At 60.2% G+C, this 57671-nt stretch carries 29 protein-coding genes (1 of these 29 running past the window's edge); 13 read left to right on the plus strand and 16 right to left on the minus strand.

What is annotated here, in order from left to right:
• On the plus strand, positions 1 to 2275 hold a 2275-nt coding region (locus tag G6034_RS14890; RefSeq protein WP_218063951.1), incomplete at its 5' end, for a hypothetical protein.
• Positions 2276 to 3447: 1172 nt separating this feature from the next.
• On the opposite strand, the gene G6034_RS14895 is transcribed toward G6034_RS14890, so the two are convergent.
• From G6034_RS14895 to G6034_RS14935, 9 genes are all read right to left on the minus strand, one after another.
• On the minus strand, positions 3448 to 3792 hold the full coding sequence (locus G6034_RS14895; RefSeq protein ID WP_176635897.1) for a hypothetical protein: 345 nt from the start codon (positions 3790 to 3792) through the stop codon (positions 3448 to 3450).
• Entirely contained in the window at positions 3789 to 4904 is a 1116-nt protein-coding gene (locus tag G6034_RS14900) for an ATP/GTP-binding protein (protein WP_343038080.1), read from the minus strand. The genes G6034_RS14895 and G6034_RS14900 overlap by 4 nt, the downstream gene beginning before the upstream one ends.
• 296 nt (positions 4905 to 5200) lie before the next feature.
• On the minus strand, positions 5201 to 6052 hold the full coding sequence (locus G6034_RS14905) for a GIY-YIG nuclease family protein (protein ID WP_176635899.1): 852 nt from the start codon (positions 6050 to 6052) through the stop codon (positions 5201 to 5203).
• Between the two features lie 328 nt (positions 6053 to 6380).
• Positions 6381 to 7046, minus strand: coding sequence for a DUF6308 family protein (locus tag G6034_RS14910; RefSeq protein ID WP_176635900.1), 666 nt, complete (start codon positions 7044 to 7046; stop codon positions 6381 to 6383).
• 107 nt (positions 7047 to 7153) lie between these two features.
• Positions 7154 to 10291, minus strand: a complete 3138-nt coding sequence (locus tag G6034_RS14915) for a C-terminal helicase domain-containing protein (protein WP_176635901.1) — start codon at positions 10289 to 10291, stop codon at positions 7154 to 7156.
• On the minus strand, positions 10288 to 12162 hold the full coding sequence (locus tag G6034_RS14920) for a phospholipase D family protein (RefSeq protein WP_176635902.1): 1875 nt from the start codon (positions 12160 to 12162) through the stop codon (positions 10288 to 10290). Before G6034_RS14920 ends, G6034_RS14915 begins: the two co-directional genes overlap by 4 nt.
• Complete coding sequence (locus tag G6034_RS14925; protein WP_176635903.1) at positions 12155 to 13336, minus strand: DUF6361 family protein; 1182 nt, start codon at positions 13334 to 13336, stop codon at positions 12155 to 12157. Before G6034_RS14925 ends, G6034_RS14920 begins: the two co-directional genes overlap by 8 nt.
• Before the next feature lie 16 nt (positions 13337 to 13352).
• On the minus strand, positions 13353 to 14264 hold the full coding sequence (locus tag G6034_RS14930) for a GIY-YIG nuclease family protein (RefSeq protein ID WP_176635904.1): 912 nt from the start codon (positions 14262 to 14264) through the stop codon (positions 13353 to 13355).
• A gap of 914 nt (positions 14265 to 15178) precedes the next feature.
• Positions 15179 to 21622, minus strand: coding sequence for a DUF4011 domain-containing protein (locus tag G6034_RS14935; RefSeq protein ID WP_176635905.1), 6444 nt, complete (start codon positions 21620 to 21622; stop codon positions 15179 to 15181).
• Positions 21623 to 22139: 517 nt separating this feature from the next.
• Between G6034_RS14935 and G6034_RS14940 the strand changes: the two genes are divergently transcribed.
• The 3 genes from G6034_RS14940 to G6034_RS14955 all read left to right on the plus strand — a co-directional run bounded on the left by G6034_RS14940 (position 22140) and on the right by G6034_RS14955 (position 26438).
• The gene (locus G6034_RS14940; protein WP_176635906.1) at positions 22140 to 22733 is read left to right on the plus strand and encodes a hypothetical protein; all 594 of its coding nucleotides are present in this window, start codon (positions 22140 to 22142) and stop codon (positions 22731 to 22733) included.
• Between the two features lie 684 nt (positions 22734 to 23417).
• Positions 23418 to 24419: a sigma factor-like helix-turn-helix DNA-binding protein gene (locus tag G6034_RS14950; RefSeq protein ID WP_246296042.1), complete on the plus strand. Its 1002-nt coding sequence runs from the start codon at positions 23418 to 23420 to the stop codon at positions 24417 to 24419.
• Positions 24420 to 25466: 1047 nt separating this feature from the next.
• Positions 25467 to 26438: a hypothetical protein gene (locus tag G6034_RS14955; protein WP_176635909.1), complete on the plus strand. Its 972-nt coding sequence runs from the start codon at positions 25467 to 25469 to the stop codon at positions 26436 to 26438.
• A gap of 90 nt (positions 26439 to 26528) precedes the next feature.
• On the opposite strand, the gene drmC is transcribed toward G6034_RS14955, so the two are convergent.
• The 5 genes from drmC to drmD are packed head-to-tail and all read right to left on the minus strand — an operon-like array spanning position 26529 to position 40319.
• Positions 26529 to 27287, minus strand: coding sequence for a DISARM system phospholipase D-like protein DrmC (drmC, locus tag G6034_RS14960; protein ID WP_176635910.1), 759 nt, complete (start codon positions 27285 to 27287; stop codon positions 26529 to 26531).
• On the minus strand, positions 27271 to 29289 hold the full coding sequence (gene drmB, locus G6034_RS14965; protein WP_176635911.1) for a DUF1998 domain-containing protein: 2019 nt from the start codon (positions 29287 to 29289) through the stop codon (positions 27271 to 27273). The genes drmC and drmB overlap by 17 nt, the downstream gene beginning before the upstream one ends.
• Positions 29282 to 33055 (minus strand): DISARM system helicase DrmA, encoded by a 3774-nt coding sequence (gene drmA / locus G6034_RS14970; RefSeq protein WP_176635912.1) that lies wholly within the window; start codon positions 33053 to 33055, stop codon positions 29282 to 29284. The genes drmB and drmA overlap by 8 nt, the downstream gene beginning before the upstream one ends.
• On the minus strand, positions 33052 to 37098 hold the full coding sequence (locus tag G6034_RS14975) for an Eco57I restriction-modification methylase domain-containing protein (RefSeq protein WP_343038082.1): 4047 nt from the start codon (positions 37096 to 37098) through the stop codon (positions 33052 to 33054). The genes drmA and G6034_RS14975 overlap by 4 nt, the downstream gene beginning before the upstream one ends.
• Positions 37099 to 37151: 53 nt before the next feature.
• Positions 37152 to 40319, minus strand: a complete 3168-nt coding sequence (gene drmD / locus G6034_RS14980) for a DISARM system SNF2-like helicase DrmD (protein ID WP_176635914.1) — start codon at positions 40317 to 40319, stop codon at positions 37152 to 37154.
• Positions 40320 to 41081: 762 nt separating this feature from the next.
• Between drmD and G6034_RS14985 the strand changes: the two genes are divergently transcribed.
• Together G6034_RS14985 and nrdH are read left to right on the plus strand one after the other, a co-directional pair.
• Complete coding sequence (locus tag G6034_RS14985) at positions 41082 to 42104, plus strand: DUF4192 domain-containing protein (RefSeq protein ID WP_176635915.1); 1023 nt, start codon at positions 41082 to 41084, stop codon at positions 42102 to 42104.
• A gap of 49 nt (positions 42105 to 42153) precedes the next feature.
• A complete protein-coding gene (nrdH, locus tag G6034_RS14990) occupies positions 42154 to 42390 on the plus strand; it encodes a glutaredoxin-like protein NrdH (protein ID WP_176635916.1) in 237 nt (78 codons plus the stop codon).
• 107 nt (positions 42391 to 42497) lie between these two features.
• On the opposite strand, the gene G6034_RS14995 is transcribed toward nrdH, so the two are convergent.
• Positions 42498 to 45728: a DNA polymerase III subunit alpha gene (locus tag G6034_RS14995; RefSeq protein WP_176635917.1), complete on the minus strand. Its 3231-nt coding sequence runs from the start codon at positions 45726 to 45728 to the stop codon at positions 42498 to 42500.
• A 6-nt stretch (positions 45729 to 45734) separates the two neighbouring features.
• Positions 45735 to 45920 (minus strand): hypothetical protein, encoded by a 186-nt coding sequence (locus G6034_RS15000; protein ID WP_218063952.1) that lies wholly within the window; start codon positions 45918 to 45920, stop codon positions 45735 to 45737.
• 552 nt (positions 45921 to 46472) lie between these two features.
• On the opposite strand from G6034_RS15000, the gene G6034_RS15005 reads away from it, so the two are divergent.
• The 7 genes from G6034_RS15005 to G6034_RS15035 form a co-directional block, all read left to right on the plus strand.
• Positions 46473 to 46889 carry a hypothetical protein gene (locus G6034_RS15005; RefSeq protein ID WP_176635919.1) on the plus strand — a complete coding sequence of 139 codons (417 nt, stop codon included), beginning with the start codon at positions 46473 to 46475 and terminating at the stop codon, positions 46887 to 46889.
• Between the two features lie 8 nt (positions 46890 to 46897).
• On the plus strand, positions 46898 to 50434 hold the full coding sequence (gene mobF / locus G6034_RS15010; protein ID WP_176635920.1) for a MobF family relaxase: 3537 nt from the start codon (positions 46898 to 46900) through the stop codon (positions 50432 to 50434).
• Between the two features lie 29 nt (positions 50435 to 50463).
• Complete coding sequence (locus tag G6034_RS15015) at positions 50464 to 50979, plus strand: hypothetical protein (RefSeq protein ID WP_176635921.1); 516 nt, start codon at positions 50464 to 50466, stop codon at positions 50977 to 50979.
• 416 nt (positions 50980 to 51395) lie between these two features.
• Positions 51396 to 53447 carry a hydantoinase/oxoprolinase family protein gene (locus G6034_RS15020; RefSeq protein WP_176635922.1) on the plus strand — a complete coding sequence of 684 codons (2052 nt, stop codon included), beginning with the start codon at positions 51396 to 51398 and terminating at the stop codon, positions 53445 to 53447.
• A gap of 8 nt (positions 53448 to 53455) precedes the next feature.
• Positions 53456 to 55129: a hydantoinase B/oxoprolinase family protein gene (locus tag G6034_RS15025; RefSeq protein WP_176635923.1), complete on the plus strand. Its 1674-nt coding sequence runs from the start codon at positions 53456 to 53458 to the stop codon at positions 55127 to 55129.
• Positions 55130 to 55153: 24 nt separating this feature from the next.
• The gene (locus G6034_RS15030; RefSeq protein ID WP_343038084.1) at positions 55154 to 56179 is read left to right on the plus strand and encodes a sugar ABC transporter substrate-binding protein; all 1026 of its coding nucleotides are present in this window, start codon (positions 55154 to 55156) and stop codon (positions 56177 to 56179) included.
• 185 nt (positions 56180 to 56364) lie between these two features.
• Positions 56365 to 57671, plus strand: partial view of a sugar ABC transporter ATP-binding protein gene (locus G6034_RS15035; RefSeq protein ID WP_343038085.1) — the 5' portion only. Its footprint extends 157 nt past the window's final position; only the first 1307 of its 1464 coding nucleotides appear in the window; its start codon is at positions 56365 to 56367; its stop codon lies beyond the right edge, outside the window.

Below are 57671 nucleotides of genomic sequence, written 5' to 3' on the forward strand. Positions count from 1 at the left end.
TCCACTCCGCTCACTGATCGTCGCGTCCACCTTCTTCGGGGTGAGAAGGCGAAGGAGTTGGGCCTCGTTCGCTGCTAAGTTCCCCGATGACGAACGATTGGACCGCACGGTTCTCAATATCGCTAACGATGTACCAGATACAGGCGTTCGGGCGCTGGCGAATTTGTGGTTCGACAAGATATCGACAATGGAGATCGACGAGATCCCACTTGCCTTGGTCGAGGGGTACAGTGGCATTGACGAGACTTCGGCTGACCGCGCTGCCGTCCTCGCCCGCGCCGTCCTTGACTCGCCTCGTGAGCCTCAGGCCTTATTCGGCGATGTCACCTATGACCCCTACGGTACCGCCGCAGAGAAAATCCTCCGCACCGCTTTCCTTCGTTCATGTTCTCGCGAGGCCACGCACGGGCTGCTCGACCTCGCAGTCAGCGACGAGCGGCCTCGTCACCAGCACCCCGACCACCCGATGCGGGTTATCCAGGACATGGCACATTACTTAGACCCTGATCTAGGGCCCGTTGATACCTTGCGCGACCGAATCTTGAAATATGCTCTCGAGTGGTTCGATGAAGATCCCAACGCAGCCCGGTGGGAAATGCTGGCAGAGGTCACGCATTATGTCTTCGACCCCCGTGTTGAGGGTAACTGGAGTGATCCAGGTAGCCACCTCACCGTCACCATGTCTCAGGGCGTGATGACGCCGGAGGCCATGGGATCATTGCTCGCACACTGGAACAAGATCGATTCCAGAGTCCGGGGACATGCAGCTTCAAGCATCACCCATCGCGCAGTGGCAGAATTCTGCGAGATCTTTGATTCGTGGTCCGCGATTGCCGTAGGCAACACCAACCATGAGGGCGAGGCCTCGACCGAGCACAGAGTTGTCGGCGCGAGAGGAGCTGAGCTGGTGCTGAGCACCCTGGCTGTGCTGGCAAAACGCTTCACAGGGGTGCCTATTCGGGTCAACAAACGACTAGCCCTCGTTTCGATGTGGAATAGCGGGCCTACAACGCTGGCCGAGCTCCCGGTCGAAGACGATCATCTGGCCCTCTTCGTGGGAGCGCAAGAACCCGACGACGACATCGACGTTTGGATGGCCGACCGTCGAGAGCAGTTGACGTCCCTGGCCCGAGCACTGGATGCGTTAATGGCTGCGGAAGGGGTCGCTGAATACGGAAGGCTTGTGGCCGAGGCATCAGTTCTCGATGTCAACCATGAAGGTGCTCTGTTCGCGGGTACGCTCGCCGAGCATGTGACCAACCCTGGCGTATGGCTGGAAGCATCCATTAGTGCAAACGCGCGCCACCTCGTTGCGCCCTTGATCGCCAAGGCCCGCGCAGATGGTGCTGATATCGATGATCTCGTTATGTCGGCAATCGAGGTCCCCGAGCTACGACCTGAAGCTCTTCGCGCAATCACGCACGAAGACTGCGAGCTGGATGACTTGGCGCACACTGTAATCGACAGTCTGACCGACGGTGATGTCCCGTTAATCGGCGACTTGTGGATCCAAGAGTCGGTGACCCCAATCCTGCGTGAACTACTCATACACAAACGCGCATCAGTACGTGCACTAGCTGCCGTCACCTTCGGAGAGGGGGTACGAGGTCGTGGACCGGCATTGCCTGAGGAACTCAGGCCCGCCTGGCGGACGGCACTGGTCGGGGCAGCTCCCGACGAGCTGCCACAGCACTCAAGATGGCGCCTCGGCGAGATACTTAAGCACGCCGTCACCACCGATCCCGAACTCTGCGCTGACTGGTTCATCGCAAACGCGGAAACGCCTAGCTTCTCCTCACGTGCGCGCCGACTGGTGAAGTCATTCCCTGATGTGTTGAGGAACCTCCCGCAGGATCAAAAACGGCGGATCGTCACGACCCTTGATGCCGAGACGCTGATCCACAGTGGCTACGCAGGAGACGTGCTTGGTACTGACACGAAGCTTGCCCGCGATTTGCTGGCGGAGGGCGTTGTGGACGGAGAGGTTCTTCTCAGAACGATGTCAGGCTATCGCGATCATACCGTCATAGCTCTCGCGCCGGCTCTCATGGCTGCACAAGTTTCTCCACAACGCATCGTCGCTGCCGCCTTGGGAAATAGCAGCGGGACCGGGGACGAGTCGGACGCGATTCTCGGTGATCTCGAGTTCTTCGCAAAGCTGCGCGAGCAACAGTCCGAGCTCGACGAAGTCTGTGCGTTGGCATCTGAAGTACTTGGCAGACAACTCGAGGCCGCACGTGCGAGGGAGAAGCAGGAGCGGCGTCTCGGCTGGTAGAAAACCTGCAGGCACGTGAGCGGTCGCAGCCTATTCTGTGCACCAACCCTTTTAACCGTTCGCAGTTTGGTTCACGAAATCGATCCAATTTCGGGCCCGTCAGAATAGCAAATCAGGGGCCGCACGGAAGCTGTTACGCATTCGGATCACTGGCATTAATGGGTGTTTTCGCCTTGGAAACGTCACGACGAAGCAGTTCTCAGGCCACACCGGGAAGATTGAATATCCGAGACGAATCGACCCCTTGAGCCGCAAAGTTTATTGGCATGCTACGTCCCGCTCTCGACAACCGGTGACATGCCGTCGATCATGCCGATGAACCTGCAAACGGCCATCAGAAAGCAGCCCTGGCGCTACGCAGCAACACCTCGTCACGTTTTACTCACGTTATTGAACGAAAACCCACGGCAATCCTTGGCATGTCAAAGGGGCCCTGTTGTTCCGCACTCCCCCGGAAACTGGCGGTTTTTGACCCTCAACAGAGGCTGTTGGCATGAGTCTCCTGAGTTTCTCTTGGTCGTGGGTTCAATTCCCGCCCGGGGCACCCAAAAGGGCCTCTGACCTGCGGTTATGTTCCGCAGGTCAGAGGTGTTTAAGGCCAAAAAGGGCCCAGGTCATCTTTTACTCATCTAATTCAACAGAATTTTCCTGAATTTCCGGTCATCTTTTTCAGTGCTTCCTGGTCATCTTTTTGCCTCAGCTGGTCCTAATACAGGCTCGGCGGGCGTTGAACCGTGGTGTTGGCAAGTGCCGGTGGCACGTAGCCTCTGATGGTAGCGCTTGTCTGGGTACGTGGTAGGTATGTGGTGTGTAACCTCGCGGGTTCTCGGTAGCGCTGGCCAGGTATTCGTGGATTTCTGTCAATTGGCAGGGGCGCGCCCAAGTAACACCCGATCGGATCGCCGCAGACTCACTGGGCACCCGGCTCGCGGGCAACGTCTGGATCATCAAGCCCTGCGAGGTTGACCCGCGCCGCTACCGCGACCAAGAAACGCGAAGTACCGCCGGATTTTGGAAACAGCGCCGGGGCAGCCACTGCTGGGACTGTCAGTGGCGCCTGAACCGTGCCACTTTGGTGTCGCGTGTGGGGCCTGGAGTGGTCAGGGAATTGCCGTTTGATTGACGCAACTGGCGGACCTTACGTTCTGTCGAGGTAAATTTTGCCGCTGATGTCATTTGTTGGCCGAGGGCAACGTGGGCAGCTTCCAGATCTGGGCGAATTCGTCGGCAACCTGAGGCCAGACTCGTCGAAGCCCATCTTCAACTGAGTCAATTTCATCGGCTAGTGGCCCGAAGACCACGAAATCATGTGGGATCATTCTGCCGGCCCTGTCTCGGCGCCCCAAAGGATCCGGGAAACGCAGCGCCCCCTTGTCGCCGACGCGGCGCCAGATTTCCGATTCGTCTCCGACACCCGAGAAGACGTCATCGTAGACCGGAAGCGGATCCGTGAAACCACCAGTACGAAGAAACCGCAAACCCCAGAAACGCCCACGAGTTGCCCACATGAGGCTCATCGACGGCTCCTGAGAAGAATGTGCTCCTTTTCGCCCTCGTCCAAATCCATTCGGAAGCCCGTCAAGATAGCCGTCAGGTAGTCGCGCTTAGCCAGCGCATCGGCGTTCACCTGCCTGACTTTGTCCCCGGCCAGTTTGGCCGCAATGTCCACAAGATCGGGACCGACAAATTTTTGCAGAACACCAAGCTTGCCAGGAAGCTTAACCTTGGCTGCGACAAGACCCGCAGCCAGAGCTCCGGCACCGACCAGCAGCTTGTCCGCAACTTTCCTGGGAATTAGCTTCGCCTGCTCCCACCGAATGTGTCGCTCGAACGGGAGCATAGCGGCCAGCGGCGGGACCAGATCAAGTCCAACGCGCTTCATCACCTCAATCTTGTTCGCATCGAACTTCGCTGACGAAAGCAGCACGAAGTCTTCACCCACCGACAGCGCATCGTTTCCTTCCACGAGCCCAGCGAGCACCTTGCGCAGTTCCTCTATTTCATCGCCGGCCTTATCTATAAGTAGATCCCTGAACATGAATACGTCCAGATTGGGCAAGAGATCGGACTTCGACAGGGCCATCATCCAGATAAGGGGGAACTCGACGAGAGGCTTGCCATCCAACAACAAGTCATCCTTGAGTGTCAGCAGACCATTTCGGAAATTGCTGAACAACGACTTCAGGTACCGTTCCTCTTCTCCGGAGTTGTCGAGCAGCCTTTGACTGTCCACCAGCAAGAGAGCGACATCAGAGCCCAGCAAAGTCTTGAACGTGTCTACCCTGCGCTGGGCTTCCTCTGGACCGCTCACATCCTGCTCGAACCAATCCCCCGGGTAGTCATGCCAGACGAGGCGCAGGGCGTCAAAGGGCCGGGCCTTAACCGCCTTCGCATCGAGACCGTTCTTAAGCTTCATTGTGAAGGAGTAGGACGTGGCGGCAAAATTGGTGGGCCCGGGCAGACGCGCGGAATCTCGCATGCCAAGGTAGTTTCGATGCAGTCGATTGCCCTGGCCAATATTGTCGGCCACGACATTGAACAGATTCTTATTCAGATACTGAGGCTCCTGCGTGGCTCCGTAAAACGATGAAACCATGACGGTCTTGCCGCTGCCACTCTCGCCAAACACTGCAATGTGCTGATCCAGGGCTCTACTTAGTCGCATAAGAGAAGCGTACACAACATGACGCTTCTAAAAAGCCAAATCAAGACCGGCACACTGACAAAGGATTATACCCGTTCCAGCGCGCTCAAATTTATCCGATCTGGGTTCAGATGCGTCTCTGGCCTCTGCCCTTGGCTCCCCGTCACAACGTGGTTGTTGCGCCTCCACAAGTTCATATTCCGACTTGAAGCACAAGGCGCGCAGGCGAAGCCAATCTATTAGGCCGTCCGTGAAAAGCCGCAGGGTGCCTTCGAGTAAAGCTAACCGCTACAGGAAATCGTAGGCAATTCTTCCCTGACTACGCTCAACTCAGGCAATTTTCTAGGATTTCCACTGAGATTTAGCAAGGGGCCAAATTCATGGATGAGCCGGACTTCTGTTTCGTGGACCTCTCGGTCGAACGCCAACCACGAAACTTCCAGGTTTAGGTTGATCCAACGAATGATTGCGACTTCGACGGCCGGAGCAAACGTGTAGTTGTGCTTGTTGGCCATTCCCGCCAGAGAACCACGCATTGGACGGTGACCGATGACCGCACCGATACTCCGGAAGAACGTACCATGTCCCGTTGCCCATAATTCCTGGCCTAGACGCTTACGGAGGCTAATCTTCGCTTCGCCGATGTAGATGAGTCGGTCGTTTCGACGTTCTGCATGTACACGGAATGGCTCCGGGAGAACGGCGACGTCGACAACTCGAATGGCATACACGCCGGGTTGTTCTGGCACTAAATTAACGACGTCCCCGGCCAAGCGATAGTTCAAGTCGTTTAAAAGCGCCGCTGAATCAATTGACATGTTCCCAGACACTGGATCCGGAATGGTTCCATTGTTGGGCCGCCGAGTTTGAGGAGGCTGTTGAGTTCTTGGGCTCGTCGCAGGACGCAGACCAGCGTTGACCACGAGAGACATCTGGTTGCCCACTTTGTTGAACAAGGCAGGATACTTTCGGAGGCGCGCGCTAACCTGTGAGGTCGGAACGGGCTGGCCATCTGCACGAGCATAGAGTCCATGAGCATTGACAGCATCCGCGATTTCTCGAGTCGTCAGCGACCTTCCAGCGTCAGCGAGGATGCGTTCAATTGCGACATGTAGGGTCAATGTTTCGCTCATGATGCCTTCCAGATGTAAGTACCGACCTATTCATTTCGGGCCGTTTTGGTCGCTGTCGATTAATACGCCCATTGGCCAAGATCAATGGAATACGCGCCCGATTGCAAGTAAAGATCGCGTCGGTCAATTCCTCGTTGTTATGGAGCCAGTGAAGCATTGGCCTTGAATCTTCAAGTCGGCCGCGGTCATGGCGGTTCCTCTCTCTGGGTTACACCATGTCCTTGACTTTCAGCTTGTATGTCAATTGAGGTGTCCGGGGCTGGCACGGCTGGACGCTTATAGACACAGGGCCAGTTCCCAAGCGCGACGCAGTGTATCAATGGGACTTCTATGCCCCGTCGCCGACCGTTTCGCGAGTCTTCTCGGCGCCGTGCCCTTCCATCCACAAAACGATGTCCAGAACGCGAAGCAGCGACAAGTGGGTTTGGCCTGAGCCAGTTCGGATGGTGTCCAGTCGTTGGCTGAGCTTTCGGCCTTCGTCGCCCTGAAAAGCATGCCACCAACGGCGCCATTGCCGGCCACTGTCGCGCATGCCGACCTGATTCGCGATGACGGAATCGTAGATGGGAACGAGATGCGGCCGCTTGCGTGCGAGGATCTTGCTGGTCGTGGTCGGGCCGATGCCCCAGACGTCCCTGCGCTGGCGTAGCAACTGCCAGATGCAATCGGTTGGAGACCCGTCATCAAGGAACTTCTTGAACTCTTCCTCGTTAAGGTCTTCAAGCCGCACGTCATTGGGCACCTGGACCAGAAGGCGTTCGATCTCTCCGTCGAGCTCCTCGATGATTCCTAGGGCTGCTTGACCCGGCACATGGACCGAGAGCGTCGAGACGGCTATCAAGTCCGCTGCCGTGATCCGGTTCGGTTCCACGACGTCCCCTCCGCCGGCGAAAGTCTCGAACCGGGATCCCGTGTACGTCGGCCGCCCGTTGGCACTGGCCTCGAAATACTTCTTGATGTGACTGACGGCAATCTCGTTGGTGACGTTTTCCATTGCGTGAACCGGCACGTTTCCCCCTTATTTTCAAAAGCGTTATTCGGTTTGCCTGAGCAACCCGATGCGTTCAGCCAAGCTAATTAGCATAACCATATCGGAGCCCGCTATGGGCTCAGATCCAGCGGCTTCATTGCCGTGTTCCGCAGGGTTTCCAGCAAGTCGTCCTGGCGCGCCTGCCCCAAGGCCAGCCGGTATTCCGCCAGCCCGGACAGCATCCGCTGCGTCCGCGGCACGTCACGGCTAAGCGGGTGGTCCAGCAGCCTGCGCTCGATCCTGTGTTCACCGGGATGTATCCAGTAGGGGGCGAACTCTCGAACCGCCTGCGGCCTTGAAGCAGCCGCTGCCTCCGCGCGCTTGAAAAGTGCCTCCCAGGGATTTCGGACACCGGCTGACAGCACCTCTTGCCAGTGCGCTGCGGCTACGTTTTTGCGCACCGCGTGCCCCATATACCGGTGCACGCGTCCCTCGCGCTGTTCGAAGTCCACCGGGTTCGTCGGAACGTTCCAGTGGATCACGGAGTGGCTCCACCAGTGGAAGTCAATCCCTTCCTGTCCTACCGAGGTCGATGTCAGCACGAAAGGCCAGAATGGGCTGTTGAAGGCCGTTCGGACATCCGACATGCGCACTCCTCCCCCGTCTTCGCTGCGCCCACCGCCGTAGCGCACTGCAAACCGGGTGCCCATCGCCAAGCCTCTGTCAGCTTCGCCTGGGTCTTTGGCCCACAACGTGGCCGAGGTAAGGGAAAGCGAACGGCGCATGGTGTCTGCGATGTCCCACAATTGACCGGAGGTGATCCGCCCGCGTGGTTGCTGGCTGCGCAGCTGGAACACATACTCGTCCAAGACGGCCTGAAGGTTGCCGTCCGCACAGTAGCGAAGAATAGCCTGCCAATAGTCCAGCTCCGGATGCAGATGACTAATGAGCGCTGTCGCATCTTGGCGATTGAAAAGCGTCCTGAGGCCTTCAGTTGCAAGGAGCGCGGCCTGCCAGTGTTCTACAGGTTCAAACGATGCCGGCAAGACTCGCCCCAGCGCCCGGTACACGCAATTCGCGGGCGAATTCAAGGCAAGCTCGCCGACACCTTCGCGCCAGGCACCCCCTCCCTCAACCGCGGTCTCGAGCATCCGTGTCACGTGGGACATGAAGTTCGTTTCGTCGAGTTCGTCTGAGGAAACGGGCGCACCGGCCAACCCGCGTTCGGCGACCAAAGCAATGCCCTTGCGGGCGGCCACAGGGTCACTCTTCCAGGCACGGGGCAAGGGGTTTCCCATCCCGAAGTAGGCTGCCCAAATGCCTCGTTCGTCGATGGAACCGCCAGATTGCCAATGCGCTTTCCCCACCAACTCGGCAGCTTGGCGCATGCCTTCTGGGCCTACAGGGACGCCTTCGTTGACATCGGCCGCCAGCCGCAATGGGTCCACTGAACCGGCCAGCCCGGCGTGGGGTACGAAGAGCGCCATGGCAGACATGGCCGTCGGGTCTCCTTCACGCATGCGCCAGGCCAAACGCGGGGTGAACCGCGCCCGTGCTTCGGCAGAGTTTTCGACGTCTCCGTTGGTGAGAGTCATAATGAGTCGCTCAGCCTCGTAGGACAACAGCGTGCTCACCGCATTCGGTGTCGCGTTCCATGCAGAAAAAAGTACCTGTTTCGTGGCCGCTGTTCCGACCCCGGCAAACGGCCCGGCGGGTTGCGTATAGGGGCACGACGGCGGCATCCACAGTAGTTGCCACCAGCCGTCGCCCAGTACGTGGCTCTCTACGGCACGATATTTCGCGTTGTCGCCCTCCAGTCGTTCGAAGCGACGGTAGCCATCGCGGCCAATCGTCGTGAGAGTAGGGAGGTGCGTACGGATGTCGCCGTTCTCGGGCCTGCTGTCGATCGCCCGGCCCAGCTGGTAGTCCCCTAGGAAGTTCGCGAAGTAGGGCACTGACTTCCAGTATTCGATCGGGTTTCCGGCCCCGGCTGCCTTCGAAAGCCGCGTCAGGGCCGTAAGGCTGCGCAGGTCGGCCGACCGGACGTCATTGGAAGCCATCTTGTGCACGCGCAACATGTCGTCCTCGCCCAGCTGTGGCCGTTCGGTGCGGCACATGTACTGCTTTAAATGCCGTTCAACAGAGGCCGCATTGTCACCAGGTTCGATGCCGGCAAGCTGCTGCCTGCGGCGGTTCAAGAGCTTCTGGAGCTTGCCCATCCATCCGGGCTCGCCCTGCGAGAGGAATCCCATCAGTTCGGTGAACTCGCTCGCGTGGTCCTCGCCGCCGTCGTCCTTACCGGACGTGTGGGCCTTGTACGGCGTTGCCGAGAGCAACAACAGCTTGGCGCCTTCGTAATTGAGGAACTGCCGGGCCAACTCTGCTGCCCCACCTGCCTCAGACTCACCCTTCGGACCGTGCAACAGGTCTTGGAAGCGCTGGAATTCGTCGAGAATGATCAGATCGGGTTCCAGACATTCGAGTCCTGCTTCGGCCAAAACAGTGCGGAATTCTCGAATCAAATCAGGCATGTCCGTCCGCAATTTCTCCATCGGCTCGGTTGATCGGAGAGCCTTCTTGAAGCGCCGCATCAGGTTCCGTTCCGTGGCGTTTTTTTGGAAGTACTCGCGCACGTGCAGCGTGAAGCCTTCCGGGTGACGCTGGCGGAACTTGTTGACTTCGTACAAGAATCCGTTGGTACCGGCATTGCCCCGCAGCAACTCCACAATCTTTGCTTCTACCTCGAAGGGGAAGCGCTTGGGTTCCTTCCTGTCCTCCCGTTGCCCAAGCAGCGCCTCGAGCATGAGGAAGAGAACGGCCCGCTCTTCTGAGTTTCCGAGGCGTTGTCCGTCACTGAAGGACGTGCCGGGGGTGAGGGAAATAAAGTTGACCCGCTTGCCCGTGTTTTCCCCTGGTGCGGCGTTCAGACGGCGCAGTTCCAGAGGGAGCAGCGTCAATCGACCGGATTCAATGACGTCGGCCTGCCGGGTGACGTTGATGCGGTCGATGTTCTGTTTGGCCAGGTCCGCATTGGAGCACATGTAGACGACGTCGATCCGGTCCACACCGTCGACGGTCTCAAGGTGTTCGATCGCCCGTGCGACGACGCCGGCCGCCACTACCGACTTGCCGAGCCCAGTTTCGTCGGCCACCAGGAAACGGTCGGTGGTCTGGGCCGCGGTGTAGAAGCGCTTGAATACGTGGTTCACAGTGCGTTTCTGAAAGGGCTTGAGACCCGCCAATGTCCCTTTGGCACTGAACGCGGTCATTTTCCCTCCCCCACAGCGGCAACAGCTGCGTCCCACAGCAATCGCACTTCCTCGATCTCCGAATCGTCCGAGATCTGGTACAGCCTGTCCATGACGGGTTTCAGACCAGCGAACAGCTGTGGCGCGTCCGCGCTGGTCGCCGCTGCAGCGATGGCCTCGAACAACCCCGCAAAGGAGCCGCTGGCGCCCGCTGTCCCGAACCAACCAGTGAAGAGTCCCCCGCCCACCGGTGTCTGGTCCTCAGGGGTTAGGAACAAAAGCAGGAACTCACGCAGTTTCTCCACAGTGTCCAGTTGGCTGGCGATTATGTGCTCTATCCGCCCGTCCACGTCCGTTCGCAACATGCCCTGAGCGACGGTGGAGCGCACCATCCCGGTCGCAGTGTCCCTGAGTTCTACCAGCACATACGGTGTGACCATGGCCAGTGGCAGTCCTTCGAATGTATGCCGGTGAGTTCCAATGGACTGCGGTACGTCCGTGAGTTGTCCGGGCAGCGTCAGTAGCCCGATGCGGGCTGTCATGTTCGACGGCGGTGAATAGTCGTGCACCATGGCAACCGTGTACTTGTCGCCTTCGCGGGCTGGCACGGCATCCAGTGTGTAGGTCTTAGTGGCCGCGGCGATGAGTGCGTTCTGGAGACGCCATTCAGCCTCCTCGGTGGCTGCCGTCTCAGTTCCCCCGGCGCCTGTGAATTCGACGAAGGGCAAGTCTTTGAGCGACTCGACGATCTTTTCCGTACCAATCCGGTTCTTAGGACCGGTGAGTTCCACGGAGAATTCCACATTTTGGCCGAACGCGGCACGGGTGGCATTGGCCGAGCCGATCAACGCGTGGGTCGTGTGGTCGTAGTCGGTGAACAGGGCCTTGGCATGCAGGCCCCGCAGGTCCCCGAGCTCCTGTACGTTCCCGGTATCCGGTTCTTCGTCGAGAGCAAGACCGGTTTCGTCGATGGCGTTGAAGACCGCCTTCGGGTTTCCCAGCGTATCCGGGGAGAGCCGGTCCAACTCCTGGCCGCGCCCGTAAACTTGCAAGGTCCTTGCTCCTGAGCCTGCGAGAATGTCGAGGGTTTCGTCGTCGACAAACGGTGCCACCAACAGCCGGTTTCCGCCGAAGTTTCGACGGTCGCCTGCCAGTCCATTAAGTCCGACGGCGGAGTTCGGGTTCTGGAGCAGCCCCACCAGGGAGTTGGGCGAGTGGGCTTCCCCGGTGCCCAGTGCCCGGAACGCCAGGGTGCGGATGTCCTGCGGCAGTTCCCAGCGCACCGCCGCCACCCGGTGTGCGAGTCCACGGATCGCTTTCTCTCTCGCAGCGGTCAGAGGAATAGTGGAGAGCTCCGGCAGTGCTTGCACGAAGCGCGACAATGGCGCGTTGTCGACTGCGAATTCATACGTATCTGCCGCTGCCTCGGCGTTGTCTGTTTCCGGGATCCGCCCGTCGAGGCGGACAAGCAGGTCCCAGCTGGCGTCGGGGGTGAGGTTGCGGCTGCTGCACAGGACCCGGTACAGGTAGTCAGCCTCGGATTCATATTCCAGCAGCCAGATTTTTGGATGAAATAGTGCGCCTGACGCGGGTACGCGAACTTGATGAATGATTGGCTCGAGGACCGCCAGCAGGTCGTTGGCCTGACGTGGCATGCGGATCAGGCCGGCTTGGCAGAAGATGTCGACGCGATCGGACACCTTGCGGACGGCGTTGAGGAGCGCGACGGCGTTGCTTGGGTCTTCGCCGGAGCCTCGGACAAAGCTGAGCGGTACCGCGAGGGCACTGATCATGTCCAGAGTGAACGTAGTGCCGACGGCATGGCTGAGCTTATAGCCGGCAGGTGGACGGAGTTGTTCGGTGAGTGCCTCGCGGGCGCCTGGATCAAGCACGGGCCAGGCCCTCCTTCAGGTCAACCATCATGTTGCGGACCTGTATCCAACGGAAGGTCTGCGGACTAATCCGCACCGGAGGCACCCATGCGCGCAGGCGTCGCTCGTTAGTGAATCGCGAGTTGGCACCCTTGGCGCGTTTTTCGCGTTCCTGGACCATAGTGTGCAGCACGTTATTTGCGGCCAGGTCGGTATCGGAGAGCAATTCCTTAACCGCCCGGGTGAGGAAGGTGACGCTGTGCGGCTGGATCCGCGGGTTTACGCGTTTTGCACGGACTATGAATTCGTCCACGTCCCAATCATGGAGCAGACGCCTGTAGCGATCGTCCGCGCGCCACTGCTCAAGCAGATTGGTGGTATCTCCTTCCGGCTCGGCGCCGAATCGGCGGGTGGCTTCGGCGGTGACGAGGTATGAGTAGACTGCGTCCAGCCCGTGCTGGAAAGCAGAATATGCTTCCGCGTGTTGGAGCCATTCTGACGCCCCTCCCGTCGCCGATATTGCGGCCGGGTCGGCCCACGGAGTGGGGCTGGTCTTTAGAATCAGCTGCGGTTTCGCCACAAGGTGCGCGAGCAGCGTCCCAGATTCGGTGGCCAGAATTCGGTCCCGTATCCACTCGGCCTCGGCGCGGCCGAGATCGATTCCGTGTTCTTCAGTGCCCGGGAACCCTGCGGGAGCCGGCGGCAGCCCGGGATTCCACACGGGATCCTGCGGCATCCCGTCCCTTCGACCGGCGGCCTCATCGATCATTGCGTCGCCGATGGAATTGCGTTCGACGTCGCTGCGGACAATCCCCCAAGCGCGCAGCGCGGACCAATACGCGGCCGAAGGCAGTTGGGCGACTCGGTCCCCGGCAGAACTTCCAATAAACCGCAAAACGTCCAGTTCCTGAAAGCGACGGATGAGCCTACGCTCTGCCTGTTCAGCCCAGGCTCCAAGCTGCTCACCAGTCTTGGCTTGGCCGGCAGATTGGAAGCACCATGGGATCAAGAGCAGGTAACGCGCAGCCACATGCAGGACGGACGTACCAGGAAAAAGCGAGTTGCTGATCGTTTCCCGGAACTGTCCCAGGGCCAGATCATCGATGCTTTCAGGCATTTCGAACAGGCGGATCAATTCGCGCATCCGATTCGTCTCGGCGGAACTGGCATCGAGCCAGGAAATCAAGGAAGTCACGGTTCCCTCCCCACCGTCACGAGTACTCAGGCAGTGGCGGAGCCAGCTGCTCTTGCCACTGGGCAAAGGTCAGCCCTGAAGAAGGGACCTTCCACGCAGTTCGTCCGTTCGCATTGCGGCCCGACACTACGGCAGCGGCGGCACTCGGGCTGTTAAACGCGTAGCTGTCCACGAAGACACCCTCGCCATCGACAACGCTGAGAGTACCCGCCTTACGCAACCGCTCATAAAGCAGCCCGTAGTTGTGGCCAGATCCCGTCCACGTCGAACGGGCACTGGAACCGGCGACGACCACGAATTCGCCGTTGATGTCTTGTCCCCGAGCAATGCCCTGTTCGGCGGGCACCTTCATCTCGAAGACTGGCGAGAGGTGATCTCCCGTGCTATTCGTCGTCGCGGTTGTCGGAATTGGCCTTCCGCGGAACGCGTCCAGCCCAAGGACCGGCAGGACAATCTGAGCTTGGCTAATGAAATACTCCATGTCAGAAACGTCTGCTTCCGGAAGATTCACGGTCGGCGGACGGTTTCCGTTCTCAAGGGCATAGCGATCAGTGGCAGCAGCCAGCGCAATGAACCGACTTTCAAGGTATCTCACGTGCGCCTTGGTTAGGTTCGCATCCTTGCTCGTCAAAAAGACCACACGATTCCAAAATTCCTTGCCGGTGCTGGCACTGTTGTGTTGCCGCAGCCTGGCCGCCACGTCGTCCGCTTCACCAACATAGAGCAGCCCGCGATCCGCATCCTCCGGATTATCACCGAGCAAAAAATACACACCCGGCGAATTCGCCTCTCCCCGCCCCAGCAAGTCATTCAATTCGGACCTGGAACCAGAGACGACCCTGCCCGTCCAATTCATGATTTCCGCCGTCAAGATGCCAGTCGGCGACCCATCTACCAAAAACAGACGAACCTGCTTACCAGTAGCCAAGATATCCCCTATATACGATTCGAACCCTCTCCACTGGTTGTATCACCAAACACCGACAATTGACGTTGATCCCACGCTTCGCCGCTCGGCTGGCTTCGCCAATGGCAACGAATTTGACGGCCTCTACTCGGTCACTCGCTTCGCTTTGCGATCAATGTGGGAAACAACCAACTGCAGTATCAGGCTGAGCTTATTCACGAGCCTTGGCATCACCTACTGGCGGGAGGCAATGGGTCACGTGCACGTCAGTGCTGACACCGCCCACCCTTGAAGCTGACCAAAGATCAAGCTCACACAGCTCAGGAGCCAAATATTGGGCGCCGGCATCGTCGCTCCCTGGGCCGTGGACAAAAACGTCGCCTACCAGCTCCCATTGAGCCGCAGACCACGGACCGAAGGGACGGTGACGGCGTAGCAGGAATCCTGACAAGCGAAGAGTCCCCGTTGGAAGGCTAGAATCCATGAACTCTAAAACCACGCTTACCAGCCGGATGGCATTTGGGTTCATGTCCCCCAAGGGGCCTTGGTCAGTCACACGAGGTTAGACCGGGAGGGCCGTAGGTTGGCACATCCGAGACTGAAATGACCCACGAACGTGTAAGGACACCCATGTGGCCACCCGGTTCGAAGAACTCATCAAGGACGAAGCCACCCACGATTCGTCCACGGCAAAATCTTCCTCAGCGCCGTCGACCAGGCCTTGGATCTCCGCCGTTGAAACCGGATCAAATAGCTCGTTCGTCGTCGAGCAGCATTTCCCCTTCCCCAGCGCCCGGACACTGGGATCTCCCAAGTGAGGATAAAACTATTTGCCAGCCCTGACGTGCCGGCGGCCCCGCTAGACATGATTGAGGCAAGCGACTGAACCGCACTATGGGAGCAACTCGCCGCCAAGGCACGGCCGACTATCGCACTCATCCAGCCAGATATACAACGTCACCTCGGAGTTGAAGTCGCCCGTTGTCAACTCCATACTGGAGGCCTTCGTTCAGCCGGGCAGTTATGCCAGCAGTTCGCCGTTTCCCACCAAAGAGCCGAATGGTTTCCACCTGCAGCTCGGTGACCGAGATGCCGCCTGATCGACGGACTATATCGATCATGGCATTGCGGAGCTCCACTACACTGACGTGTTCAAGCTTTCGCTCGACGTCTAGTCCATTCACTCGAAATTCCGTCCATTGCTCCGGATCAATACTGCCCTCCCAAATGAATCCATCCCGATCGCACTGATGGGCTGATGAATCCAACGCATCCAAGACGGAATTGGCCCGGTCCGCGTTCACTTTGTTTAGCTCAAAAGCGGCGCAGGCTAGTTTTGCCAACCGCACTTGGTGGACAGGGCCCTCCGCTTCAACAATAGCCCTGAGAGCTTCACGGACGGCCAGCACGGAACGCCGGGATGGCAACGCATCCAGAATGTCCCTGCCGCCAAAGCGGCGAACTGTCCACGGCTTGTAACCCGGATGTTCCTGCTCGACGAAATCTGTCGTAGACCGGGGCCCGCTATCGACCGAAGCCAGCAGTGACGACGGCGCGTCAGATTGTCCAACTTCGGAAGCCAGCGGCAGCGGGCTGTACAAAGCAGACATGGTGTTGGAAACAGCAGGTTCATCCTTCAAACCTTCCGTACCAGCGGACCGAACCGGCTCGGCATCTGGCCCAGGCACGCCCGCAGTCGTTTCAGCGAATACCCTCTCTAGCTTGTCCAACACGGCTTCGCGGTCACTGATCCAAGCTGGCAGCCACACCCGCTGGACCGACGGCCAGCGCATCATTCTAGTCAGAACCTCCCCTGGCAGGCCGTCGCGATCCCCGGCAGTACGCCGTGCCGCCCAAGTCGGACCGTCCAAGAGGATGGCCATGGAAGGTCTGTCTGGGGCGTCCGCCAATGCCACGCTGATGTCGACCTTGAAGTCCGAGAGCCCGACGTCGGTGGCGACGGCATATCCGCGGTCCCGGAGTCCGTCTGCGATTTCCTCGCGGTGGAGGTCCACTAAGTGGGCGCGACGACCGTCATACGGCAGCGCGCCGGTCCCGCGCTCGGCGAGATCCAGGTAGGACCGCAGGTGCTTGATTCCGATTGAGCTCGTCTCCTCTGATCGCAGTTCGGAGGGGCTGAAGCTGGAGAAGACGATGACCTGCCGTCGGGCACGAGTCACAGCCACATTGAGCCGCCGTTCTCCGCCAGCCCGGTTTAGCGGACCGAAGTTCAGTGGGAGGTAGCCCTTGTCGTTCTTACTGAAGCCCGTCGAGAAGAGAATGACATCACGCTCGTCACCCTGAACGTTCTCCAGGTTCTTCACAAAAAGGCCCTCGGGGTCATCATCCAAGGCCTTGACGATTCGGGGGTCATCAGTGTCGCGGAGGAGGCTTTCAATCAACGCGCGTTGTTGCAGGTTGAAAGTCACCACTCCCACCGACGGGGACCCACTGCTGGCGTCAAACCGACGCCGAATCTCAGCCACGACGGCTGCCGCCTCGATGGGGTTGGTCCGCAAAACCTTCGAGGTTCCGGATCGGTAGAACTGACCGTTCAAGCGCACGAAGTTCACACCGTAACCGCGCAGCCCGGGGTTCGGGGCTCCGTGGGATGGCCCGGGGAAGGAAGAGAGCTTGCTCTCGTAGTATTGCTGGTTGCTGAATGCGATGAGTGATTCATCCTGGCTCCGATAATGCCAAGACAGCCATTGGCGCTGCACGCGTGCCTCAACGCATTCGGAAAGGATGGACTCCATATCCTCGACGGGAACGACGTCGTTGCTCACGTCATCCAGAGAATCGCCGGACGATTCGGCGAACGAAGTTGGGGGCATCTGTTTACTGTCGCCTACGACCACCACGGACGCGCCGCGGCCCATCGCGCCGACAGCGTCTGCCACGCGGATCTGTGAAGCCTCATCGAACACCACGATGTCGAAGAGACCCGCTCGTGCCGGGAAGAACCGCGCAACGGAGTCCGGGCTCACGAGCGTGCACGGCATGATCTGCGTTATGAGGTCGGCGTAATTTTCCATCAGCTTGCGGACGGTGAGGCCGCCGCGTTGGCGGGTAAGTTGACGCTGCAGCTCCCCGATCCGTCCAGTAGTAGATGACGACGATACCCGCCGCGAACTCACGACGTCGGCAGCAAGGTTCCCCTTCAAGAGCTCACGAACCAACGCGGTCCGCGTGGTGAACCGCTCGATGGTCCGCTCGTGGACCTGAGCGTCAAAATCCTGCAGTCCGGTCGCCAGTCGGCGTTCTTCCAAGGAGCTCTCGGCCAGACCGCGTTCGAAAGCCGTAGCGGCATCATCCGCATCGAGCTCACCATCCAAAATTGCGGTGCGAACGTCGTGCAAGCCCACCGATCGGAGAAGTTCCACATGAGAGAGCAGTTCCTGCCAACGTTGCAAAACCAGGGACCCCGAGGGGTCGATGCCTCTAGCGGCCCGCGTGGCGGACCAGACCTCCATGAATCCCTTGTTTCCGGTCCACCCAGCAATTTCCGAGTATTCCATGGCTGCGGTACCCACAAGTGATTCCCAGGCCGATGCGAGCTCGTAAACCCAGGCGATGATGTTCACGTGGACATGCTGACCATCGTTGAGGAAATCACGCAAGGCCGTTTGGAAGCGGGCCCTTCCGTCGCCGTCGATTGGCTGTACAGCCTGCGCTGCCCACCGTAGCCATCCGAGCCGACGCTCCAGCGCCTGTTGTCCATTCTCGGTCAACGGATTCCAACCCTGTGGGACAGCCATGCCAGGAACGGCTTGAGCTTGGTCCTGAAGTCCGCGGATTTCTTGCTGCGCGGCAACCAGACTCAGCATCAACGGCACCAGCTCCTTTGGCCGGACCCTCGCTCCCTGATGCACCACAGCGTTCAGCTCCGCCACTACTGTCAGCAACCGCTTCTTGCGACCAAAGAAGCCGCTGGCCGCAGCCTGCTGTGCCCGACCCAGGATCTCTTCAAGTGGGAGATCCATGGCCGCGGGACCCACCTTATCCAGGCCGGGGTGATTCACCGCTGCAAATGCCGACGCCAGCTGCTCTAGATGCTGAGCTCCTGCGGACCACGGGCTGGACCTTACGACGTCGAGAGTCTGCACCGGGACGCTGCGATCCTCAAGAAGAGCAGCAAGCGTGCGAACTTCGGCCGGGGACGTGGCGCTGCCGATAACGGCTGGCAGACCTTCAACGGACCTGATGGCGTCCAAAGCCTCGTCGATTCGACGTCCAACGCCGGTGAGTTGAGTCATTTCCTCGGTACCCGCGGAAAAAGTCACGAACCGCCAGGGATGGTTCGCGGCGGGGCGAGCCCGGTCGGTGTATTCGGGCAGCTCACGCAACAGGGTTCGAATGGACTCAAGGATCGTACCTTTTACTGAGGAGACAAAGTCCGAGCCAAGAGACAGCCCGGGAATATCGGAGTCAAAGGTCAAGGACTTAGTCCGGGAGCTGTAAAGGGAAAGCTGAGCGTCGTTCTCCTCATGCAGACGGCCGGCGTAACGAATGAGAGTGCGCCGAGCAGAGGCGAGGTCGGTTGCGGCGGTGTCCAATTGCTGGCTGTCGGAAGCCAAACGCAGCTCAAGCGCTTGTTTGATTTGCGCCCGAACCGCTGCCGGTTTGCTCCCCTTGTCGTGCAAATCCAGAGAGAAAGGACCCATGCCTACCTCTTCCAGCCGTTTCTGCACAACGTCCAGGGCGGCGCGCTTCTCGGCGACAAACAAGACACGCTTACCTTCTACGATCGCGCGTGTAAGCAAGTTGGTGATCGTCTGGGACTTACCCGTGCCGGGAGGGCCTTCCAACACGAAGGTCTCTCCAGCAACTGCCGATGCGACAGCTTGCAGCTGCGTCGAGTCGGCCGGGATGGGGCACAGGGCAGACAAGGCATCGAGGTCCGTCCCCTCTGCGCGCTTCACGGGGTCGTTGAAAAGTTCCGTCGGGCTGGTGATGAGGTGATCGACGAGGCGGTTCTGGGCAAACTGCTCCCAGCTCTCGTCCAGATCTTTCCAAAGACGGAACTTCGCAAACTGCAACATGGACAGGTCCACAGTGTTCTCCACGCGGAAAGCCAGCCCCTTGGCTGATACTGCTTCCCTAACTGCGTTGAAAGCAGCGTCCAGGTCTATGCCGGAGCCATCTTCGGCCGGCTCCGCCAAGCCGGGAATTCGAAGTCCATGGCTTTGAGCGAGCTTTTCCAACAGGCAGTAGTTGGGTGTTGACTGGCCAGCCTCGTCCAGCGTGACCCGGTAAAGTCCGTTCTTTCCCGCCGACGTCAGGGTAACGGGGATGAGCACCAGCGGCGAGCGGAGTGCTCGGCCGTCGAGTTCCCACAGCAAACTACCGAGGGCCAAATACAGGTTATTGGCGCCCGTTTCTTGTGTCTGGGTTTTCGCTTTGTAGGCCAGGCTTCGCATTTTGGCGTTGTAGGCCTCAACGGATACCTCGGCAAAAACGGACTTCTTCGTGCTGAGCATGCTAATCAGTTCGTCCAGTGGCAGGTCTCTGCCGAAGCGGATACCGCGCTCTTGGTGGATGGCACTGATCTGGTTGGATGGGATAAGGCTGATGGGAGTGCCGTTGTTGACGAGATCTTCGAACGCGCCAATCCACGTACTGGGGACCGCAAGGGGGAAGCGGGCTGTGTCTGTGAAGTTGATCAACCGGTTTCGCAGGCTGAGATCTAGCAGTGCATTCTTCCACTGTGTGACTCGCGGTGGCACATCGGCAGCGCTCCGCTCGTGCGGCGCTCCCTTACCTCTTTTCTCAGGTAGGACCGGAGCCACTTTGGCCTCCGGGACGTAATTTGTGACGACCAGCTCTCCTGAAACAGCGATAGTACGTGCCGGTAAAGGGTAAATGCCGTCAAGTCGGGCACGTCGAATGTCGGTGACTGCTTGAATTTTGTCGTGACCCGTTTCGATGTACGTCGCTTCCGGGCTGCCTCTGAGGATGAGCGGGCTGATGGGTTGGCTACCTGTCAGCAGCGTTGTTTCGACCAAGCCGATGAAACCTCGCTGAACAAGACTGACGAGCTCTGCGACATCGTCATAAGCGGCGGTTGGAAGCGTGCCTTCCTCCCGCCAGTAACCGAGGAAGGCGTGTCCGTCGACGATCCAGACGAGCGGAGCGATCCCGCAGAACTCAAGCGCAGCGGCCATGACGACCGTGGTGTCGAGGCAGGTACCAAGACGATCTTCCAGTACCTGAGCCGGCGTCCGCACCTGCTGGCCCTCCACCCCCCAGCTCGTAGGCGGCATGCTATATCGGATGTCGCGCTGGCTGGCGGCTTCGGACAGCGCGAAGACAATCTCGTCCACACGTTCCGGGCCGTCCATATAGCCATCCAGGCTGCTGCTGCCAGTCCTTTTCTTCAAAAGGTCCGCGGCCTCGGAGACAAGCGCGGAAATAGCGGGATGATGGGGTTGCACAAAGGCTGCTAGGAATTCGTAGGAGACAAGACCTCTGCCAGCGATCCACAGCTGTGCTGGTAGCAGGTCTAGACGCGCTTCTGCCTTGCCAATTTCCATCGACTCCGCACCTGCCGCGCCGGACTCGACAGATACAACCGCTCGACCGGACCGCTTGTCTGAAAGTTCATACATCGTAGTGGCAGACACGTGGACATTGATGTCGTCCAGGACTATGGACTGCCCGGCAGCGAGGTCCACGTACTGCTGGAATTCCTCTGAAATCCTGGCTGCACTGGAAAACACCTCCACGCGGACCACGGCACCGCGGATTTCCGCCCCCGGATTCGTGATTCGTATTTGCCTGACGAACTTGAAACCGTTGTGCACCATTGCATAACTGAGAGACTCCGCTGTGGTGACCTCCACGCTAACGAGGTGCTTCATAGCGGCGGGCTCAGCTGGCTGGGGCGAGACGGTTTGTACTTCTTTGCTGCCGCTGCCAGTCCCTGTGGATTCCGTGGTGGCCTTGGCTGCTCCCCGCATCGTGTACTCGTTGAGCAATGTGTTAAGTACCTGTACGGCCTCGGACAGCTCCAGATTTTTGGCCAGCCTCCGGGTCGTGTCCAGCGCGCGGAACGTATCTGCTCCATCGAAGGTCTCATTGTGGGCCCAAAGGTTGCGGGTCTGGCGCAGCTCTGAGGTGTAGCTGCGTGTTTCGTGGTTCAAGTTGAAGGGGTAGCCGAGGGATCCCAAGGCCTCTGTCATGACACGGAGCTGAGCGCTTAGGTCCGCGGACGAGTATTGTATCGGCGCCCTGCCGGCGCTGGCGTCCTTGTGCTCTAAGAGCTTGGGCCAAGAAATGCCTGGCGCAACACTCTCTAGGACCGACCCAATGTAGGAGTCTAGGCCGCTTGCCAAAGTGTCCAGAGCACGACCGACGTACTCGCGGTTGGAAATACCCATTCTGTTCCCCCATCTGCGGCGGATGCCACGCCCCACATCAACTCAGCTCAGACTAGTACTGTGCCGACTAACACCCAAATGGGGTAATTTTAAGTTGGATCGTAGGAGCGGCCTATAAACGGCTTTCTGACGGTCTTTTTCATCGTGGATTGCGTTGGTACCTAAATTTTCCGAAAAACATTTGCACGCATGCGGGCAGCCCCAAGACATGGGATGTCACAGAAGTCTTATGGCTGATGCGCTCAAATACCAAACAAGCAGGTCGCAGACAGGCAGAGCCAAGTGGTGGCCAGAAACCCAAGGACAGCTGGAACCTAGGGAGCCCGGCTAAATTCGAGACCGCCAAAACGACGATCAAAATATCTACATGTTAGTCTGCGGCGTCGCCACCCGGCCAACCATCAATCCCGTATCCTTCTATGACGAGCCGCCACGCTAGGACAGCCTCTTGAACTTGTACCAAGCAACCGGCAATCATCATCACGGAACGCGAACAATCTAAGGGGACTAAGAAATTATGAGAGCAGTCACAGATAGCGGCAAAGTCGTTGACCTGAATTCGAATGGCACGTGGAGCACATTTGAGACGCCTCCGAGCGTGGCAAACGAGGGGTTTCGCAAGGCAAGCTGGGGCAGCTCGATGGGGCAAGTTCAATCCATCGAGACCGGCGATCCAAGGCTTTCCGAGTCTGGATACCTTGATTTTGAAGTTAAATTGGGTGAACTTAATTGTCTCGCCGTATATATATTCATCGACGATCAGCTCGTGAGGGGGAAATATGTCGTAAATGACACTACTGCGAATAATAATACATATTTAACGAAGTTCGATGAATTATCTGCCAACCTTACAAAGAAATACGGTACACCAGTGGAACAAAATACTTACTGGTCAAACGATCTGTATCAAGATGACCCGCAGCAGTGGGGCATGGCAGTTAGTATTGATCATCTTTCAAAATTTACCAAATGGAATGCTCGAGAGTCATCTATTCTTTTGTCACTCTTTGGCGATAATTATGAGATAGATTTATCTATCGAGTATTCTAGCAATCTGCATCAAGGTTTAGAGAAAGCTTTCCGCGAATCAGCAATTATCGAAGATCTTTAGTCCCCATTTTTGCTGCCCTATCTGCGGCGGTTCTACGTTAGTGGGCCACAATCGGACTGCAACCGATTCTGCCGGTGTCAGCTCGGACCAGAGCTCATGGCTGTGAGGTAAATGTTGTGGGGACCAGGTGGGTGCCCGGGTCCTGTGTATTGGTGGCGATGAGGCGTTCGCTGGGCTCGTCGGAGCCGCTTTTGTCGCCTAGTCGTCAGCCTCGATTTTTCATGAGGCGGGGTTTCTGGTGGATCAGGGCTGACTGTCTGTCTGATGTTTTCCATTGCGGTTTTTAGGTGTGACATTTTGACCGCTGGCCTGGTGGCGGTGGTCGGTGACGGGTTCCACGCCGGTCGGGGCAATACTGGAGTTTTCTGGATCACTGGCGGACGAGCGGTAGCTTCGCCTATGGCAGGCTCCGTGCCGCAACAAGTTTCATTCGCTTTAGCAGCAGATGTACATCCGGTGCTGTGGAGGCCAAGTGCGGGATTGTTTGACGGGCGTGGCTAGCGATTTTCCCGCCGATTTCAAACAGCCTTGCCCTGAGAGATGTGCAGCGGGCATTGCCGGCCTCACATCCAAATCGGCTGTTCATGGATGTCCCTGCATCCGCTGAGGTCCGCCACCCCTTTTCTACGTTTGGGCCAGCGGGGCTAACTAATAATGTCCGAGGCTACTGATAGGAATATGACCATGACAACAACAACTGAGCTAAACCGGGAACAACGCGACGCTGCAATGGTGGAGCGCTACGCTGACGGCGAGACGCTCGATGCTATCGGCCAAAGCTACGGCATCACACGTGAACGCGTCCGCCAGATCATTGCAAAGGTGGGCGGCGCAAGTGCCGAAGAATCGCGGCAGAAGCGGATGGCAGCCAGGGAATCGACCGCGAGGGCCGCCAGTGAGGCATTTTTGGCGGAATACGGCGAGGTCTCGCGCCGGATGGCCCGAAAGGGCGTTGTTCGATCGGACGTAATCTTGAAGCTGCAAGCTCTCTATCCGGCGATCGACGTCGACTTGGCCGAGGATGCGCTGCGGGAGTCGAGCATCGTCTTTGACAAGATCCAGGTCGATGACATCTTCTCCAAGGAGGCTGTCGCCGCGGGTGTCTGGTACTTATTTGGCGCCGACATCGGGCTATCGCCTGATCCTGCATGGGCAGTGGTCAATCTGGATCTTTCATTGATGAGCGAGCTGCGGGCAGCACTTGGCTCGGCTGAAGCAACCGACAACGACATCGCCACGATACTGGGTGTTATCGGAGCTGCACAGAGGCATCTATCCAGCAATCCCGACGCCAGCATCACCGGTAAACGCTATGGGGAGCTCCGTGATGAGCTGGTCGTTGCGCTCGGTCTCGTATCGCGTCAGGGTGCTTTCCCGTGGCCACCGACCCGTCAAACCGTCATGAAGCGCTTTGGCGGCTGGAACGAAGCTCTGGACGAGATGGGCATCGGCACCACGACTCAAGGCCGCCCCAAGGGGCTATTGAAGTTCACCCGAGACGACTACACCGATGCGGTGCGAGACTACTATGCCTTCGCAACTGACGCACAAACCAATGCCACATACGCGGCCTACGAAGACTGGGTGAAACAAGATGTTGCCATGGGACGATCCCGGCCCTCCGGCGCTTCCGTGCGAAACGTATATGGCACCTGGGCAGACGCAGTCCGTTCGGTTCAAGATTAGCTTCGGTATTATTCGGATCGTCAGTTGCCCTTGTACCGCTGGCAGGCTCAACGTTCATCGGATGCCATGAAGTGTGTCAAGGTGGGACTCGCGCTTAGCAAGGGTCGCGAGCTGAATCCCGAGGTTATGCTTTGTTGTTTTCTCGGTAGTGGCTATCCATGTAACTGCCGTGATTGCAAGGTTGTAGCAGTACATTCTGACTGGGCCTGGAAGATTCCACTGGTCCCCGCCGCATTTTCGGTCCATTTTGCCAAATATTCCCGTATTTCAGGGGGCAATGGTCATTCGCTGGGCAGAAGAACAGGAGCAGCAGTTGAGAAGCGCGCACGACACACGCCACAAATTCACCTTTATTTGAGCCGATCCGGCCCCAACTTCCCCGGAATCACGGCAGCGACATGGATAGCCACTTTCTCGGTACCTTTTTCCCGCGCGCTCGGTACTTTTTTCCAGCGCGGCTCTAATTATCTCGATTCATAACTCCCGGGAGACTCGAGCGTATAAGGATCCGGCGTGTCCGCCTTCACTGCTGATTGAGGGCAACTTCAAGTCGTCTAATGTGACCACCCAATCTGTCGCCACAGCACCGGCACCACAACATCCCTAACGAATTCAGCTACCTGCTTCTAGGCCAAGACGAAACCGCAGCCGCAAGCGACATCAACATCAGCGAATCCAGCAACAGTCAACGAGATTTCCAGGCCGGGGCAGCATAGACTCGACCCATGTGGCCGATTTGCGGATACAACTCGTGGCAGCGCCGCGGTAACACGGACAGTTCGCGATCCCCACTCTTGACCGCACACCAAGGACTAGTTGATGCTTGAGACAAACACTGAGTCACCTGCACCTGACAGATTCCCTTCGGATCTACACACCAGGTACCTTGCTGCGGGGAAGCTTGGCTTTCACGCTTATCAGAACAGCCCAGATGGCTCATATCTATTGGTTGCAGGGTATGGACCCCCTAACCAGGAAATCGAAGTCACACTTTTTCTAATTTTGCACGATCAGTGGTTGAGACGCGCATTAGGAACATGGTTGCCCGTGGATGATGACCAGATCGTTGGCGACCATGGAGAGTTTCGAGGAAATCTCATAAGTCCGCTACTTGAAGACTTGAGCGTGCGCTGGTGGGATTCTCTGAAAAACGCCCCAACATTGGAACAAGCACTGAAATTTTGCGCGTGTTTTCCGATGTTTCGTCTTGAGGTCGATGAGGAATCCGATGCTTTGCAACTCCTCCTGCAGACCGAGGGCGGAACATGGTATGCCGACCAGTACACAGGATGGCGATTAGGAAAATCGACATCAGGAGTGGTGCTCTCCAGGAAATCTCAAATTGAGAATGACTTTATTCAGTTGGAACTACAACGGGAAGCGACTTCAGAACCGATTCAAACAACAGAGGTGCCATCGTTCGACGTCGTGGACAATGCGCTCAAATCAGGGATAATGTCACGAATCATTCCAGCGCTTGCCGCTGAAGCGCATGCTTGGTACGTAGCCAACGCAAGAGGGCTGTCCCCTCAACAGAACCAACAACTGGCTGGTACCGATTTCATTGAGGCATTAAGCTGCGCTTCCCTTCTTGTAAGCCTTGATGGTGTTGTCACCGACATAATAGTCAGTACTAACGAGTCTGTTTGGCGGCGTGACCACAGGCAGTGGATTCAATCATCGGAGACACCTATGCCCCCTAATCTTGCAGAATCGCGCCGCCCAATCGAAATGAGCCGTCTCGTTGAAATCACCGCATGGTGGGACGAAAACCAGCGGCGGCAGCCTCATTTCGATAAAATCCCAATAAGCTACACCCGTCCCCACGAACCATTAGGGTTAGCCGTGGACCATTCGAGTCCGGAGTTGACGAATCAAGTCGACATATTTGATGGCCACTTCACATGGACACATACCGGGTCTATTTGGACAATTGAGGCTGATGAGGGTAGCTTTGCTGATTCTTCGCCAGATGAGCCCTGGGCGGAAGAACAACTGCCTGATTGGTTTTACAGGTAACCGAGGGCGCCGTTCGGCGGGCCTTTACCGGCGACCCGCCCACAGCTGTCGGCGATTCTCCCCGACTGACAAGTTGCGCGTGCGTCGACGTCAATGTCTTGCCCTACTCACTCGTTCATAGAGGAAAGATTCGGCCACGCGAAGCTCACCTTCAACGCGCTCGGCCAGATGTCCGTCGTCGATGACAACTCCCAGCTCGACGTTGCCATACTCGGCGCTCCAGCTAAAGTTTGCACTTGTGACAACGAGGAAGCGGTGGTCGATTGCTACAAACTTCGCATGGTTACGGACTGGCTTGCCATCAAACCGTTTGGTTTGGAGCACCGCTCCCGGCGCGAGCCACTCTGCCACGTCATCCGCGCTCGGGCCTCGTCCACCGGCGCTGGCTTCCGCATCGATGTAGGCTCGGACCGAGACTCCAGGTCGCATTGCGACATCGTGGAGCGCCGTCCACATGCCGGAGGTCTTCTGGAAATTGAAGGTCGAGCACACCACCGACTGTCGTGCACCCTCGACCATCGATACCAATGACGTCGTCAATGCACCGGTCCCGAAGACGTGCCCAGGCGACGTCCAGAGTGTATCCACCGCGCGTGTCGCGGACCGGGCACCTTCAACGCCGCGTAGGACCGCCGCAATGAGCTCACCGTCGAAGCGTAGCCCCGCTGCTCCAAGTATCTGGGCGATTTCAGACCGCTTGGCGACGTCGATTGCTCCGACTGCCGACGTCAGGCTTTCTCCATCTTCTAACGCTTCGGCAACAAGTCCAGCTTCAGTTCCTGTTAGCAGTACTCCGAGTTGTCGGAATGCCTCTGAATTAGCAGAAGACCAATCAGCTAAAGAAGCCAAGTCCCACCGACCCCGGCAGGTCGACCAGAAACCTGCGGTCAAGGAAGCGGTTGGCCCGCTCACAGGAGGTCTCGGAAGCCATGGCACATGTGTGGCACGCAGCACCGTGTAGGAATTCTTCGGGATCCTTGGGAGTCCGGTGCGCACATACCGGGTCAGACGAGCAACGGAGAGCGCGTTCCAGTGCCCGGCTCATCACCCGTTCTAGGTTATCGCGTGCACTCAGCTGGACCAGCCCGCCGAGCGTTCCGTCGGAGTCCGACGCCGTCGTCACGATCAGCAGGCCGGCAGCCGCAGGTCGTTCCGCCTCCGGTTTCCAGGCGTAGATGCGCTCGGATAGCGAGGCCGCCGAGTATCCAGCGTACATAGCCATCTCGCGGATGAGCACGTGGGCGAGGGTATGCATGAGCCAGTAGCGGGCGGGGCGGAAGCGACTCTCAGGATCGACTTCTTTGGCTGTCTCGGAGAATCGTGCCAGAAAGTTGCGTTCGTGCGCGGCGCGATGGGCCTCCCACAGGTCGGTCTTCTCGATTTTCTCCTCCCAGGCAGCGACGACCTTCTCTTCAAGCTGCAGATAGATCCCTTCGCCTCGGTCTTCTGTGGCGACCGTCCATTTCGGGCGGCCGCTACGGCTCAGGTGGACTAGGCGCTGGCCAATGTCGTTAGCCCGTTCCATCTCATCGATACGGGTGAAACCGAGGACGGCATTGACCTTGCGAAGCTTGTCAATGGCCATGACACGGGTAACGTGCTGGGCAGTTAGATCGGGATGCACTCCTCCGACAGGCGGAGACAAGACCAAACCGCTTTTCTCGTCTGCCTTATGCAGTTTGCCGAGGGGATCGCGCAACAAGAAGTTCCATTCCGGCACGAGCAGCGAGATTGGATCGAAATTGCGTCGCTGTTCGGCAAGTTCCTCCTCCGATGGCGGTGGCTCCATCAGCTGCGCGATCGCTGCAGCCAGATCGTCATCTGAAAGTTCAGTAAGGGGAGAATCGTCATCGTCCAGAAATTCACGCCATTTGGCGAGATCGCTCCCATACTTCTCAAGGCGTTTGTTTCCCGCAGCATTGAGAAGGTCGGCCGCCACCATCGCATGAGTCTCGGAAGTGGCCTCTGGCATGACAACGATCGAGAGACTGGCAGGGAACCAGAGATTTGACGCACCAAGCAGCATGAGCTTAGTCGCGTTAGGGCAGCCGCCTTTGTCGAACAGACCGAGGTGCGGGTGCCGACCACGGCACCGCGGAAGTTTCGAGGCTCCGGCTTCACCCTGTGCCTGGTTCATTGGGCGTTTTAGGCCGCAAGCCCCGCACTCGATCGTGGCCGATGCCCCCTTACCCACTGAGCGGTCATGCATCGCAAGACTTGGGACTTCCGCGGCCGTGCACTTGGCACCCTCATGGACCCACCAGTTGTAGGGGAATTCGTCAAGGTGACCGTCGGGACAAGCGAGCAGATAGCGAGCCGGGACAGCCGGCATTGGCCTTTTAGAGATGCGGCCCTTGCGGCCGGGGCACTTCTCATGCTCGAACCGGGCTTGGTCAGGTCGATAGGGGTTGGTGTTGCGGTAGGCGAACCTGGTGAGCGGGGCGAGCATGTCGCAGTGAGTGCAGCGCAGCCACTGCGGGAACACGCGAGCGGGCACGCCAAGGTCGTCACCTTCTCTACTATTTGACGACGGCTTCGGCGCCCATGGGAACGGCCGGAGCTCGGATATCTGCGGTCCAAGGTGAACCTTGACGGCATCCAACAGTCGCGGAGCATGAACCGTTGGCACCGAACCTCTACGAGCCCATACCCGTTCCCAATCGTCAAGACCAGCGGGCATAATCGTGAACGATGGAAGGTCCATCGTGGCACCGGGGCCATAGGTGTACAACAAGGATGACGGCCGCGCTGAACCGACCTTTGCTCGATTCTTAGTCGCCGCTTGAGAGTCGCCGGCTTCCAAGTCACCAACCGGGTCCAAAATCCCGCCAGTTTCAAGAATTTCAGTCATTAGATTCTCCGTCCAGAGGAGGAGCAGGTACCCACTCCGGTTCGTCTTGGAGTTCCCATGACATGAGATTCTCCTTCTTGGGGGTGACGAGCAGATTGATCTCCGGCTGCACCTCGCGCATCGAGTTGGCCACCGAGAACGGCGGGCTGTCCACCATTCCGACGTCGGCACGCTGGTTCTCCGGGGAAAGCAGCAGAGCGCTGAACTCACCGTCCTTGCCGTCCGGAATTTTCTCATACACCAATTGATGGTGCTTCTTCTGAACGAAGGCACGACGTTTAGACCACTGGTCACGACGATTCTTCAGACGTTCCTCAACTACATGGGCGGCCTCCTCGCCGCCAGCAATCTTGGCCCGACCTACGATCTGTTGAATCAACTGGTCGAGGCGGCCCAGGGCGTCGTCGATCCGCCAAGCACTGCGCTCGTTTGAAAGGCCATCGGCCCGTGTCGCGTCCGATACCCGTGCCGCACTGACAAGTACGCCATCTAGGGATCTGTCAATTGAAGTGTAGGAGTACGGAGTGACCGACAGCGGCTCCACTTGGGAGTAAAAGGTCTCATGGTAGTGACGGAATTGTTCGAAATGGGCCAGGTCCCTGGGGCGCGCCCAGTTGCCCAACGTGACCACCAATCCTGGCCGGGAGGCGTCACGCCCCACCCTAGAAGATGCCTGAATGTACTCGGCAGTGTTCTTTGGCTGACCGATCATCAACATCAGCCCCAGTCTGGTAACGTCCACGCCCACTTGGAGCATCGAGGTCGCAAGAACAACGTCGTACGGGTCAGGCTTGCGGTAGGCGTATCGTTTGCCAGCCTCTCGCGCGGTCCGTGACTCGACAGCTCGTACCTTTTTACCCTCATTGGAATCCCAGCGCGGGTCAAAGGCGGCACCCATCTGATCCAGAGTTCCGGTGATGTCCGACGATGAAACTCGCGAGGTCAGCTCCGCGACGTTTAGACCCGTCGGCTGGGTACCGTACCGGGGCGGAAAATTCTTTCCCGGCCTCCGCTTCTTGATCGTGGTCTGCACATCGTCCGCAATATAACGGGCCATGCCCGCCAGCTCCCGGGTGGCGTTGAAATAGCCCACCAAGGTCATATATGGATCTGCCGAAACCGGCTCGCCCACAACAGGCGCACTGGCCTGATCCATGAGCACTTGGCCCGCCGACAGCAACGTGCTGGCAACCACGATCTCAGCCGAAGTCAGCCTGACACCCGTCGTGCTGATGCCGATGTAACGGCGTCCGGGTGTTTTTGGTGTAACCGGGACCTCCGTGGAGAAGTAGGTGTCAGATACGTCCAAAACTTGCGGTGGGAAGATCGTCACGCGACGCCCGTATAGCGCTTTGATCTGTTCGGCCGCGTTGCGCACCGTCGCCGTGGAGGCCACCACCAGCGGGCGGATTGAATTCCCGGCATCGTCCTTCCACGTGGTTAGGACGTCGACCGCCAGCTCGAATGCCCCCACGGCTGTGCCAAGGGCACCCGTAATCAGGTGCAGCTCGTCCTGGATAATCAGATCCGGTGGCCGCAACCTGTCCACGGCTCGTACCGAAGCGGATGGCACGCCATTTCTCGCAGGGTGCTTTCCCCCAATATCAATCTTGCAGAACTTATGTTGGTCGTCATGGACATAGCCGTGCCGCTCACACCACTTGCGCACGTACCCGAAAAGTGCCGCGGCCTCACCTTCACGAGCCAGCCGGGCAAATTTATCTACCGTCGCGATGACAAACGACGGAGCCAGCCGATAGATTTCCTCGTCGACCGTCAAGACCGGAAGACCCTCGCTGCTGCCCTTCGCACCTTCAGAGAAGGGGCAGCTGCCGAAGTCGTCGCCACAATAGACACGAATTCTCCGCTGTACGTCATCGCCTTTGACGTTCTTCGGCTCAATCGGCGTCCCGCACCATGGACAACGCTGCAGCTGCAGCACTGTCAGACCGTACTTGCGTCCCTCGTTGGCCTCGGCAAGCTGTTCAGCCGCCTCATCGTACCGCTTGGGCGAAACTGCGGTACCGACCCAAAGGCCAATGCGGAACGGCTCGGTCCCCCAGGTCGCCTCATCCTTACGCCTAGCAACCTCAGCTGCACATACGAGTGCCGTCGCGCGCTGGAACTGCTGGGCGGTCAGCAGGCGCAACGTGTATCGCATCAGAACCGCAACTCCAGAGTTACCGTCGATTCGCCCGTCTGCACCGTCGATGACGCCCTGCCGACGCCGGATCCCGAACGTAAATGCGGCGAGGCCGAGGTAAGCTTCGGTCTTGCCACCACCGGTTGGGAAGAACAACAGCTCCGCTTTGGCCATTGGGGAGGAACGGCGCTTGAGTTCCGGGCGTGCCAGCGCTTCAAGCTGCATTAACACGAACGCCAGCTGGAACGTAAACCAAGAATGCGCACGCGGGCCGAGATCAAGCACCTGATCACGGGCAGCATTCAGGCTGAGTTTCCGGTTCGATGCACGTAGTTCGGCAACCTGCGTCTGTATACGTTGACTGGCCATGACCTGGTTCATGAATCGGAAACAGCGCAGCGCTTCGTCGTTGCCGAGCAGGAAGTCCAACCCGCGTTCGAGCTGTTTGGCCACCACTCCGGCGTCCTGGATAGCTTCTGCAGCGACGTCCTGGAGGTGGTCGGGCAGCACTGCGGCACGCGACTTCTGCCCGTCCAACCACTCCTGATAGCCTTCCACAATTGGACGCAACCCAGCGGCCAAGTCTTCGACACTCGCAGTGGCGAGTTTGGTCATGTCCAGCAGAACTCCGTCGATGTCACGGGCATTGGTCTGCGGCGTTTCGGACAAAGGCAACCAAGTGGTCCGCACCTGCGACGCCCGACGATCCCCTTCGGCCACGGTCCAGTCAACCGAGCAGGTGCGCCCAATACCGAACTCCAGCCGATCCCGGTACTGCAACTGAAGACGGGCAAGCTCCGGTTCACTGTCCAAATACGGCCCTTCCAGTGCGTCTACCACCGGGAGAAAGACGTCTTTCTGCGGCGCATTGGCAACGGCCTCGACGTACAGCTTGGTTTGATAGAGCCAAGCATCCACAGGGATCTGACGCGGGGTCTCGCGATCATTGCAGAGCGCGGCTTCAACGATCCGTTTACCCTCGTAGTTCATGACGTCCACTCGGATGAGGATCGAATCCTCCAAGGTGAAGTCCGCAGTCTCCCCCGTTTGCAAGGAACCGACGGGTACGACCACCGGGTAGGTGTGCTGGGTTCGACGAAACTTGCGCTTTGGCCGGCCCGAAACCGTGACCTCGTCGGTTTCTTCCGACCGGTAAGTTCCCCACTCAGCACGGATCACGACGTTTTCTACGTCAAGACTCACCTGAAAGCGCAGCCCCATTGAGGCCGGAATCATCATCCCCCGGCGAAGGGGTACGTCTTCAGCGCCTTCGTCATCCGAACCGGCAGTCTCGTTCTCTTGCACCGCTGGAACACCGCGGCCAAGATCCGACTCGCTCGCAGCCACGACATCCTCATCAGCAGCGTTCTCGGCATCCTCGGCAAGTGTCACTCCGCCCTTGCCAATCAATTTTGCGGGAGCGATGCGGCCCACGAGGTACAAAGCATCCGGCACGGCGTCCAAGAGCTCGTCATCCCCATGGGCGGGGCCAAGGAGCTCTCGTTCCAAGATGTCGGTTAGGTTTTCACGATCAGTCCACGAAGTACCGTCCGGCTCACTCGTCAGCTCATAATCCGAAAAAGGCATACGCTGCGTGCCCGCAGCCCCAGTCTCAACTGTCATTTGTGGTCAGCCTCCACTGAATTGTCCAACGAAACTTCCCCACTTTGACGGGCAGCACGACGGTGGTTCTCTTCGAGCAGGCGGTCGAGTATCTCGACGCGAGCTGCCGGGCTTACCGTCCAGCGCTCCATCTGACGGTAAGTATGGAATCCGTGGTCGAGCGAGACGTCATCCCAGCCATAAGCTGTCATGACGGCGTAGTCGAGTTCAACATGAATTTCACGCAGTCGCGCCACATCTACATCTGATGAGTCAGCAATCTCCGGGTCGTTGACCAAGTTGTACAACTTCGTCAGACCGAGATCGCGACGATGCATTATCTCGCGGCGCTCGGTTTCGAGAACCCTGCCAGACCTGGCTAGGCGCTCGGTAGGTGCAGGGCGGGGAAACGTCTCGAAGACATCCGACGGCGTGTAGCGGACCCGAGTCTCAAGTGTTGAGCCGTAAGTTATTGCCCACAGCTGGTGTAGTGATGAAGACAATACAGCCTGATCGGCATACTCCACGGTTACAAACACCACGACTGCGTCGCTAAGGATTTGGCTGGTCGGGACCCGCATCGGCATGACGGACTTCGAAACGCGTGCAGTGACTAGAATTTCGTCAAGACCAGCGATGACTCGGCGGAGCTTGGGACGCTTGTCGGCATATTGCCACCATCGCTGTGGCAACGGCTTTCGAAGCGCATACTCGCCGTTCGGTTTGACGCGCTGGCGTTCTGGCTTGACGCTCTCGAGGAGACGAGCGTACGGAAGTTTGTATTCCCTAGCCCTCTCTTCCGTCCAATCGTTGAAGTCGATAGCCCACCGTGACGCTGAGCCGTCCGGACGCTGGTTGAGGTCCTCGCCGTTAAGATAAGGGAACAGCACATCACCGTTCCTAGCGTCATCAGTGATCCACAGTTGAGCTTCGTCGGGTTCAAGGACAAACCCCATGCCCAGAACGTAGCAACCGATATATGCCACATCATCGTTTGCTTCGAGTCGCGCGGGGGTACCTGCCGCCCGCCCAGCCGGCTCCAGAAGCGTGGATATCGCCGGCACTACTATGTCGTCGGACACTTTCTCCGCCGCTTCGGATATTGGCCCGGCACTACCCCACACTGCGGCGTACTCAAGTTTGGCCGACTTTGCCGGCCACGGCCTCGATTGAATAGCACGCGTGATCGTGAACCCAGCCTCCACCATCCGATCCAGCCCTACTTCACGTGTGTCACCCTGCGCGATGGTATTGGTCGCAATCAGCCCGAGCGTTCCATCGCCGCGCAACAGTGCAAGAGCCCTTAGGAAGAAGTACCCAACGAGGTCAGTATTTCCGGTCGCTCCATGGGCGAGAACGTTCACGAACCACTCGCGGACATCAGTACCCATGGCACCAGAAACCTTCTTTCCGCCCAAGAAGGGTGGATTGCCAATAATGGCATCGAACCCGCCCCGCTCCATGACATCGGGCACGGACAGCGCCCAGTGCAGAGGCATCCACCGCTCGTAGTCGGTCTCGACTGTCGGAGTCAGCCCTCGGGCGATGATGCCGTCAAGCATCGCGCGGTCGCCCGCTCCGTTGGCGGCGAACGCCAGGTCTACTGCGATCCGGAGGTTCCCAAACTGTTCGTCGAGTTTCTTCCCCGGCTTTCCACCCTCGATAAGACCAGCAGCGATGATGCCGTCCGCCACATCGCTCAGCTGCCAGATCAATTCCTGATACTCGTGCCAAATCCTTCTTTTGGTTTTGGTTGATCGTGCCGGGTCATTCTCGTCGACGACGTTGGCTAGGCCTTGCCGTAGCCTAACGGCTTTTTGGACCACCGTTTTGACGTCAATTATGTGAAGGCCATGAGCTTCTGAGCCCTCGCCAAAGAGTGTGCTCGTAGAATACTGAACGCCCCCTTTGAGGGTCTTCACTCGGGACGGATCGATGTGTGCAGCCTCAAGTTGGCGAAGATCGGTGATGCCAAGCAGGGAGTTACCGTGAAGCACCTTGTCGTCTACGAAGGAGAAAGGGAGCTTAGGATCCAGCGAAACAAGCCAGAGGGAGATTTTGCACATTTCCACAGCCATGCCATTGATGTCGGCCCCGTAGAGGCATTGGGCTACGACCTGCCGCCTGGCCTTGGTCTCTAGCTCGTGAGGAGAGCCGGTTACCCCTTCCGCGTGCCAAGCTTTGAGCACCTTCTCAGCCAAATACTCGGCCGCGGCAACGAGGAACGCTCCGGAACCACACGCGATGTCTGCAACCTTGAGGTCGAGGATCTCATTGGAGTCCAGCAGACTCCACTGTGACTCGTCGGCCGTCTGGTGCGGTCCGGGTTGGAAGACAAGCGGCTCGAGTGCGTAGCGCACGACTTCCTGGGCGAGCGACTTGGGTGTGTAGTGCGCTCCGGAGTTTGCACGTGATGGTGTCTCGACGACCGCAAGCCCGCCGGGCTGGATGACCACCGGTCGCTCACGCAAGTCACGGCGGATGATGCCCAGGAACGGGCGCAGCCTTGCCAGCAAAGCCTCATCGCGCGTCACGGACAACAGTGCACGCTCGCCGTCCTCAACATCGTCGCCCAGCAGCTTCGGCAAGGCGGCGGCCGACTTCGTTGTGGCCGCCGGCTGGTTTTTCTTGACCCACGCGATGACCGCAGCAGCGAATTTTGCGGGGACTGGGTTGGCCTCGGCGAGCACTTCGAGCACCCGCAGCGGCATCTCAGGCTCTTCACCGTCCTTGCCGACGAGACCCACAACAATCTCGTCGACGTCGTCGGCGGTGTACCCCAGCAGCCCCTCGTAGATGTAGCCGATCTGCTCGACGTCGACGTCACGGAAGGACACCCGGCGACGCTCGGCCGATTTGCCCGTGCCGATGACCGCGTACTGCACGGCTCGCAGCACCTCGAGCATGACACGATCGCTGACGGCAACTGACAAGGCCCCACGGTCGTCGACACCAGTGAGGAATGGGAAGCGTTCCGGGTCGAAGAGCGATCCACCATAGGCGGGCAGCCGGATGTCCTCGGATGTCACTCCCCCGTACAGCGCCTTGGACGTGGCCAGCAGGCGGTGCCATGTGTAGTGCGTGGCGTCAAGGGCTTCAGCGCCCTCATCGCGTATGCGTTTGTCCAGGTCGTCCAGCAGACCGCTGACACCGTAGGCCTCTGTAAACAGGGGCGACTGGGGCATCATCGAGCGCTCCTCGGCGAAGAGCAGGAACACCACACGCATCATCGCGGTGACCGCCCCCTCGTAGACGAGCTCGCGGTCGGCCGGCAACGGGTCGGGCCAGCCGGCGTCCCGCGCCTCGAACGCCTCCTCGGAGAAGGCGGTGACCAAAAGCTCCACGGCGCGGCGCACCTGGGTACCCAGGGCAACGGTGATGTCTTCCGCCGCGGTGATCGACTCTTTGAACAACTCCGACAGACGGTCGCTTTCGCTGCCGCCCGTCAGACGCTGGGGCGAGATGAGCTCAAGGAAGGCGTCACGGACGTCTGATTCTTCGATCCATGTCTGTGCGTCGACAATGCCCGAGGCCGTCATGACTCCGTCCTGGGCACCGACGATGGCCCACCAGCGTCCGTCGGTGACCACGCCGACCTTTTGCTCTGACTTGCGCAGGAGCGTATCCATCCGGTCGATCGGGCTCGCGGTCCATGAATCGTTCATCGGATCGCGCAGCGAATCTACAGGATCAAAGACCATCACGAGGGCGGCGGCAACACCGTCGCGAACGAACTGACCGGATGCCTTGACGCCGGCCATCAGCTTCGCGGATGACCCCTGAGAGTGAACCCCTCCGAGCTCCTCGTCGTCCCATACGAGGTGGGCATCCCAGCGGGCGACGTCGCGCAGCACGGCATCGATCCACTTGTTCCGGGCACCACGGTACGACTCAACTGCGGCGTCGTCGTCCGAAGCGGCTTTGTTCCAGTCGTCCCAGGCCCGGTCGAAGTCTGGCTTGGCGTCGCGCAAGGCGGCCTTCGCGTTCGCCCCCAGCTGGGGCATTCCCTGGGGCCAGACCCGCTTGATCGCGGGGATCGCAACGAACGGGCCGTCGCGGTCCACGAGTTCGAGCCAGTCCCGATGCTCTCTGGTGCGCCGCTGGGTCCCGCGTGGCCTCATGACAGTTCTCCCTGCTTGGCGTCCTGCTCGGTCAGCGCGAACACCACGGCAGCAGCTGATACGAAGGGACGGATGTCGGTGTAGCGCTCGGTGATCGCCGCGATCTCGCGTTCTTCTTCCTCGGCGAGATTGGCCAGGCGATTCTCCATCGACCGGATGTCCAGCCTGTACTGCTCAGCCTGCCTGGGGTCGAGGTCGAACAGCATTCCCTCGAGTTCCTGTTGGTTCTCCCGCCGATCCCGCAGGGAGTCCTGCAGGTTGCGGCGGAAATTGGCGAAGATCTGCCGGGCCCGATCGGTGTCTGCGTCCCTGCGCTTCTCCAGGTCCGCGGTGACCGACTCCTGGTGCTTGACCGCGCGGTTGCGCATTTCTGTCTCCAGACGGGAGCGCAACCGCCCACCGTCGGCGTTCCACTCCTGGGCCAGCCGCGTACGTATCCGTTCGTCAGCCACGGTGAGGTCCGTGGTGTCGAGAGTCTTCTCGAGCAGAGCATCTGCCTTGGACTCGGCCAGTCGCTGCCCCTTGACACGGATGCCGGTCACGAAGACTTCCTCGTGCAGGCGCAACCCGCCCCGCCCGACAAGCACAAGGCGGGAGATCGCCGCGACGCAGGACTGCTCGATGCCGGGCACGACCACCGCGGTCACCCGGTTGATGGAGGACTCGGCGCTGAACAGCGACGCGCGCAGAATGCGTGAGGCCTTCTGCATCAGACCGTGCCCGAGGTGCACGTGCACGACGTCCTCGAATCCGCCTTGGAGCACGGAGTCGTCGAAGGTGATGGGCCGGTACACGCCCGGTTGAAGGCGGGTGTCCAGGCCTTTGACGGCATCCTGCCAGGACCGGCCGAGGATCGGCACGCGGAAGACCTCGGCGTCGTAGTCCTGCGAACCCTCCTCGACCAAGGTGGGCTGGTTGGTCAGGGTGAGTGCCGTGTCGATTACGCGGCGGGAGTTGTACGGCGTCAGGTGCATGCGCTCCTTCTGCACGTCGTAAGTGTTCGCCAGCTCGGTCAGGACCCGGTTGACCTCCTGGTCTCCGGCCATCGCCTTGTTGATGATGGCATTGTCATCGTCCTTGAGCCCCTGGGACCGCGTGGTGACCCTGATCCGGCCGAAGTGGTTCTGGATGTCGGCGTCGATCACCGGGTTCACCGAACCCAGGTCGTCGGCGACCGTGGCGACCTTCTCGGCAATGCGGCGCATGAAGTCCATGTCCGCCCCGTAAGTGCCGGCGGTCTGGTCTGGCAGGAACTGGAACACTTGGGGAACCTCGGCCTGCCCGTATCGGTCGATGCGGCCGATGCGTTGTTCCAGACGCGAGGGGTTGAACGGGACGTCGAAGTTCACCAGACGATGGCAGTAGGCCTGGAGGTCGATTCCCTCTCCCGCGGCGTCGGTGGCGACCAAGACGCGGATGGGTTCGCGGCTGGGGTCGGCGTTGAATCGGGCGCGGGTCAGCTCGCGATCCTCGGTTCCGATCGAGCCCTCGATCGTGGCAAGCCGGGTTTCGTCGTAGCCGCGCTGGCGCAGGTTCTCCACGATCCAGTTCAGGGTGTCGGCGTACTCGGTGAAGATCACCACGCGCTCGTTGGTCCATGTCTTGCCGTCGGGCCTGCAGATCGCGTTCAACCACTCAATCAGGGCCTTCAAACGCGAATCCGGCTTGGACTGGTAGCCCAGCCCCCAGTCCACGAGCCGTCCGATCTGCTCCGGCGTGGCCGTCACGAGCGGGTCGGTCGCCTTGGAGTGGCGCAGTGTGTCGAACTCCGGGTGCTCGGCGCCGCCTTCCTCCTCGTCCGACTGATCTGAACCGAGCACCTCGGCGTAGTACTCGTCCTCGTCATCCCATTCCCTCTGGGCCCCCGAGGCGGCCTCGCGGTAGCCGGCCAGAGTGGATCCGAACGCGTACGGGCTGGACAGAAACCGCTTCTTCAACAGCATCGAGACGATGTCGCCAGAGCGCTTCTGCCCGTTGGCCCGGGCGCTCGCCTCCAAGATGCCGTCGAGGGTCTCGAACGCCTCCTGCTCGTCCTTGCCAGGTGCGAAGTGGATCGTCTCGAGCTGGCGAGCTTTGAAGCCCTTCTCCTTGATGTCCCGCTTGAGCCGACGAACCGTCACTTCCTTGAGCGCCTGGGCATCGACCGTGGCGCCGCGGGAGAAGCGGCGGTTGTCAATCATCTCCAGCAGCGCCGTGAACGACTCCGAGTGCCCGTTGTGCGGTGTCGCCGACAGGAAAAGCCGGTGCTCACATACCTTTGCCAGTTCACGAACCGCGGCCGTGCGCTGGGAATCCACCGCGTATCCCCGGGCTCCGCCCAGCGACGTCGGGCTCGATGGCGCAACGTGGTGGGCCTCGTCGACCACCAGCACGTCGAATGCGTAACGGCGGGCGCTGTTGACCTTGCCGGCCTCGGAGTAGACGTCCCGCATAAGCCTCTGGGCGCGAAGCCCCGGCAACCACGCCATCGACACGATCACGCGTGGGAACAGTCGGAAGGGATTGGCATTCAGGCCATGCGTCCGACGCACCTCGGCCATCACGTCTGAGTTGACGATGACGAAGTCCAGACCGAACTTCTCACGCATCTCGTCCTGCCACTTGAGCGACAGGCTCGGCGGGCACACGATCACGACCGAGCGGGCACGGTGCCGCAGCAAAAGTTCCTGGATGACCAGACCCGCCTCGATCGTCTTGCCCAAACCGACGTCGTCAGCCAGAAGCAGATTGGTTCGGGGGGCTTGCAGAGCTCGACGCAACGGTTCGAGCTGGTACGCCTCGACGTTCGCTCCTGAGCGGAATGGAGCCTGGAATGCACCCTCGTTCGCCGAGGTCACCGCACCCCACCGGACAGCATCAACAAACGCCGCCAGACGGTTCGGGTCATCAAATCCTTCCGAGGTGATGATCTCTGGAAGACCCTGATCTGGGGCAACTGATTGGCCAACCTCCAGCTCCCAGATGACGTTGAGTTCCTCGCCCATCCGATCCTCGGCCAGGGATTGAAGTGAGATTACATGGTTGAGTTGAGGGACGCCGTCGTCGGCCGAGCTACGCGGGAGACCCTGCTCACGGACGTCCGCGACGGCCCAGTTCGCTCCACGAACCTCGACGATGTCCCCCGGCTTCGGAAGGCGCGGCATCTCAGCCAGCTGGGCGGTCATCGGGTCGACTCCGCTTCGACCGATTCCGACGTATTGTTCAGTTCTCTGGCATTAGGAACAGAAACCGCAACCACTTACACTCCCCCATGTCATTCGAGCCAACGAAATATAGCACTCCACTGTCAAACTTAGTCCATTGACAAACCGGGCCTAAAAGGTGTCGAAGGCACTCGGAACGGATGACGCGGCTAACCCCGGCGAGTCTGCTGCTATATCACGGCAGCGCCCCTACCCTCCGGTCGTATTCCGCCGTTTCTAACCCCAGTACCTTGCCACTGACCAAGGCCTACAGCCGCCATCACGGCGAGTCACTCGCAATGTCCTCATCGAAAGACCGCCTTCTCGATCTGATTAGGCCAGTCACGTAGTAGGGCCCGGCCAGCACCATGAACGGGTGTGGAAACAAACTTGAGCAGTCCCCGCCGAATTGCCGTTAGGCCTTCACTGGTCAGCCCAATAGAGCACATCGGTCGATGGACCTGTATGAACACCTGCCGAACCGCGTTGTGCCTTCTGGTACGCCATCATCGCTGGGCGGGTCCTCCACGCAACCAGGGCGCTACGCGCCGGCCACTCCCCCAAAAATTCTTCCTCGGCGCTCCTTCGTCGCTTATTTCCTCGAAACAATTTTTGCCCCGTGCCCGGTAGCCCAAGTTGCCCTCCGGCCCCTAACACCCAGCGGTGATTCCTCTTACCAGAAGGCACCAACAGAGCAGGCGGCCGCGAACAACCAGCCACCGTTCACACAGGAGGAGCAGGACAATGGAACCGATCAGAATCAGCAGCCCGGCCGACGCGATCAGCTACATGGGACACAGCCTAGGCTACTGGCCCAAGGAAAGCCTCGTCTGCGTCGCACTCGAGGGCAAGGCCCTCGGCCCCACCCTTCGGGTGAACCTCCCCGCAAACGTGGATTACGTCGAAACCTATACGGAACGCGTCTCCCACTACTTCGGCATCGACCACGACGCCACCGCCGTCCTCATCGCCCTGTTCACCCACCAGCCCTGGGGCAAGGGACACCAAAAGCCATTTGCTCCCCTGATTCAGGGACTCAAGCGCCACTTCCAGACCGCGGGACTGCACGTCCGTCACGTGTGGATTGTCGGCCCGGCATCCTTTGCCGCGTACGACGGCGCCGACCCCGCCTCCTGCGGCAAGGAGGTCCCGCTGGAAGCCCTCGATTCCAGCGTCCTGAATGCCGAGATGGTCTACCGGGGCAGCCTCATCGAAGAGAACGACACACTCCCCATCCCGGAGCTGGCGGCCACCCGTGCTACGCAGGACGCCGTCGAAGCAGCCATGCGCAACATGGCCGCAAATCCGGCCCAGTGCCTGGACGCCGCCTACCGGCTGTGGATGGACCTCCTTGACGGCGGCGCCGAACCCACCGATAACGAACTCACCGAGGTCCTGGCCGGTCTCCAAAATGTCGGGCTCAGGGACCATGTCCTGGCCGACATGCCCGGCCTCAACGAGCCCATGGACGCAACACTCTTTGGCGCCACGGACCAGGCCCCTCAGTGGGGCCGGATTGACAGCGCCGAAAAGCTGCTGAAGCGGCTGCTGACCATCGCCTCCCCGGCCCATGCGGCCGCACCGTTGACGATGCTGGGGCACATCTGCTGGTGGAAGGGCAAGGGAACAACTGCCGCCAACTACATGCACGTTGCCCTGACGTTTGACCCGGACTATCACCTGGCCAAGTTGCTCGACCAGCTGCTTGGCGCCGGCGTCGTCTCGGGCTGGGCGCAACGCAAAGAGACCTGTTACCGGAACCGCTGACCCCGGCCACGGGATCCGCAACGAACTGATTCGAATCCAGGCGATAGCAATGGACATTACCGTTTACAGCAAGCCGGGCTGCCAGCAATGCAAGTTCACCTGCCGCAGCCTGGAGAAGGCCGGCATCCCCTATGCCGTCGTCGACCTGACCACCAACGATGCCGCGCTCGAGTATGTCCAGGACCTCGGCTACTCCCAGGCGCCCGTCGTCGTGGTGACCGAGCACCACCACTGGTCAGGATTCAAGCCCACCGAGATCGAACGGCTCCGGCTCGCCATCCAATAACCACCCGCAACAGGAGATCCCGTGCCGCATGAAACCCTCATGAGGCACTCCCCTGCATGTGAAAAAGGCAGCGGATTGCGCCTGCTCTATTGGCTTCAACCTTGTTTTCATCCATCGCGTGCAGCCAGTGAAATCTCTGTGAGGTCTGTGGCGTTGGTGGCTTGGAGGGACATGCCGCGCGGGCCGGTGCGGCGGGTGGTGCCCTCGATCAGTAGCAGGCGGGTGTTGAAGAGGATGGGCGGGGCGACGTTTTCCTGGGCGTCGGCGAAGAAGGTCGCGTCGATGCAGCCGGTGCCGTCGTCGATGCTGATGAACACGACGCGTTTGCCTCCGTGCATGGGCGGGGTCTGGGTGGCGACCCTGACTCCGGCGACGCGGACGAAGGTGCCGTTGCGCAGGCCAAGGAGGTCTTTGGCCTTGGTGACCCGGAGCTTGTCCAGGAGGGGTTGGTGGGAGTCCATGAGGTGGTGGGTGACGTCGAGGGAGAGGATGTCCAGCTCCGCCCGGGTGACATCGGTGGCGGTCATGTCCGGCTCGCGGGCGGTCATGGTGGCGGCGTCGATGGCGGGCAGGGGCAGGGCGAGTTGGCCGGGGATCACGTGGGCGCGTTTGCTGTGGCGGGTTGCCTGGTTCCAGGCGGCCAGGTCGCGCCGGCTCCGGTGGTGGTTTCCGGTGTAGAGGGAGTCGAGGGCACCGACCAGGGCCAGGCTCTCAATCGTGGAGACCCGGAGTCGGGCGCGTTGTTTGAGGTCGGCCAGGGAATCGAAGGGGCGCTGGCCGATGATGCGTTCGACTTCCTTGGCCTGGATGCCTTTCACGTCCGCCAGGGACATGCGGATCCCCAGGCCGCCAGCGCCTGCCGGTTCCACGACGTACTCGTCCGTGGAGGTGTTGACGTCCAAGGGCAGGATGGGGATGCCGAGCCGGCGGGCTTCGGCCACCAGGAGCCGTTTGGGATACATGCCCGGGTCATGGGTCCAGAGCCCGGCCAGGAACTGGACCGGGTAGTGGGTTTTCAGCCATGCCGACTCGTAGGTCGGGACGGCAAAAGCGGCCCCGTGGGCGCGGCAGAATCCGAAGGAGCCAAAGCCCTTCACCACTCCCCACACCTTCTCTATGGCTTCGGGGGTGTAGCCGCGCTGGGCGGACCGGTCCCGGAAATAGGATTCGACTGCCGGGAGTTTGTCGTCGTTGCTCAGGTGCCGCCGGAGGACGTCGGCGTAGGCGAGGCCGCAGCCGGTGAAGATGTCCAGGATGCGCATGAGTTGTTCGTGGAAGACCACGATCCCGTAGGTGCCCCGCAGCACCGGTTCCAGGTCGGGGTGGAGTTGGGCGACGGTTTCCCAGCCGCCGCGCCGGTTCAGGAACGGCTTGACCATGTCGGCCTGCATGGGGCCGGGGCGGAAGAGGGAAATGTCGGTGATGAGGTCGTCAAAGACTGCCGGTTGGAGCTTGCCGATGAGTTCGCGCTGCCCGGGCGATTCAATCTGAAAACACCCCAGCGTCTGGGTGGAGCGGATCAGCTCAAAGGTCGGCCCGTCATCCAGCGGCACAGCCTCCAGGTCGATGGCCTTGCCTGTGGTGCGGCGGATTTCGGTGATGGCGTAGGCCATGGCGGATTGCATCCGCACGCCCAGGACGTCCAGCTTGATCAGGCCCATGGGGTCCATGTCGTGTTTGTCGTACTGGGACATGGGCAGGCCCATCCCGGAGGGCTGGACCGGGGTGCGATCCAACAGCGAAGCGTTGCTGAGGATGACGCCGCAGGGGTGCATGGAGATGTGGCGTGGGAGCCGGTCGAGGCGCTCGGTGATGTCCACCAGAAGATCCAGCTGCCGGTTCCCCTCGACCCGGCCGGCCAGGTCGCGCAGTTCCGGCTTTTCATCCAACGCTTCCCGGAACTCGCTCGCGGAAAACCTCCACAAACCTTTGGCGATCCCGTCAATGTCCCCCGGCGCCATGCCCAGCGCCATGCCAGCGTCCCGGGCCGCGCCACGGGCCCGATACCCGGCCTGCATCGACATCAACGTGACCCGTTCCGGGCCGAAGCGCTCGAAAATGCGGTGGTAGATTTCATGCCGCCTCGCCGACTCCACATCAATGTCAACATCCGGCAGGGTCTGCCGCTCGGTGCTCAGGAACCGCTCGAACAACAGCTCGTGCCGGATGGGGTCGACCTGGGAGATCCCCAGGGCATAGTTGACCAGGGACCCGGCCCCGGAGCCGCGGGCGGCGGAACGAATCCCCATCTCCCGAATCAGCCGGGTCACCTCCGCCACCGTCAGAAAATAGGATGAGAAACCGAGCTCGGCGATGGTTCCCATCTCCGCCCGCAACCGCTCCTCCACAGCCGCCCGGGATGCGAGGCTGACTCCCGGATACCGGCGTCCCACGCCCGCCTGGGCGCGTTCCCAGAGCTCGGCCAGGGGGTCGCCGGTGATGCCGATGATGGAGGCCTCCGGCATGACGGGAACTCCCCAGCCGGTATCGGTGACCGGATCGATCCGGCACCTGTCCGCCAGCGCCTTGGTCTGCGCAAGGAGCGTCCTGGCCGCCCCCGCCCCGAACTGGCCCAACACCGCAATTTCCGAGGCCAGCGCCTTCATGGCCGCTACCGGTTTGAGCCACCCTTGGGCTGTCGGCTGCACGCCCACCTCATCCAGGCAGGCCAGTGCCCGTGCCGCGTCAAGGACATCCGCGGTGACCGCCCCATCAGGCTCGGCATACCGGACCATGTTCGTCAGCACGGGCGTGGTCCCGGACCGGGCGGCCAGGCGGAGCATGCGAATGGCGTGCGGGTGGCTGAGCGGCTGCCCGGGCTCGGAAAGATGCGACACCACCTCAACATGCAGCGCCTCGGCCGGCAGCACGGTCTGCCAGGCACGCAGCAAGGGCAGGCCCTCGCGGCGTGCCCCGACCCGCCGTCCGACATCCGAGAGCGGCCCCAGCAACATGGTCCCGACCGGCCCGGACCCGGCCAGCAGATGGCCGGCAATCTCTTCCGGGCTCACCCCGACCGGCGACCGGGTGTGCGCTGTCGACACCAGCCGGCACAACGCCGCATACCCCGCCCCCTCGTTGTGCCCGTGGGCCAGGACCACAACCCGGCCGGTCACCCCGCCGTCGCGGTCCAAGGTGGCAAGTTCCACGCCAAGGATCGCGTCAATCCCCGCGCGCCGGCAGGCCGCAATGTGCTTGGGCACCCCGTACAGGCCATCACGGTCGGTGATGGCCAAGGCATCGGCGCCGCCATCCCTGGCAGCGGCGGCCAGCGTGTCGGGCCAGTCCACCCCGTAGTGGGCGGAGAAGGCGGAGGCAACATGCAAGTGATTGAACATCTGTGGTCAGCCAAGGATCCTGGCGAGGCGCCACCCGGAATCCTCGCGGGTCAGCTCAAACACGCGCTCCGCCGAACGGCCGTGCCGCGTGGCTGTCAGGCGCCACACCTCGGTCTCGAGAACCTGGGCGCCAATGCCCTTGTTGACCCGTTCCTGTTCAGTCCACCAGGGACGGCGCGTGAAGAACCGCATCGGCAGCTCCGTCATCCGGTACCGTCCCGACCGCCACGCAAACCCCAACGGACTCCCCGCCGGCGTCGTCCACACGTCCACACGTTCACCAACCACCATCGAACGCACCTCTACACACAACTTCGTTAATAGAATACGTGTTCGACAATAGAATGCGCCACTGACATCTTCAGCCGACCACCCCACCGAGCCAAAAACTAGGCCCCTGCCACCACAGCCCTCCCAGCACTACCGCCACCCCCGCAACCATCGCCTGACGCCAACCCAAAGCCAGCCCCCACTGCCACTTCACCCCCACCCCGCTGCCGCAACCAGAAAATCCTTCACACGTCTGGCATCCAAGGTTCGGGCGTCGATTTCGGACACGTCGTTCACTCACGTCGTCGAGCCTGGCTGGCCCCATGAACTGGTATGAATACCAAAAATTGCAGGCAATGTGGAACCGCCTTTGAACCGAGGCGCATGTCCCAACAGTATTGTTCCCCCTCATGTTCACGCCGTCATCGGGACGCGGCGTGGCAGGACCGGAGACACACGCAGACGTCACACCGGTTGAAGACTCAGCTGGCCGCCGCCGTCACCGAAAACCGGGTTCAGTTAGAAGCCGCCACCGCTAAATGCCAGCGGCAGCTGGCCGAGGCTAGGCACACAGCGCGAAAGCAACTGGAGGTCCAGACCAACTGGCACGAGCAAGAACTCGACAAGCTTCGTACCCGTTTGCGGGACCTTGCCAGCATCAACGTCGACATTGCTTGCGAGATGCCGGAATTGAAGGCCCAGATCACCGAGCTACAGCTGGAGAACGCCCGGCTTTTCCACGGCCAGCATGCCGACTACCAGGAACTGATGCAGATCGCCGGCAGACTGTTTGAGCTATCCTCGCGGCTTGGTCTCCCGCTCGACAAAGCCACGAAGGAGATCTTCCAACGCCGCGGCTGGCGAACCAACACCCTCGTGCCCGAACAATGACAGTCTCCATGGCGCGGCTGACCGCCGGCGCCGGACTGAAATACCTGCTTAAGACCACCATGCAAGCCGACCTCATCAAGCCCATCAACGACGCCACCAGCTACTATGCCAAGGCTGGCACTCCTCAGGGACGCTGGCTCGGCCAAGCACTTACCGGCATAGACCGCCAACAACTGCAGCCGGTCACGGCCGCAGAGGCCAAAGCTGTCTTCTCCCTCGCCCAGGATCCCGACACGCAGGCGATCCTCGGACGGCCCCACAGCCAGACCACCGTTGCTTCCCGCAGCGGCGAGAGGCAACAACGCGACGCCGTCGCCGGCTTCGACCTGACTTTTAGTGTCCCGAAATCAGTCTCCGTCCTCTGGGCCGTGGCCGACAACGATGTCCGGCAACAAATCCTTGATGCCCACCATCGAGCCGTCAGCACCGTCCTTGCCTGGCTTGAGCAGGAAGCGATCCATACACGAACTGGACGCAATGGCGTCGCCCACGTCGGCACGAAGGGAGCGATTGCCGCCGCGTTTGACCATTGGGAGTCCCGCGCTGGCGATCCTCAACTCCATACGCACTTGGTCATCGCCAACCGGGTTCAGCGCCGCAGCGACGACGCCTGGGCAACCATCGACTCACGGGCCTTGTTCAAGGCTGTCGTCGCCGCCAGCGAGCATTACAACGGGCTCCTCTTCGACGAACTACGCCGTAGCCTCGGCACCGAGGCAGATTTCCGCTCCCCCACCGCGGTACAACGAAACCCCAGCCACGAACTTAGCGGCGTCGACACCGCGCTCATTATGGAATTCTCCAACCGCAGTCGGCTCATCGGCGCGGAAACCGACAGGCTCACCCAAAACTGGACCTACGAGCACGGCAAGAAGCCGACTGCCACAACGATTATCAAGCTGCGTCAGATCGCCACACTGTCCACACGCCAGGCCAAGGATGAATCCCCCACACCGCTCGATGAGTTGCGGGTCAGCTGGCGAGATCGGGCACGTGCCGCAGGGCAGAACCCGGGAACCGTCGTCGAACGCACCATCCACCGCTCCCGGCAACGACCCGTCCGTGCCTCGGATCTCTCGCCCGCATGGGTTGATTCCGCCGCCGCCCTGACTCGCGACGGCGTCGCCCGGCGCAGGGCCACTTGGAACCGCTGGAACCTCCTGGCAGAGGCTGACCGCACCTGCGCCGACATCCGCTGCCACTCCTCCGCCGACCGCCGCTTCATCATCGACGCCGTTACCGCCGCCGCGGAATCCCAATCCGTTCCGCTGAGCGCCGACCGCTACCGGCTCCCCGTCAACGCCGCCGAGGATCTCGCCTACGCCGGGAACAGCGCCTTCGACTTCCCCGGCGCACGCCTCTACACCGACGCCAGCACACTCGCCAACGAACAACTCATCATGCAGGCAAGGCACGACGGCGGCGGGCCAGCCGCGCGTTCAGCTGAGACTTCCGCCCAACTCACCACCTACCGACACCGGGCCGGCTACCAGCTCACAGCGGACCAGCTCGCAGCGGCACTTGCCGTCCTCACAAGTGGCAACAGACTCGACGCCATCGTCGGCCCTGCCGGGTCGGGCAAGACCACCACCATGGCGGCCATCAAGGCCGTCTGGGAAGAGGCACATGGTGCGGGCAGCGTCGTCGGACTTGCGCCTGCGGCGGCCAGCGCCGGAGTCCTCGCGAGGGAACTCGGCATCACTGCCGAGAACATCGCCAAATGGCTCTACGAAAGTCTCGGACAGGGGGCCAACAACAGGGCCGACCGCTTCCGTGCACTGGAGTCGACCCCGCGAGGCAAGCACGGCGCTGTGACAACGCAGCTTGCCCGCCTGTCCCTCCAGCAGTCCCTGTGGCAGTTCAAAAAGAACCAGCTCATCATCGTCGATGAGGCATCCATGGTCTCGACCATCCAGCTCGCCGGTCTGGTCCACCAAGCCCGGGACGTGGGAGCCAAACTCCTGCTCGTCGTCGATCCAGCCCAGCTCGACGCCATCGACGCCGGCGGCATGCTTGGCTGGCTGCACCGAGACGGCAAGGCCGTCGAGCTGACCAGCATCCACCGCTTCACCCACGATTGGGAGGGTCCGGCGTCTTTGCAGCTTCGCGAAGGCAACATCGACGCCGTCAACCTGTACGCCGCCCACGGCCGCATCCAACACGGTGACTTTACGGACGTGGTCGAGAATGCCTACGCGGCATGGGCAGGCGAGCAACGCGACGGCAAATCATCCATCCTCATCGCCCCCGACAACGACACCGTGACCACCCTGAACGAGCGGGCGCACGCCGCCGTGGTTGAATCGGGAATCGTCGATGCCGAGCACACCGTCGCCCTCGCCGATGGCCTGACCGCCGGCCGCGGCGACATCATCATCGCCCGCAAGAACAACCGCAAACTGACCGACAGCAATGGCGACTACCTGCGCAACGGCACCCTGCTGCGAATCGCCAAGCGACCGCACAGAGACGGGACCATCACGGCCCGCCGCGTGGACACTGGCGCCACCATCACCCTCGACGCCGTCTATCTCAGTACTTCTGCCGAGCTGGGCTATGCAACCACCGCACACCGTTCCCAGGGCATCACCGTGGACACCAGCCACATCGTTCTCACGCAAGGCTGCCTCACCCGCGAGCTCTTTTACGTCGGCATGACCCGCGGCCGCAACAGCAACACTGTCTACGTCTGTGAGTCCAACCTCGCTCTCGACGAACCTCATGTGCCCGTCGCATCCTCGAGCTGGCGCCAAATCCTCGGTGAAGTCCTGGCCGCCGAAGGAGCCGAGCGCACCGCCCACGAAGTCCGCGAGTCTGAATCCGCCAAGGCAGACACGCTTCAGCGTCTCGCCGCCGAATACGATTACCTTGCCCAACTGGCCGCCGCTGAACACCTCACCTCGGTCATCGCTAAGCTGATGCCCGACGTCGTCACCCACCTCCATGAGTCCCCCTCCTGGGGTGCCGGGGTGGCTGTCTGGCGCCACGCCCATGCCATCAATCCCGCAGCCGCGCAGCGGGTCTTGGATGGCGCGCTACGACCCCCGGGCGACGCCCAGGACCACATGGCCGTCATCCACGCGCGGTTGCGCCGGGTTACAGGCGACGGCGTCTGTGAGCCGCTGGGAACCCTGAACGAGCAACTGTTCACAGAGAGGCCAGACCTCCAGGACATGTTGGATCAGGTGCGGACCCGCACGATCAACCGCCGGGCCCTCGTGGCCAGGATGGCCCTGATGGACAGACCCGCTTGGGTACAACGACTGCAAGCCACAATGGGAGCCACGATCCCCGCTGATCACTGGGCCGCCGTCATCAGCGATGTCGCCGCATACCGCGATCGCTGGGACATCGAAACCTACGTCGACCCACTCGGACCGGTTCCGTCCAACTATGAATGGGAACAGACACAAGAACGTGCCGGGCTTCAGAGGCAAATCGAGTTCGTGCTGCACGTAAACGCTGGCGCTCCGGGGAGGGATCAACCCACGCTGCCGGTACCGGTTGTGCACAAGCCACTTACCGCCGTCGGACCCTCGCTCTAGACTGAATCTCGAAAGGAAGCGAGGCGGTCATGAACCCTATGATCAAACCGGCAGTAGCCTCAACGCCCCTCCTGGTGTGGAGCGTCCTGGTAGGCCTGTGCACGCTGTACATGGTGCCAGCGACCATCGCGAACTGGCCGGCGCCGCCCTGGATGACGACCATAGCTTCGATACTTCTTGCCTTAGCTGTGGTTGTGGCGGTCCGTTGGATCGTCAAAGTCCGCCGAGCCAGCCGTTGGAACTCGAACGCGCAACGGCTGTGGCAGGAACTCGAAGCTGCAAAACGGAATGGCACCACGACAACCGAAGTCACCGTCCTCAGCGTCCAGGAAGTACAACTAACGGGCGCGTGGGTGACGATCAGCTGGGACCAATTCGGCTATCGGCAGCAAGCGTGGATCGAGGGCGCCGGCGGCACGTACTGGCCAGGCTCCGTACTGCTCATCACCCCCGATCCAAACCAGGTCCACGTCGGTCAGCCTTGGCCTCCAGCGTATCGGATTGCTGAGTCAGATTGCGTAGCCATTGCCCCGTCCTTTAGTTAGCCAAAGTTGGCCTACGGCAACCGCAGTGAGTCGTTTCAAACGCAATCCCATCCAGGTGGGTTGCATGTGAACTTGCTGCCAATGAGCTGGCTGAATCGCAAGGATGTCTAGTTACTGACATTGCTGCGGCGGACCGCGGCAACACGCTGCCATGCCAAGCACGATCCTGCATCACATTTTATGGCTTGTCGATAAAGACAGTCACGGGAGGCGGAGCTGCCCCCAACTTTCGTTGTAGGAAGTTGCTCTTCATTGGCTCTTAACTTCCTGAGTACCGAAACGCCCGACAAAACCATAAAATGCGAAGTGCACTTCTTGTGGTGCTCAGGCAGTGCGAATTGCCCAGTCCATTCGTACCCCCAAATTGTAACGTGATCTCCAACACAGCTTCCCCAGCGAGCAACAAGGAGATACGGATGACACGTTATAGGGTGTCGATGGACATCGGCGGAACGTTCACGGATATTGTCGCGTACGACCAACAAAATGGTTCCTACACGGCAGCGAAGGCATCAACCACGCCGGGCAATCTTAGCGTCGGCGTGATTGCCGGCTTGGAGTCAATAGTCCCGGATCTGTCTGACATTGATTTCCTCGTGCATGGAACGACGCAGGGATTGAACGCATTCCTCGAACGTCGCGGCGTGCCGGTGCTGTTGCTCGCCACGGCCGGCATTGAGGACACTTACCACATTGCCCGCGGACCACGCACGGAACTTTACAACGCCCAGTACCGCAAGCCGAAACCGCTCACCGAACGCAAGGACGTGGTCGGAATCGGGGGACGACTGGATGACCAGGGTCGTGAAATTCGGGCTCTGGATGAAGTGGGTCTGCGCCGGGCGGGACGCCGGGCGGCCGAAGAAGGCTACGGCGCCGTCGCTGTTGCGTTCCTGTTCAGCTACAAGAACCCGGCCCACGAACTGCGGGCCCGCGAGATCCTGTTCGAAGAGCTGGGCGACGACTTCACCGTCTCACTCTCCCACGAGGCCGCCAAGGAATGGCGCGAATACGAACGCACTTCCTCCGCAGTGGTCGAAGCGTACACAGGTCCGGTTGTCCGAAATTACCTCTACGATCTCGAGCAGAAGCTCGACCAGCGCGGGGTCGAGGCACCGCTGCACATCATGCAGTCCTCCGGCGGGGTGCTCACCGCGGAGTCAGCCCGCAAGCGGCCGCTGCAGACTCTGTTGTCGGGGCCTGTCGGTGGCGCAATGGGCGGCGTGGAATTGTCGGAGGTGTCCGGCAGGGCGAACCTGATCGGCGTTGACATGGGCGGCACGTCATTCGATGTATCGCTGGTGGTTGACGGCAAACCCGACGTCGCGACCGAGGCCGTGCTCGAAGGTCTGCCAATGCTGATGAGCGTCGTCAATATCCACACCGTCGGGGCTGGAGGCGGGTCCGTGGCCTGGCTTGAGGCCGGGGGCTTACGAGTCGGCCCCCGGTCGGCCGGTGCGAACCCAGGGCCTGCCTGCTACGGCCGCGGCGGAACCGAGCCAACGGTGACGGACGCGAACCTGGTATTGGGACGTGTCGATCCTGGCTGGTTTGCCGGCGGCCAGGTCTCCCTGGACCGTAGCGCTGCACTTCAGGCCCTGCGCACGGTGGGTGACCAGCTCGGCCTGGACCCCATAGCCATGGCGGAAGGTATTTGCGATGTAGCCAATTCCCAGATGGCACAGGCCATCCGGACTATCACCATTTCTCGTGGCATTGAGCCCCGAGATTTCTCCCTGGTGGCGTTCGGCGGTGCCGGCCCCATGCACGCGGTTTTTCTGGCCAAGGAACTGGGCATCCCGGAAACCGTTGTTCCCCGCTTCCCAGGCGCCTTCTCGGCTTGGGGCATGCTGCAGACCAACATCCGCAAGGACTTCTCCGAACCATACTTCTTCCTCGATCAGGATATCGATGTCGCCGACATGGCCGGTGTTCTGCGCGACATGGAGCTGGAGGGGCTGGAGTCGCTGGTCTCGGAGGGTGTCCCCCCGGAGAGCCGGAGAACGGTTGCCTCCGTGGACGTCCGCTACGAGTCCCAAGAATTCACCCTGAATGTTCCGCTGTTGTCGGCGGAAGAACCGGCGTCAGAGAACTTCTTGGAGGACCTGGGCGTCCGATTCTCGGTGATGTACATGGAACGCTACGGCCATTCCAACCTGGGCGCCCCCATCGAGGTCGTTACCCTGCGAACGCAGGCGGAAGGGGACCTGGGCAACCTGGTCGCTCCGCGCTTTGAAATGGCACAAAGTACCGAGTTCAAACATGAAATCCGTTCCGTCGTCTTTGACCACGCCAATCACCAGACAATCATTGTCCGGCGCCACGATTTGGCAGCCGGCCACGTCTTCAGTGGCCCTGCCATCATCGTCGAGGAAACCGCAACGACCGTGGTGCCCCCGGGCTTCAACGTTGTTGTTGACGAATTCGGTTCGCTTGTAATCCGCAACGACGATGCACTAGAGAACTGAGGAATGAAATGACAACTGAGGCTATCAGAACACTGGACCCCGTCACTGTGGAAATTATTCGCAACGCACTAACCAGTGCCGCTGATGACATGAACGCAACGCTTATCCGCTCCGCCTACTCGCCCATCATTTATGAAGGCGGGGATTGTGTGGTGGCCCTGATGGATTCGGAGCACCGGGTGCTGGGCCAATCCGCCGGATTACCCTTGTTCCTGGGAAATCTGGAGACTTGCTCGCTCGCAGTCGAGGAGAAATACGGCCGTGGGGTATGGGCCGACGGCGACATTTGGGTACTGAACGATTCCTACCTGGGCGGGACGCACCTGAACGACGTGACCATATTTGCCCCCGTCTTCGAGGCGGGCGACGTTATCGGTTTCGCAGCGACCCGCGCCCACTGGATGGACATGGGCTCCAAAGATGTCGGCGGTTCAATGGACTCGATCGACATCTTCCAGGAAGGCTTCCGAATGGGACCGGTGAAACTGGTTGAGGCTGGCGTCGAGACATCGGTGGTCGACCTGATCCGCACCAACGTGCGTTTCCCGTACCAGACCATCGGTGACATGCACGCCATGATTGCGGCGCTGCGCATGGGCAAGACCCGCATGACGGAGCTGGTGGCCCGGTTCAGTTTGGACCAGCTCAACGCCGCCCGTGACGAGATTTTTCGGCAGACGGAAGTGATCGAACGCGAAACGGTACTCGGAATTGCCGATGGCGTTTATGCGGCCGAAGGGGTGCTGGACAACGACGGAATCAATTTGGACACTCCCATCCCGATCAGGTTGACGATCACCGTGGCTGGAGACACGATTGACTTCGATGTCAGAGAATCCGCGGACCAGACAGTCGGCCCGGTGAACTGTGGGATTGCTCAGGCAGTCTCCGCCCTTCGTGTCGGCTACAAACTGCTAGTCAGTCCCCATTCCAATTCGAATGGTGGGTCCTTCCGCCCGATGACCACGCAAGTCCGGGAAGGATCGGTCTTGGGCGCAGTGGCGCCCGCCCCCTGTCAGTGGTATTTCTCCCATTTGGGTCTCCTAATCGACTTGGTGTCCAAGGCGATGGCAGTGGCCATGCCAGAGCAAGTCGCCAGTGCCAGCCACGGCGACTCCATGATCATCACGACGGCAGGCTTCGACCCTCGATTTGGCCGGAACTTTGTGACCATGGAGGGTACCGTAGGCGGCTGGGGCGCCTGGCAGAACAGCGACGGCGAATCCGCCATGATCAACAACGTCAACGGTTCCCTGAAAGACCTTCCAATTGAGATGTTGGAAACCCGCTACCCGTTCCGGATCAACGAGTATTCCATCCGGCCCAACTCCGGCGGTCCCGGACAATGGCGCGGAGGCAACGGTGTGGTGCGTGAGTACGAGTTCCTCGCCGATTGTTCGGTGGGCCTTTGGTTTGAGCGCTCCAAGACACCAGCGTGGGGCCTTTTTGGCGGATCAGGTGCCCGGGGGCCGGAGGTTGTCATCAACCCTGGCCGCACCGATGAGATTCATACCTTGAAAGCCAATGCCCGAAAAGTAAAAGCGGGTGACATTGTCCGACTAGCAGTGGGGGGAGGCGGCGGCTTCGGCGACGTGGCCAAGCGGTCGCGTGCGGACATCGACGACGACATTACCAACGGCTACATCACAAAAGATTTCGCCAAGTCACACTACGGCTACTAACCTCCCACCCTGAAAGGCCCCACCGTGAAGAAAATTACGCGTCCCGCCCTTGCCGCCGCCGTTCTTGGCATCAGCTTGTTGATGGCGGCCTGCTCGCCGCCGGCCCCATCGGCTAACCCGGCGGCCAATGTCGCCGTCGACCCGGCCAAAACACTGGCAGTTGGCTATTTCGGATTCGCCAAGTCGAATGCTTTTGCTCAAGGAGTGTTTGTTGGCGTTCAGCAGGCCGCCAAGGCAAACAACGCCCACGCCACGTTCGTCGACTCAAATTTTGATGCCCAGAAGCAGGTACAGCAGATCCAGGATGCCGTCACCTCGCACCAGTTCGATGTCATGGTGGTCCAGGCAAACGACAACCAGGCGCTGATTGCCCCACTGACTCAGGCGGTCAAGGCCGGCATCACCGTGGTGACTGAATTTTCCATCGTTGGGACGAAGTTCGACACAATCGAACCTCAGATCCCCGGCACCATCAGTATTGTGGACTTGCCGACCAGCAACGGCAAGGCCCTTGGGGAAATGGCGAAGCAGGCGTGCGGCACCGTCGCCGGGGACACCTGCCAGGTCGCCTATCTTGAGGGGTTCAAGTCCCTTCCGCTGGACAATGCCAGAACAGACGCCGTCAAGGCCGAACTCGCCACCGACCCGCGGATCAAACTCGTGGCCAGTGTCGAAGGCGGTTATACGGCTGACCAAGGCCGAAAGGCGTTCCAGGACGTGTCCCAGGCGAATCCGAAACTGAACGTTGTGATCGGGTCATCCCAGGCCATCACCGGCGCAGCGCAGGCGGCAGGCCAAACTGACATTAAGTTCATCGGAAACGGCTCGTCGAAATCCGATGTGGAGGCCGTCAAGTCCGGAAAATGGTTCTCCATATACATCAATGACACCGTCAAGGACGGGGAAAAAGCCACGGAGCTGGGCCTGGCACAAGCCAGGGGAAAAAAGGTCGAGACGGCCATCAATGAAGCTGCCTTGGCACCCAACAACGGGATCGGCACCAAGGAAGCCTTGGAAAAGTCCAACTTCGTTTCCGCATACAACGACTGACCTGTCTCGAACAATAAGCGTGAGCGGTTGCCTGGTCCGGTGGACGCTGGTGGTCCAGGCAACCGAAATCGCAAACAACACAAAATTCAAGTTCATTTACAGAGGTCGGCAAAGCTATGAATTCGTTGATGGTAGACGTTGGTGAAAGATCTGGTGAGGACATGGACCCAATCCGGGGAATCTCCGTGACTGGAACCGGAAAGCGATACGCGGGCATCCCCGTCCTCAGCGACATCAGCCTGAAGATCGCAGAAGGAGAGATCCACGGGATCCTGGGCGAAAATGGAGCAGGCAAAAGCACACTATTGAAGATCATTGGTGGCGCGGTGATGGCGGACTCGGGCACCCTTCGTCTGAACGGGATGCCGATCAAGATCTCATCTCCCCGGGACTCGATCGCGCATGGAATCTCGTTGATCTCCCAGGAACTCTCCCTCATCCCCAACCGGACAGTGCTGGAGAACGTCTTTTTGGGACGTTGGGCCAATACGGCCGGACTGGTCAAGGGACGACGCGACAGGGAACACTTCACCGCCTTGATTCGAGAAACCGGCTTCGAGCTGGATCCCGACATGGTGGTTTCCCGGTTGTCCATAGGCCAAGCCCAGCAAGTGGAAATCCTCAAGGCGTTGGCGCGCGGCGCAACCATCCTCTGCATGGACGAGCCGACGGCGGTTTTGAACGAGATGGAAAAGGCCAACCTGTTGCGGGTCATCCGCCGCCTATCCGCGGCCGGTACGACAATCATCTTGGTTTCCCACTATCTGGAGGAGGTCCTGGATATTTGCGACCGGGTCACCATCTTGCGCGACGGCCACCATATCTCCACGGCCGATGCGAGCGGCCACACCCCCGAATCGCTCGTGTCGCTGATGGTCGGGCGTGAGGTGGACTTCCTAATGCCCGATATCCCTCCGGTTCGACCGGGAGCTGTCACTGTGCTGGAAGCAAGAGGTATTTGCAGCAACTCCGTCCAGGACATATCGATCGTCGTGCGGCGGGGCGAAATTCTCGGCTTGGCCGGGCTCGTTGGCAGCGGACGTAGCGAAACACTACTTGCTTTGTTTGGGGCCGACAAGGTGAGCGCGGGCAGCGTGGCGATCAATGGTCAACGCGTCCAACCCAATTCCATTCGCGACGCCATCAAAGCGGGCATCGCCCTCGTCCCGGAATCCCGGAAGGACCAAGGCCTGGTCATGTCGCGGTCAGTGGTGGAAAATATCGCCTTGGCAACATTGGGAATCCGGTCGGCGGCCGGCTTTGTGCGCGGTGTCGCCGAGAACCGGGCGGTCGCAGATATAAGCATCGCTGTCGACTTGCGGGGAGTTCGGGCAGGCTCACCCATTGCCGCGTTGTCCGGCGGGAATCAGCAAAAGGCCCTGTTCGCCAAATGGCTGCTCGCGCCTCCGGAGGTACTGCTCGTCGACGAACCCACCCGCGGAGTCGATGTTGCGGCAAAATCCCGTATCCACAGCATGATCATCGAATTGGC

Origin of the sequence: Arthrobacter wenxiniae (assembly GCF_013376105.1) — a bacterium.
GTDB lineage: Bacteria > Actinomycetota > Actinomycetes > Actinomycetales > Micrococcaceae > Specibacter > Specibacter wenxiniae.

Bases quoted from the DNA above. Each gene is read 5' to 3' on its own strand.
- G6034_RS14940 (WP_176635906.1), top strand. From the start codon at position 22,140: ATGAGAGCAGTCACAGATAGCGGCAAAGTCGTTGACCTGAATTCGAAT.
- G6034_RS14905 (WP_176635899.1), bottom strand. From the start codon at position 6,052: ATGAGCGAAACATTGACCCTACATGTCGCAATTGAACGCATCCTCGCT.
- G6034_RS14950 (WP_246296042.1), top strand. From the start codon at position 23,418: ATGACAACAACAACTGAGCTAAACCGGGAACAACGCGACGCTGCAATG.
- G6034_RS15025 (WP_176635923.1), top strand. From the start codon at position 53,456: ATGACAACTGAGGCTATCAGAACACTGGACCCCGTCACTGTGGAAATT.
- drmA (WP_176635912.1), bottom strand. From the start codon at position 33,055: ATGACAGTTGAGACTGGGGCTGCGGGCACGCAGCGTATGCCTTTTTCG.
- nrdH (WP_176635916.1), top strand. From the start codon at position 42,154: ATGGACATTACCGTTTACAGCAAGCCGGGCTGCCAGCAATGCAAGTTC.
- drmD (WP_176635914.1), bottom strand. From the start codon at position 40,319: ATGACCGCCCAGCTGGCTGAGATGCCGCGCCTTCCGAAGCCGGGGGAC.
- G6034_RS14895 (WP_176635897.1), bottom strand. From the start codon at position 3,792: ATGAGCCTCATGTGGGCAACTCGTGGGCGTTTCTGGGGTTTGCGGTTT.
- G6034_RS14910 (WP_176635900.1), bottom strand. From the start codon at position 7,046: ATGGAAAACGTCACCAACGAGATTGCCGTCAGTCACATCAAGAAGTAT.
- mobF (WP_176635920.1), top strand. From the start codon at position 46,898: ATGGCGCGGCTGACCGCCGGCGCCGGACTGAAATACCTGCTTAAGACC.
- G6034_RS15020 (WP_176635922.1), top strand. From the start codon at position 51,396: ATGACACGTTATAGGGTGTCGATGGACATCGGCGGAACGTTCACGGAT.
- G6034_RS14995 (WP_176635917.1), bottom strand. From the start codon at position 45,728: ATGTTCAATCACTTGCATGTTGCCTCCGCCTTCTCCGCCCACTACGGG.
- G6034_RS15000 (WP_218063952.1), bottom strand. From the start codon at position 45,920: ATGCGGTTCTTCACGCGCCGTCCCTGGTGGACTGAACAGGAACGGGTC.
- G6034_RS14915 (WP_176635901.1), bottom strand. From the start codon at position 10,291: ATGACCGCGTTCAGTGCCAAAGGGACATTGGCGGGTCTCAAGCCCTTT.
- G6034_RS14935 (WP_176635905.1), bottom strand. From the start codon at position 21,622: ATGGGTATTTCCAACCGCGAGTACGTCGGTCGTGCTCTGGACACTTTG.
- G6034_RS15015 (WP_176635921.1), top strand. From the start codon at position 50,464: ATGAACCCTATGATCAAACCGGCAGTAGCCTCAACGCCCCTCCTGGTG.
- G6034_RS14985 (WP_176635915.1), top strand. From the start codon at position 41,082: ATGGAACCGATCAGAATCAGCAGCCCGGCCGACGCGATCAGCTACATG.
- drmB (WP_176635911.1), bottom strand. From the start codon at position 29,289: ATGACTGAAATTCTTGAAACTGGCGGGATTTTGGACCCGGTTGGTGAC.